The sequence below is a fragment of the Caballeronia humi genome, assembly GCF_001544475.1.
Classification (GTDB): domain Bacteria; phylum Pseudomonadota; class Gammaproteobacteria; order Burkholderiales; family Burkholderiaceae; genus Caballeronia; species Caballeronia humi.
Genome location: NZ_FCNW02000045.1, coordinates 1 through 53,157, shown reverse-complemented (window position 1 = coordinate 53,157; position 53,157 = coordinate 1). Strand labels below are relative to the sequence as shown.

The 53,157-nt window shown below is 60.4% G+C and carries 44 protein-coding genes and 5 pseudogenes; 28 read left to right on the top strand and 21 right to left on the bottom strand.

Annotation, left to right across the window (positions count from 1 at the left end; all coding sequences use genetic code 11):
- Together AWB65_RS27410 and AWB65_RS27405 are read left to right on the top strand one after the other, a co-directional pair.
- The coding region (locus AWB65_RS27410; RefSeq protein WP_159907816.1) for a tyrosine-type recombinase/integrase at positions 1 to 717 on the top strand (717 nt) is incomplete at its 5' end.
- Between the two features lie 183 nt (positions 718 to 900).
- Entirely contained in the window at positions 901 to 1,317 is a 417-nt protein-coding gene (locus AWB65_RS27405) for an integration host factor subunit alpha (protein WP_235007787.1), read from the top strand.
- Between the two features lie 174 nt (positions 1,318 to 1,491).
- Here the strand turns inward: AWB65_RS27405 and AWB65_RS27400 are convergent, their stop codons facing one another.
- The 3 genes from AWB65_RS27400 to AWB65_RS27390 all read right to left on the bottom strand — a co-directional run bounded on the left by AWB65_RS27400 (position 1,492) and on the right by AWB65_RS27390 (position 5,623).
- Positions 1,492 to 2,499 carry an alpha/beta fold hydrolase gene (locus tag AWB65_RS27400; RefSeq protein ID WP_087670149.1) on the bottom strand — a complete coding sequence of 336 codons (1,008 nt, stop codon included), beginning with the start codon at positions 2,497 to 2,499 and terminating at the stop codon, positions 1,492 to 1,494.
- A 274-nt stretch (positions 2,500 to 2,773) separates the two neighbouring features.
- Complete coding sequence (locus tag AWB65_RS27395) at positions 2,774 to 3,943, bottom strand: zinc-dependent alcohol dehydrogenase (RefSeq protein ID WP_087670148.1); 1,170 nt, start codon at positions 3,941 to 3,943, stop codon at positions 2,774 to 2,776.
- 810 nt (positions 3,944 to 4,753) lie between these two features.
- Positions 4,754 to 5,623 (bottom strand): manganese catalase family protein, encoded by an 870-nt coding sequence (locus AWB65_RS27390; RefSeq protein WP_087670147.1) that lies wholly within the window; start codon positions 5,621 to 5,623, stop codon positions 4,754 to 4,756.
- A gap of 322 nt (positions 5,624 to 5,945) precedes the next feature.
- On the opposite strand from AWB65_RS27390, the gene AWB65_RS27385 reads away from it, so the two are divergent.
- The 3 genes from AWB65_RS27385 to AWB65_RS37895 all read left to right on the top strand — a co-directional run bounded on the left by AWB65_RS27385 (position 5,946) and on the right by AWB65_RS37895 (position 7,275).
- Positions 5,946 to 6,440, top strand: a complete 495-nt coding sequence (locus AWB65_RS27385) for a YciE/YciF ferroxidase family protein (protein WP_087670146.1) — start codon at positions 5,946 to 5,948, stop codon at positions 6,438 to 6,440.
- Positions 6,441 to 6,664: 224 nt separating this feature from the next.
- The gene (locus tag AWB65_RS27380; RefSeq protein ID WP_125474218.1) at positions 6,665 to 6,835 is read left to right on the top strand and encodes a DUF2934 domain-containing protein; all 171 of its coding nucleotides are present in this window, start codon (positions 6,665 to 6,667) and stop codon (positions 6,833 to 6,835) included.
- Between the two features lie 110 nt (positions 6,836 to 6,945).
- Complete coding sequence (locus AWB65_RS37895; RefSeq protein ID WP_087670144.1) at positions 6,946 to 7,275, top strand: hypothetical protein; 330 nt, start codon at positions 6,946 to 6,948, stop codon at positions 7,273 to 7,275.
- 156 nt (positions 7,276 to 7,431) lie between these two features.
- Here AWB65_RS37895 and AWB65_RS27370 read toward each other — a convergent pair whose 3' ends face one another.
- A complete protein-coding gene (locus tag AWB65_RS27370) occupies positions 7,432 to 7,761 on the bottom strand; it encodes a hypothetical protein (protein WP_327359114.1) in 330 nt (109 codons plus the stop codon).
- Positions 7,762 to 8,593: 832 nt separating this feature from the next.
- Between AWB65_RS27370 and AWB65_RS27365 the strand changes: the two genes are divergently transcribed.
- Complete coding sequence (locus AWB65_RS27365) at positions 8,594 to 9,127, top strand: DUF4142 domain-containing protein (RefSeq protein WP_087670142.1); 534 nt, start codon at positions 8,594 to 8,596, stop codon at positions 9,125 to 9,127.
- 1,272 nt (positions 9,128 to 10,399) lie between these two features.
- Positions 10,400 to 10,561 carry a hypothetical protein gene (locus AWB65_RS36445; RefSeq protein WP_159907811.1) on the top strand — a complete coding sequence of 54 codons (162 nt, stop codon included), beginning with the start codon at positions 10,400 to 10,402 and terminating at the stop codon, positions 10,559 to 10,561.
- On the opposite strand, the gene AWB65_RS27360 is transcribed toward AWB65_RS36445, so the two are convergent.
- The 8 genes from AWB65_RS27360 to AWB65_RS27325 all read right to left on the bottom strand — a co-directional run bounded on the left by AWB65_RS27360 (position 10,544) and on the right by AWB65_RS27325 (position 19,433).
- A complete protein-coding gene (locus tag AWB65_RS27360; RefSeq protein ID WP_087670141.1) occupies positions 10,544 to 11,575 on the bottom strand; it encodes a UDP-glucuronic acid decarboxylase family protein in 1,032 nt (343 codons plus the stop codon). The two genes, AWB65_RS36445 and AWB65_RS27360, sit on opposite strands and share 18 nt — an antisense overlap.
- A 15-nt stretch (positions 11,576 to 11,590) precedes the next feature.
- Positions 11,591 to 12,550 carry a glycosyltransferase family 4 protein gene (locus tag AWB65_RS27355; protein ID WP_087670140.1) on the bottom strand — a complete coding sequence of 320 codons (960 nt, stop codon included), beginning with the start codon at positions 12,548 to 12,550 and terminating at the stop codon, positions 11,591 to 11,593.
- Positions 12,540 to 13,613, bottom strand: a complete 1,074-nt coding sequence (locus AWB65_RS27350; RefSeq protein WP_087670139.1) for a glycosyltransferase family 9 protein — start codon at positions 13,611 to 13,613, stop codon at positions 12,540 to 12,542. The genes AWB65_RS27355 and AWB65_RS27350 overlap by 11 nt, the downstream gene beginning before the upstream one ends.
- Positions 13,610 to 14,539 (bottom strand): glycosyltransferase family 2 protein, encoded by a 930-nt coding sequence (locus AWB65_RS27345; protein ID WP_235007790.1) that lies wholly within the window; start codon positions 14,537 to 14,539, stop codon positions 13,610 to 13,612. Before AWB65_RS27345 ends, AWB65_RS27350 begins: the two co-directional genes overlap by 4 nt.
- 134 nt (positions 14,540 to 14,673) lie before the next feature.
- The gene (locus AWB65_RS27340; protein WP_087670137.1) at positions 14,674 to 16,419 is read right to left on the bottom strand and encodes a carbamoyltransferase family protein; all 1,746 of its coding nucleotides are present in this window, start codon (positions 16,417 to 16,419) and stop codon (positions 14,674 to 14,676) included.
- Between the two features lie 13 nt (positions 16,420 to 16,432).
- On the bottom strand, positions 16,433 to 17,566 hold the full coding sequence (locus AWB65_RS27335) for a glycosyltransferase family 9 protein (RefSeq protein ID WP_087670136.1): 1,134 nt from the start codon (positions 17,564 to 17,566) through the stop codon (positions 16,433 to 16,435).
- Positions 17,563 to 18,144, bottom strand: coding sequence for a D-glycero-alpha-D-manno-heptose-1,7-bisphosphate 7-phosphatase (locus tag AWB65_RS27330; RefSeq protein ID WP_087670135.1), 582 nt, complete (start codon positions 18,142 to 18,144; stop codon positions 17,563 to 17,565). Before AWB65_RS27330 ends, AWB65_RS27335 begins: the two co-directional genes overlap by 4 nt.
- Positions 18,141 to 19,433 carry a glycosyltransferase gene (locus AWB65_RS27325; protein WP_087670134.1) on the bottom strand — a complete coding sequence of 431 codons (1,293 nt, stop codon included), beginning with the start codon at positions 19,431 to 19,433 and terminating at the stop codon, positions 18,141 to 18,143. Before AWB65_RS27325 ends, AWB65_RS27330 begins: the two co-directional genes overlap by 4 nt.
- 536 nt (positions 19,434 to 19,969) lie before the next feature.
- Between AWB65_RS27325 and AWB65_RS27320 the strand changes: the two genes are divergently transcribed.
- Both AWB65_RS27320 and AWB65_RS27315 read left to right on the top strand, forming a co-directional pair.
- The gene (locus AWB65_RS27320) at positions 19,970 to 20,266 is read left to right on the top strand and encodes a DUF6723 family protein (protein ID WP_087670133.1); all 297 of its coding nucleotides are present in this window, start codon (positions 19,970 to 19,972) and stop codon (positions 20,264 to 20,266) included.
- Positions 20,267 to 21,393: 1,127 nt separating this feature from the next.
- Positions 21,394 to 22,242, top strand: coding sequence for a formate/nitrite transporter family protein (locus AWB65_RS27315; protein ID WP_087670132.1), 849 nt, complete (start codon positions 21,394 to 21,396; stop codon positions 22,240 to 22,242).
- 198 nt (positions 22,243 to 22,440) lie between these two features.
- Here the strand turns inward: AWB65_RS27315 and AWB65_RS27310 are convergent, their stop codons facing one another.
- Complete coding sequence (locus AWB65_RS27310) at positions 22,441 to 23,658, bottom strand: sensor histidine kinase (protein WP_087670131.1); 1,218 nt, start codon at positions 23,656 to 23,658, stop codon at positions 22,441 to 22,443.
- A gap of 585 nt (positions 23,659 to 24,243) precedes the next feature.
- Between AWB65_RS27310 and AWB65_RS37105 the strand changes: the two are divergent.
- Positions 24,244 to 24,469 (top strand): annotated as a pseudogene (locus tag AWB65_RS37105) (hypothetical protein); the annotation flags it as partial.
- A gap of 576 nt (positions 24,470 to 25,045) precedes the next feature.
- Positions 25,046 to 25,288, top strand: a complete 243-nt coding sequence (locus tag AWB65_RS27305) for a hypothetical protein (RefSeq protein WP_125474217.1) — start codon at positions 25,046 to 25,048, stop codon at positions 25,286 to 25,288.
- Between the two features lie 510 nt (positions 25,289 to 25,798).
- Here AWB65_RS27305 and AWB65_RS27295 read toward each other — a convergent pair.
- From AWB65_RS27295 to coxB, 6 genes are read right to left on the bottom strand one after another with little or no spacing between them, the layout of a single operon-like run.
- Positions 25,799 to 27,076: a cytochrome c gene (locus AWB65_RS27295; protein WP_087670128.1), complete on the bottom strand. Its 1,278-nt coding sequence runs from the start codon at positions 27,074 to 27,076 to the stop codon at positions 25,799 to 25,801.
- A 1-nt stretch (position 27,077) separates the two neighbouring features.
- The gene (locus tag AWB65_RS27290; RefSeq protein WP_374729765.1) at positions 27,078 to 28,013 is read right to left on the bottom strand and encodes a cytochrome c oxidase assembly protein; all 936 of its coding nucleotides are present in this window, start codon (positions 28,011 to 28,013) and stop codon (positions 27,078 to 27,080) included.
- Positions 27,992 to 28,327, bottom strand: a complete 336-nt coding sequence (locus AWB65_RS27285) for a hypothetical protein (RefSeq protein ID WP_087670127.1) — start codon at positions 28,325 to 28,327, stop codon at positions 27,992 to 27,994. The genes AWB65_RS27290 and AWB65_RS27285 overlap by 22 nt, the downstream gene beginning before the upstream one ends.
- A 17-nt stretch (positions 28,328 to 28,344) precedes the next feature.
- Positions 28,345 to 28,980: a cytochrome c oxidase subunit 3 gene (locus AWB65_RS27280; protein ID WP_087670126.1), complete on the bottom strand. Its 636-nt coding sequence runs from the start codon at positions 28,978 to 28,980 to the stop codon at positions 28,345 to 28,347.
- Positions 28,977 to 30,908 (bottom strand): cytochrome c oxidase subunit I, encoded by a 1,932-nt coding sequence (ctaD, locus tag AWB65_RS27275; RefSeq protein ID WP_087670125.1) that lies wholly within the window; start codon positions 30,906 to 30,908, stop codon positions 28,977 to 28,979. The genes AWB65_RS27280 and ctaD overlap by 4 nt, the downstream gene beginning before the upstream one ends.
- A complete protein-coding gene (gene coxB / locus AWB65_RS27270) occupies positions 30,905 to 31,909 on the bottom strand; it encodes a cytochrome c oxidase subunit II (protein ID WP_374729766.1) in 1,005 nt (334 codons plus the stop codon). Before coxB ends, ctaD begins: the two co-directional genes overlap by 4 nt.
- A 289-nt stretch (positions 31,910 to 32,198) precedes the next feature.
- On the opposite strand from coxB, the gene AWB65_RS27265 reads away from it, so the two are divergent.
- From AWB65_RS27265 to AWB65_RS35850, 10 genes and pseudogenes are all read left to right on the top strand, one after another.
- Positions 32,199 to 32,546 (top strand): response regulator, encoded by a 348-nt coding sequence (locus tag AWB65_RS27265; protein ID WP_087670123.1) that lies wholly within the window; start codon positions 32,199 to 32,201, stop codon positions 32,544 to 32,546.
- A gap of 829 nt (positions 32,547 to 33,375) precedes the next feature.
- Positions 33,376 to 34,599: a glycosyltransferase family protein gene (locus AWB65_RS27260; protein WP_087670122.1), complete on the top strand. Its 1,224-nt coding sequence runs from the start codon at positions 33,376 to 33,378 to the stop codon at positions 34,597 to 34,599.
- Positions 34,592 to 35,986 (top strand): UDP-galactopyranose mutase, encoded by a 1,395-nt coding sequence (glf, locus tag AWB65_RS27255; protein ID WP_327359105.1) that lies wholly within the window; start codon positions 34,592 to 34,594, stop codon positions 35,984 to 35,986. The genes AWB65_RS27260 and glf overlap by 8 nt, the downstream gene beginning before the upstream one ends.
- Positions 35,983 to 37,146, top strand: coding sequence for a beta-glucosidase (locus tag AWB65_RS27250; protein WP_087670121.1), 1,164 nt, complete (start codon positions 35,983 to 35,985; stop codon positions 37,144 to 37,146). The genes glf and AWB65_RS27250 overlap by 4 nt, the downstream gene beginning before the upstream one ends.
- Before the next feature lie 499 nt (positions 37,147 to 37,645).
- Entirely contained in the window at positions 37,646 to 38,182 is a 537-nt protein-coding gene (locus AWB65_RS27245) for a CinA family protein (protein ID WP_087670153.1), read from the top strand.
- Positions 38,166 to 39,014 (top strand): NAD(+) synthase, encoded by an 849-nt coding sequence (gene nadE / locus AWB65_RS27240; RefSeq protein WP_087670120.1) that lies wholly within the window; start codon positions 38,166 to 38,168, stop codon positions 39,012 to 39,014. The genes AWB65_RS27245 and nadE overlap by 17 nt, the downstream gene beginning before the upstream one ends.
- 173 nt (positions 39,015 to 39,187) lie before the next feature.
- Positions 39,188 to 39,391: a cold-shock protein gene (locus tag AWB65_RS27235; RefSeq protein ID WP_087670119.1), complete on the top strand. Its 204-nt coding sequence runs from the start codon at positions 39,188 to 39,190 to the stop codon at positions 39,389 to 39,391.
- A gap of 696 nt (positions 39,392 to 40,087) precedes the next feature.
- Complete coding sequence (locus tag AWB65_RS27230; RefSeq protein WP_087670118.1) at positions 40,088 to 40,261, top strand: DUF2934 domain-containing protein; 174 nt, start codon at positions 40,088 to 40,090, stop codon at positions 40,259 to 40,261.
- 568 nt (positions 40,262 to 40,829) lie between these two features.
- Positions 40,830 to 41,723 (top strand): alpha/beta fold hydrolase, encoded by an 894-nt coding sequence (locus AWB65_RS27225; RefSeq protein WP_235007786.1) that lies wholly within the window; start codon positions 40,830 to 40,832, stop codon positions 41,721 to 41,723.
- A 205-nt stretch (positions 41,724 to 41,928) separates the two neighbouring features.
- Positions 41,929 to 42,042: pseudogene (locus AWB65_RS35850) on the top strand (IS5/IS1182 family transposase); the annotation flags it as partial.
- 63 nt (positions 42,043 to 42,105) lie between these two features.
- Here the strand turns inward: AWB65_RS35850 and AWB65_RS35845 are convergent.
- A pseudogene (locus AWB65_RS35845) lies at positions 42,106 to 42,232 on the bottom strand (IS5/IS1182 family transposase); the annotation flags it as partial.
- 1,645 nt (positions 42,233 to 43,877) lie between these two features.
- On the opposite strand from AWB65_RS35845, the gene AWB65_RS27215 reads away from it, so the two are divergent.
- From AWB65_RS27215 to AWB65_RS27200, 4 genes and pseudogenes are all read left to right on the top strand, one after another.
- Positions 43,878 to 44,198, top strand: coding sequence for a hypothetical protein (locus AWB65_RS27215; protein WP_087670115.1), 321 nt, complete (start codon positions 43,878 to 43,880; stop codon positions 44,196 to 44,198).
- A 200-nt stretch (positions 44,199 to 44,398) separates the two neighbouring features.
- Positions 44,399 to 44,698 (top strand): hypothetical protein, encoded by a 300-nt coding sequence (locus AWB65_RS27210; RefSeq protein WP_087670114.1) that lies wholly within the window; start codon positions 44,399 to 44,401, stop codon positions 44,696 to 44,698.
- A 67-nt stretch (positions 44,699 to 44,765) separates the two neighbouring features.
- A pseudogene (locus AWB65_RS27205) lies at positions 44,766 to 47,520 on the top strand (UPF0182 family membrane protein).
- Positions 47,521 to 47,877: 357 nt separating this feature from the next.
- Positions 47,878 to 48,448: pseudogene (locus tag AWB65_RS27200) on the top strand (IS630 family transposase); the annotation flags it as partial.
- A gap of 671 nt (positions 48,449 to 49,119) precedes the next feature.
- On the opposite strand, the gene AWB65_RS27195 reads toward AWB65_RS27200, so the two are convergent.
- The gene (locus AWB65_RS27195) at positions 49,120 to 49,317 is read right to left on the bottom strand and encodes a hypothetical protein (RefSeq protein WP_087670152.1); all 198 of its coding nucleotides are present in this window, start codon (positions 49,315 to 49,317) and stop codon (positions 49,120 to 49,122) included.
- Positions 49,318 to 49,765: 448 nt separating this feature from the next.
- On the opposite strand from AWB65_RS27195, the gene AWB65_RS36710 reads away from it, so the two are divergent.
- From AWB65_RS36710 to AWB65_RS37100, 3 genes are all read left to right on the top strand, one after another.
- Positions 49,766 to 49,933: a hypothetical protein gene (locus AWB65_RS36710; protein WP_200821812.1), complete on the top strand. Its 168-nt coding sequence runs from the start codon at positions 49,766 to 49,768 to the stop codon at positions 49,931 to 49,933.
- 497 nt (positions 49,934 to 50,430) lie between these two features.
- Positions 50,431 to 51,306, top strand: coding sequence for an ATP-grasp fold amidoligase family protein (locus AWB65_RS27190; RefSeq protein ID WP_087670113.1), 876 nt, complete (start codon positions 50,431 to 50,433; stop codon positions 51,304 to 51,306).
- 1,567 nt (positions 51,307 to 52,873) lie between these two features.
- Positions 52,874 to 53,157, top strand: a 284-nt coding sequence (locus AWB65_RS37100) for a hypothetical protein (protein ID WP_235007785.1), incomplete at its 3' end; no start/stop codon positions are given.

Sequence of the window (53,157 nt, the reverse complement as noted above, 5' to 3'; positions counted from 1 at the left end):
CCGGTGACCATCACGCGCGAAGTCGCAGTACAAGTCGAGCGGGCGTTGTCGCCTAAGCTATGGACCGAGTTGCGCCGTGCGTTGGATGAGCGCTGCGTCGCGACGCTTCCAGATCAGGACGAGGCCGAAACTCGCCAGTGGCGCACCGCGCGCGCGGCGATCCTGCTGATGGGAGATTCGGGGCTCCGGCGCGACGAAGCAGCGCACGCGCGTCGCGAAGCTCTGCGCCCCTACGTGGGCCAATCCATCCGCCCCTCGCCTGAGGGTTCGAATGACACTCCGGTGTGGGCCCTAACGGTGATTGGAAAACGGCGCAAGCAACGCACGGTGCCGGTCAGTGCGGCGACGGTCGCTGCTTTGCGCGAGCACTGGATCGACCGTGAACGGGACTTCGATGTCCCGCTCCACTCCGCGCCGTTGATCGCGCCGCTCGCTATTCCCGCTACCCCGAGTGCCTTGAACAAACACGGCGGCGCCGTCGAAGCCGCCTATACGCCCGATGCGTTCGGTCACCTGGTGCGTCAGACGCTGCAACGCCTGACTACCGAGTTGGCCGCGCGGCCCGGTATCTCGCCCGCTGACCTGGTGCAGCTCGCGAACACCTCGGCGCATGCGTTTCGCCACACCTTCGGCACGCGTGCGGTCGCACGCAACATGCCGATCGACGTCGTGCAGACGATTCTGGGCCATGCGTCGCTGCAAACGACCTCGATTTAAGTGCGGGCCGAGCAGCGGCGCGTGCTCGAGGCGGCCGCTCAGTATTACGCCGGTGACGCCGAGGCTGACGCCGGATCGGCATCACCACGCCGACAAGAAGGCGGGGTGAAGGATCTGTGAAGACGTTCATCTTTCGGCCGCGCGACGCGACGGAACTTGAGCAAAAGGATGGTAAGAGGCATCATGCCGCCGCTTTTTGATACGTCCAGAATCCGAATGAACCCAAGAGATGAAACCGCCGAGGTGGCACACAGGCTGAACTTCCATGAGGGGCTGCCGAGTCAGGCGGCGGACGTCGGCACGCCGGCGTTCATTAGGGCGCATCTGATCGAGCAGTTAATGGTCCGGCTTGGGCTCGATAAGCCTGATGCCCACGCGCTGGTGGACGCGTTTTTTGAGGTGATCATGCAAGCGCTGGAGAACGGCGAGGCGGTTCGACTATCGGGGTTCGGCTGCTTTCAGTTGCGCGATAAACATGCGCGAGCGGGGCGGAACCCGAAGACGGGAACAGCGGTCCCTGTTGTGGCCCGACGAGTGGTCTTGTTTCGTGCCAGCCGGCTCCTGAAGTTCCGGCTAGGCAGCGCCAAAAGTCACCGATGATTTATTCAGCAACGCTGCCCGGCCCCCTGCCGCAGAAGGCCTCCCGTGACGATTGGGGCGCTGGCCAGGGCACCGTTCTTGGCATCCCGCCATGATACAGATTCGATGTGCGTGCGGTCGCGATCGATTGCGCAGCGTTAGCAAGTTGCTCTGGCGAACGTAGGCCTCCCGTGGTCACCGCGTCGCCGCTAACAAAGGGGCTTCCAAGACATCTGCGCCCGACACCGCTTCGACAGTGGCCGCGATGTTCGCCGCGGCCGCATAGTGAACCATATGGCCTGCGTCAGGGACAACGGTCAGGCTGCTTTGCGGCACGTCACGATGCAGGCGCCGCGAATGAGCGTCGACGTCGACGACTTTGTCGGCCGCACCCGCGAAGATGTGGATCGGCAACCGGAGCTCGCCGTAATGACGCTTCAGACGTGCCGCTGACGAAACCATTAGCGTGCCATCTTCGCCCTCGGCCCGGAGCTGGGACGGGCGCAACACCATTTCGTGCGGTACGGCATCGGTGAAACTTCGGGGCGTCGCTGCGGGCGAGAACATCGCCTTGACAGACTGCTTGATGAGCAGCCTGCCTGTGACCGGAGAAAGCGTATAGCGCATCGCATCGCCAATGATAGGCAACGCGAGTGGCGCGCTCATGGCGGCGTCCAGGCGTATCGTCGGGTAGTAGTAACCCGAAATCAGCACGAGGCCGCGAATATCGGCCGGAAACTGAACTGCCATGTCGAGCGCGGCCAGCGTGCCCCACGAATGTCCGACCACGACGGGCTGCTCGACATCCAGTTGCTTCAGCGCCTTCATGAAAAGTGCGGCCTGCGCCGCCGCTGTCCATAGCCGGTCACGCGGACGCTCGCTATACCCGAAGCCAGGCCGATCGAAGGAAATGACCCTGTGACGGGCAGCCAGTGCATTGATGAGTCCGCTGCCATCAAAGTCTTGAAGCATGACGGCGTTACCATGCAGCAACACGACCGGCGGCCCCTCGCCGCGTTCGACGTAGTGCAGACGCACGCCCTCGACGTCAAGGAAAGCACCCGCAGGCGGATGCTCACGTTCCGCGCGTCGCGCCTTGTGAGCGTTCCAGAGAGCTGCTGCGACGGCGGCTACCGCAACGGCAGCAGCAGCGCCAACGGTGACGGAGGTGCGCGAAGAATCTTTCTTAAAGGAGACGGTCATTATTTTTCCGAGATGTGCGGCAGCAAACGATAAATAACCGACACAGGTTTGGGGGAAGGGCAAGCCGGTACAGCCGTTGCCGTTGATTTAGCCGAAAACTGTCCGCGAGCCGGCTCCGGACGAAGTATCGATCGACGTCCCTACACCGGCATACCACGGGCATATACAGATTTCAGACGACGATCGAACTTTCTAACAAGGCTTGGACCCGCCGTCATCGCGATTGCAAAAGCGGCCCGCGCGGGACAAGTTTCAGTAGTCGTGCATCAAATGTTCAAAGCTTCAACACGACCTTAATGCAACCGTCTTCCTTGTCGCGGAACGTCTTGTACATCCCCGGGCCCTCTTCAAGCGGGACAGTGTGCGTAATCACGAAGGACGGATCGATTTGCCCTTCCTGGATGCGCCTGAGCAAGTCGTCGGTCCAGCGGTTGACGTGCGTCTGGCCCATCTTCCAGGTGAGGCCTTTGTTCATCGATGCGCCGAAAGGAATCTTGTCGATCAAGCCGCCGTAGACGCCGGGAACGGAGAGCGTCCCCGCCGGTCGGCAGACGTAGATCATCTCGCGCAGCACATGGGGACGGTCGGTTTCGAGCATCACCGCCTGTTTTACGCGGTCGTACACCGCATCAAAAGAGCGGGTCGCGTGCGACTCCATGCCGACAGCGTCGATACATTTTTCCGGTCCCTTGCCACCGGTCAGTTCTTTTAGCCGGTCGAGCACGCTCTCATCGTCGAAGTTGATTGTGATCGCCCCAGCCGCGTTCGCCATCGCGAGCCGCTCGGGCACGCGATCGATCGCGACCACTTGTTTGGCGCCGAGCAGGATCGCGCTGCGGATCGCCATCTGCCCGACCGGGCCTGCGCCCCAGATGGCCACCGTATCGGTCGGCTCGATGTCGCAGTTGACCGCGGCCTGCCATCCGGTCGGGAAGATGTCGCCGAGGAAAAGCACCTGTTCGTCCGTTAGACCGTCGGGGATCTTGATATGCGTCGTGTCCGCGAAGGGGACACGCACGAACTCCGCCTGTCCACCGGCATAGCCGCCTGTTAGATGCGAGTAGCCGAAGAGGCCGGCCGTGGCGTGGCCGAACACTTTGTCGGCCATTTCCTTGTTCGGGTTGCTGCGCTCGCAGACGGAGTAATTCCCGCGCTTGCACTGGTCGCATTCGCCGCAGAAGATCGTAAACGGCACGACCACGCGGTCACCGACTTTCAGCGCCTTGTTATCGCTCCCCACCTCGACGACTTCTCCCATGAACTCGTGGCCCATGATGTCGCCACTTTTCATGGTCGGCATGAAGCCATCGAACAGGTGCAGGTCCGACCCGCAGATGGCGCAGGTCGAGACCTTGATGATCGCGTCGCGGCCGTGTTCGATCTTTGGGTCCGGAACCGTGTCGCAACGGATGTCGTGCTTGCCATGCCAACGAAGTGCTCTCATGCTTATCTCCTCGAACAGTTGCTCGGCGATATGGGTTGCTCGGCAGGTGCGGAGCCCAGTATCAGGGGAGCTGATGGGCGCTCGCAGCAATGGTGCCAAATCCTACAAAGGTCAAATAAGGTGCTGGGCTGCGGAGATAGCCGACATCACTGGCGGAGCCCTAACGCCCGGCCAGCACGCTGATTTTTCACTCGTCTGGTCGAACCGTGTTACTAGAGGTGGTAACTAACCAGGTCGTCGCTACGAGCTTACCGTCGTTGCGAAAGAGCCCAGGCGATGCAGGATGGTGGCGACATAGATTGCGTCTCTATCGAAAGTCTGGTATCGAAAAGCATTCGGAAGCACCTTTCATGGTCCGTCGCTTCGTTGGTTCCCTGGCTGCATCGTTAGAGGCGTTTCCGGCTACGCAAATACTTTAGCGTGCGCCTAAGCGGCCGACGAGCGCCTCTCGAAAGTCCCGCTACGACGAACAGGTCCGTCGATTGAATTGAACCGGGAGCTATCCCGAAAGCGCAGCCGGTGTGACGATTTGATTGTTCAACTTCCCGACCTTTGTCGGCCGACCCAAAGAGAAAGCGAGTCCAGCCTGTGTACCAGCTCGCAAACAACTCGACGCCCTCCGGACGAACACTTTCAGACTTGCTTTTCTGCTGTTCTGCTTGCACGAGCTGCATAACAATTCCGTTTCTTAGAGGAGACGATCAGAAAGTCATTGAACTTTTATCGAGTGGCACCACGCCGTGGCCGTCCATCTGCAACCCGATCGCTCCACGGGGTCCACGCTACGAGCTGCGCGGACCCGCGTATCACTTATACCGTTTGGCCCGCACCAAGATCGGCGCCCGTTTTCGGATCGGAACTCGCGTCCGACGCAGTGCGCGAAGCCATTGCCTTGAGGACTTGCACGTCTGCTTCAGTTACGTTGACTGTCGCGAGCCCGTCGCCGCCATCGACTGCCGGCTGCGGATCCTCTACAAAAACCCAGTCGGCGCCCTCGTTCCACGGACCACGTGCATCATTACCCGACGACATGTTGTAATACACGTTCGTGAAGTCAGGTACGCCCGGCAGCTTGCCTTGCGGAAAGTTCGGCTGGATTGAATGCAGCGCCTTCTCGAACGACTTCTGGTGCGCGATTTCACGAGTCATCAAGAAGCCAAGTGCTTCCTTGATGCCGGGGTCGTCGGTCACGTTGATGAGGCGCTCATAAACGATCTTCGCGCGGGCTTCGGCAGCGATGTTCGAACGCAGGTCGGCAGTCGGCTCGCCAATGGTGTCGATGTACGCCGCTGTCCACGGCACGCCGGCCGAGTTCGTGAGCGCGGGGCCGCCGCCATAGAGCAGCGCAGTAGTGTGCGAATCGTTGCCGCCGCCCGTCAGCGACCGGTATAACTCAGCTTCGCTCTCGACAGCTTCGGCGAGTTGCCCCTTCGCGCCCTTGTTCAGCATGGCGACGATCGAACCGATGATTTCCAAGTGGCTCAGTTCTTCGGTTGCGATGTCGAACAGTAAGTCTTTACGCCCCGGATCGTCTTCACTTACCGCCTGCGTAAAATAACGACAGGCAGCGGCGAGCTCGCCTTGAGGGCCGCCAAACTGTTCAAGCAAAAGATTCGCGAGGCCGGGATTCGGCGCAGCAACGCGCACGGTGTACTGCAAACGCTTATTGTGGACGAACATAGTTTCTCCAAATCGTATCGCGGACGGACGCACCAACCTGCGACGGCTGTGCTTATGTAGGCGCGGCATGGCTCACAGCGAACGCCGATGAAAGGCTAGCTAGGACGTGAGCTCATGCTGGGCTTGGTCTCAGACCCACGAGGGCTCTGGCGAGATGCAAACTGGGCTGTTAAGGAAAGACTGCTTTGTTTTCGGAGCATGGCGCGTGCCTGACGGCGATGTATATAAGAAAGGCTGAGCAATAAGATTCGAGTTTGGTGGCACACCGATTGCAAGAGTCGACGCGTGCGGATCTGCACGCTCAATTCCGAGGAGAATTTCCATGCCGACCAAGACACTCAACGATTTGTTCATCCACGCGCTATCTGATGTGTATAGCGCCGAGAAGCAACTGACGAAAGCGTTACCGAAGCTCGCCCGGGCTTCAACCCACCCAGGACTGGCCGCTGCCTTTACGACTCACCTCGAAGAAACCCACGGTCAGATCGAACGCATCGATCGCGTGGTCGAGGTGTCGGATATCAAGCTGAAGCGCGTTAAGTGCGTCGCAATGGAAGGGCTTGTGGAAGAAGGCCAGGAGCAGATTGACGAGATCGAAAAGGGCGCTATTCTCGATGCCGCATTGATCGCTGCAGCGCAAAAGGTTGAGCACTATGAGATCGCTACTTATGGGACTCTGGCTACGCTCGCGAAGAAGCTGGGCTACACCGAGGGCATGAAGTTGCTGCTGGAAACGCTTGCTGAAGAGAAGGCGACGGACGAGAAGCTCACGTTACTCGCAAAACAGCAACTGTCGGAGGAAGAGGTAGGAAAATGATCGCTGGTTAGCAACCGGGTGGTGTCCCTGGAGCCGGCCTCTGCGCCATGCGCTCGCCATGGGTAGCGAATTTTTATTTTCTCGAAAAGTTTGTCGTGGATCCGCCTGAGTGCGGCGACCGAAAGATGGAATTACCGGCGCGCGCGGAACGCCCGATGCGTTCGCCGGTATTCCCCCTAAACATGTTGCGCCTCCCGTAACGCTTCCTGAAATACGGAGATGACGTGGAACATCAGACGTTGGAGGAGCGAATTCGACTCAAGGCTTTTGAGTTATGGCAACAGGATGGCAGTCTGGAAGGTTGTGCAGACGAGTATTGGCGGCTAGCTCGAGAAATGATCGAGGTCGAAATTCGCAAAGAAAATGACATTCCGCCCTTCAAAAGCTTCGATTAAAAGGAAAAGTTCCCAGCGTGCGCTCTATCGTTGCGTCTCGCTGCCGCTCAGATTTTTGGGGGCTCATGCCGATCGCTCATGCGACAGGATGCTTTAAGGCTCCCCGGAGCATGAAGTGTTTTCGGGACGTGCTGGGCGAAAGGCGCGCTGCTAGGTCTTTCCCGGTCGCGTTACCGGATGAAATCCGTGTCGCTGCCGCCAACGAGTCCCATCTCGAGCATGATCGGATCCGGCTGAAAATCCCCCAACAGCGCAAGCCCAGAGTGGCCCGCGCCAAAGTCGTCGATGGCGGTCTGGCAGCCGAAGCGCTAAGTGCGAAAGAAGTCGACGAGATGCGGCCGGGTGATGATCTTCTCGTCGTCGAGCGTCTCGAAAATGATCCGTCGATCGGAAAGCCATGCTCCTCAGCGGCCTCGAGCGTGCTGCGGATGCAGAACTGAACACAACGTCCTATCGGTGTTGAGCGAGTTCGACACGAGCGCGGCGCCCTCGATAAACTTCTATGACTCGTTGGCGTTCACGGATCGGTCTCTTAGAAGCAAGTCTTCAGTGCGATGGACGGCAGGGCTGTCTTCGAAGATCCTATCCCCGCTTGATCACGTTGGCTTGCGCGCAAGTGCTGCAAGTGCAAGCCCCGCGCCCAGCGCCACGTAAATCGCTAAGAACGACTTACCGGATAGGTGCGCCTCGAAGCCGGGCGTGACACGTTTCGGCACGACATGATAGTCAACCACGTAGGCGATACCGGCAGTCGCCGCCGCGGCTGTGGATGCGCGGGCAAAGGATGGTCGCAACCCGGCGAGTGACTCGAAAAGCGTCGCCCAGAACACCGCGCTTCCTGCGTGGATTAGCGCGCCCGTCACCGTATAACGCAGGCTGAGCGCTTCCTCTCGAAACGCGGTTTTGGGCCAGATGCAGTGCGTCACAGCGTTGAGTGGCGCCCAAGCGCTCGATCCCTCCGCCACTGCGCGCTGGGCGGCAGCCGCAGCAGAAGCAAGTGCCGCGGCACTGCCCGATAAGCCTGCCCGCTGCAAGAAACAGCGGAAACCCTTCCGTCCAGGCATATTGTTGGACGCTACAGGCCTGCGCCAGCGCGTTGCCACGGTTTGAAGCGTGTTGAGCCGGGCTTTATCTGTGAACTCATGGCGCTCTCCTAGGAGCGAGTGTCGCGGGGCCATATAGCCTTCGCGTGTGCGTGCGCTGATTTGGGTAACTAGCAACACATGTACCGCGGGCGAACATGTTGAGAGGAAACGGGTATCAAGTCGTTCAGCGACTTTTCCGTCGTGAAACGTAGCGGGAAGTTCCTTGCGCTTCGCTTCGATATCGACGGCAAACCCTCTGCAATAAGTTGCTATTCCGCCTACCGCGCTCGCGAGGCTTCGGCGCTTGCTTATGCCTCGCCGGTGCCCACCACTGATCGGCATAAGAAAATGCTTTCCGTCCGTGGTACCGTCGGCGTGCGCAGAATCAACCCGAATCAACCGCAAACGTCACGAGTGAACGACGCATCGCTCGCGATGATTCCGACGCCCCCAGAACCTCAATTGAAGGGTTGCGCTGTCCCCATTTCCGGAAGCGTGCTCTGGCAACGGCGCAGTTGTAAAAGCGGCTGCCAAGCGGCTGCGGGCTGCCATCGGCGAGTCACGGCATCGCATACCTGCGGGCACAACGGCTAGATGTGAAGTCATTGCTCGCCATCGTGTGTGGCATCCGCATTGCTGGGGTTTGAGCAGTCCAACACCGCGAGGAGGAGTGATGAAGACACAAGGGATTTTTCTGCCACTGGCATTTGCGTTCATGGCTATGCCCGCTGTCGCTCAGACTCAAGCGGCAAGCACGACAATGGCAAACGACCTGCCGCCGCAAGACAAGGAATTCGTGCAGGCAGCATCAATGTCAGGATCGACCGAAATCGATGCCGCAAAGCTCGCGACGAAGCGATCAGAAGACAAGGACGTCAAAAGCTTTGCTCATCATATGATCGTCGATCATACCAAGCTTACCGTAGAGCTCAAAATGGCGGCCCCGCACGGCGTAAGCGTTCCGAAGGACAATTCGGATACGACCGTTCTCAATTCGCTCAAGGGCTTGCATGGCAAGGAGTTCGACAGCGCGTATATCAAGAGTGTAGGCGTGGAAGGACATCAGAAGGCGGTTGAAGCGTTTAAAAAGGAAGCGGAGGGTGGTAGCAACGCAGCTTTGAAGAAGGCCGCGGCGAAAGCACTGCCAACCATTCAAGACCATTTGAAAATGGCGCAACAATTGGCTGCAAAGAAGGGGGTCCAGTGAGTGGGGCCAGTTTTTTTCAAAGATAAATGGCCAGGGTCCGATCGGGCCGTGGTCCCACGGCTTTGGCCCGACGGCCAGTCTGCATACTGATTTACGGCGATGAGCGATGGCTTTCGGTTTGGCTCCTGCCCCGGGGATCCGAGAGAGGGTTCCAGACATCAATGCTCACACCCGGAGGCGGTCAAGCTCCGCGCGTGGATTCCACGATTTAACGGCATCGGGGTCCCAGAGCGGGACTTGTCCGGAATCGCGACATTGACCGCAACTTAGCTCTGGGCGATGGAATTTCTCGCGCGCAGAACCGGAGTTAAAGCAGGAGGTGCGAGAATCCGTACGCGCCTTTTCGATTGGGCACGAGGGAATGTCCTGACGTGCAGAATCTGACCGATTCTTTGGAGCGAGCGGTGCCACGCGCCAGTGCAATCTGCACATGCAGCATTGCGACCTACAAGCGTGACTGACTCCTGCTCAGCCTCCGCCGATGCCCTCCACGATCTTTCCGGTGCCTCCACAGACTTTGCACTTCTCGCCTTCTTTCGTACCGGACCCGTCGCAGGCAGGGCACAAGTTTTCTCCAGTTCCCGCGGTGTCCGGCTCCGCTTCGTCGCCAGGATTGAGAGGAGGTTGTTGCGCCATGATGTTCTCCGGTAAGGGAAGTTGGGCGTGACTTGGGTGGTCCTTACGTTTTGCAGCAAGCGGCGTTCCAAATCTACTGGCCTTTGTTGAATGCTGCCGGACAACAATGGTTGCGCAGACGCGTGCACCAATTACCCAACGAGTGCTGTTCCAACGCGCACCCATCTTGTCGGCGATTAACCGATCCCCAGTGCAATGCGGCCTTAAGCGATGTATCGGCTACCGTGTTCGACATCTCTGTGGAGCTGATCAAGCGGCTATGAGGCACTTCGCGATGCAAGCGCCCTGAATGAAAGCCGACGCCAACAATCTTGTCGCTCGCGCCCGCGAAGATGTCGATCGGGAGCCGGAGTTCGCGATAGTGACGCGCGAGATGCACCGCCGACGGAACCATTAACGTGCCACCCATCCCTCGGCCCGCAACTGGTGCGGACGCGAGACACATTTCCTGCGTCACGGCATCGATCTGTTCGTTGGCGTAACTCGATGCCGTCGGCAGGCGGCTCAACGACCGGCCAAGAATATTCTAAACGTCGATACACCGGCTGAGCCATTTCACTAATGACGAAGCCGGTCTCGTGCGCGGCAACTTTTGTAACCGGCGACTCGAAGTGATCCATTGGAATGAAGAGGAATATGACGCCCAATTCCAAGAAAATGGGCGAGGCGTCGCAGTTCATCTTCACCGTTCGATTGGAGAAAATGGACCGGCGTAGGGCTGCAGCGGCCCTTGGACGGATCGGCGGCCAAACGATCGACCCGGTTTCAACGGCCACGCCGCTAGTCAGCGACGATTGAACGGCGCAGCGCTTCAGCCTGGTGCGTCAGGGCGCTGTCCGAACCTGCGGCGCGCGAATCGCGCTGCTGTACGAGTTGCTGAAAATACCGCGCGGTGCGCTGCAATCCTTCGTCGAGCGACGTCACAGGGTGCCAGTCGAGCGCATCGAGCGCGCGGGAAATATCCGGGCGCCGGTGATACGGGTCATCGAGCGGAAGCGGCTTGAAGATCAGCGCCGACGAAGAGCCCGTCAGCGCGACGATACGCTTGGCGATATCGAGCATCGAGAGCTCGTGGGGATTACCGAGATTAATCGGCCCGGTCACGTCTTCGGGCGAATTCATGAGGCGGATGAACGCATCGATCATATCGTCGACATAGCAAAACGAGCGCGTCTGCAAGCCTTCTCCGTAGATCGTGATCGGCTCGCCCGCCAGCGCCTGCATCATGAAGTTCGAGACGACCCGTCCATCGGACGGATGCATGCGCGGCCCATAAGTATTGAAAATCCGTGCGATCTTGATCGAAAGCCCGTGTTGCCGACGGTAGTCCATGAAGAGCGTTTCGGCGCAGCGCTTGCCTTCGTCGTAGCACGAACGCGGGCCGATCGGGTTCACGTGGCCCCAGTAGTCCTCCGTCTGCGGATGAACGCGGGCATCGCCATAGACTTCGCTCGTTGATGCCTGGAAGATCCGCGCGCCCACGCGCTTTGCAAGGCCGAGCATGTTGATTGCGCCATGCACGCTTGTCTTGGTCGTCTGGACCGGGTCGTGCTGGTAATGAACCGGCGAGGCGGGGCAGGCGAGGTTGTATATTTCGTCGACCTCGACGTAGAGCGGGAACGTCACGTCGTGACGCATCAGTTCGAAATTCGCGCAGTCGAACAGATGCGCGATGTTGTCTTTCGTGCCGGTGTAGAAATTGTCGATGCAGAGCACGTCGTGTCCCTGCATGACGAGGCGCTCGCACAGATGTGAGCCAAGAAAGCCGGCGCCGCCGGTAACGAGAATGCGCTTGCGGTGAGCTTCTTTCATGAGGGTTCCGTCGGATCAGTGGCTGACAAGCCGTAGCGCTTCGTTCCAGTCGCGCACGAAGCGGTCGATGTGAAAGCGTTCGAGCGCGACACGCCGTGCGCCTTCGCCGAGGCGCCGCGCTTCGGCGGGATCGTGCAGCAGCGCCTGCATGGCATCGACGAGTGCGTCCACGCTGGTATCGATGTAGCCGCTCTCGCCGTTGCGGATGACGGTGGCGAGCTCGGTCGTCGCGAGTCCCACGATGGGCATGCCAATCGTCATCGCCTCTACGACCGCCAAGCCCAGGCTCGTCCAGCGGATCGGGTTGAAGAAGAAGCGGTATTGCGCCGTGAATGCGGTGAGTTCCAGATTGCCGATCTCGCCGATGCCACCCGCCGACTTCGCCTCCATGCCGACGAGATCGAGCGGCACGCGTTGCGCGACATCGGCGAAGACATCGCTGCCGAGCCGCCGCCCGCGCTGCTGCAGGTGATTCACGACGACGATTCCCCGCGCCTTCTCGCCGCCGTACCGCACGCCCTCGGGCACGATCACGCCATGCTCGATCACGCGCGTCGGTGTGGCGCCCGAGTCCCACATCAGGCGGTTGAAGTGCGTGACGTGGATGAGCAGCGTTTGCGCGTCCTGCACCCAGTGACGCTCGTCGAACGCATTCTGCTGCGGCGGATCGTGCTCGATGTAGACGGTCGGCAGCCGCCGTTGCGCGTCGCTCAGCACGTTCAGCCGATCGTCGAACCAGTGCGTTCGGTGCTGGAAGAGGATCACGTCGAACTCGTGCGCGGCGACCTGATCGGCGGGAATCTCATGCACGTTGTCGCCCCACGGAAGCACACCAACTTTGCCCGCGTAGCCCGGAGGATGCGAGGGCTTCGTCACGAGATAGAAGTCGTGCGGAACCTGCGTGAGGTAGTAGAGATAATTGCCGTGCACGTGCCACGTGAGGATGCGCAGGCGGCGTGGTGGATTAGCGGGCATACGTTGACTCGAACGGTTGGATCGCGAAGCGGTCGAGCTGCATGAACGCGGTGCGGACGACTTGCCGCGCGTCGATGGCGAGCGCGCAGGGATGTCCGTATGGGCACTCGCGAAACGCGCACGGGCGGCATGGCGGATAGTTGGCCAGCACGCGATGCCGCTCGCGGTCGAGCGGCGCCCAGCGGTGCGTATCGCTGCCGGAGGCAATCACCACGCTTGGCGTTCGCATCGCTGCCGCGACATGCGAGAGTCCGGTGTCGTTGCAGACGATTAGCCTTGCTCGGGCGACGAGCGCCGCGAGCGCGCCCAGCGAGGTGCGTCCAGTAAGATCGATCGCGCGGGTGCCGATCATCGCGGCAAGCGACGACGTCAACACAGCCTCGCCGCTGCTTCCCGTGAGGGCGATTTGCCAGCCGGCGTCGCAGAGTTCTAAGGCGACTTGCGCAAAACATTCCACGGGCCAACGCCGCGACGGCAGTTGCGCGCCCGCATGCACAAGGATGAGACGCCCGGTATCGAGTCCGCACGCTTGCACCAGGCTCTCGCATTCGCGCAGGTCGTGCGCGTTGAGCGGAATCTCCAGACGCAGGTCGCTCGCGGCGCAACCGAGCGCTTGCACCAAAGCGTCGTAGCGTGCCGGTTCAGGCAGATCCTCGGGCCACGGAACGAAGACGCCGGGCCGCGCAGCTTCCTCCGGCTGACGAAAGCCTGCCGTGAGCCGGGCGCCCCATCGCCCGACGATCTCGTTCGCCACGCCACCGCTGCCGTGCAACTGGATCGTAAGATCGAAGCGGCGCGCGCGCATGTGCTCTGAAAAGGCAGGCAGATACTCGTCGGTCTCGCGCTGCTCGGGAAAACCGGCGGCACCGGGAAACACGATGAGTTCATCGAGCAGATGCGCATAGCGATCGACGAAGCTCTGCGCCCACGGCAGCCCGACCAAGGCGATGTGCGCAGTGGGATAGTGCTGTCTTAGGGCACGCAACGCGGGCACACAGCACAGCATGTCGCCGAGTTGCAGGGCGCGAAAGATTGCAATGCGCGGCACGGTGGGCTCGTTCATACAAAGAACACGCGGAACTTCACGGCACCGTAAAGCCGCCAGAAGATCGAGAGAAACGGAATTGCGATAGACGTGTACGCCATTTCCAGAATGTGCGAGCTGCTGCGCGCGGTGCTGGCAAGACGCTTGATGCAGAACCATCCGGTCATGCATAGCCAGGCGACCGCTGCGACGATCGCGAGCCGGCCGTTGCCGGAAAGCCAAGCGCTCGGCGCCATCACGGCTGCCGCAATGATCGCGTAGTATAAAAACGGCGGCGCACGCCGGATGCGCTCTCGATAGAGCCGCGGATACTTCTTGTAGAGCAACGCGTCGAACTGGCTCTTTTTCTGCTGCGAAAGACTCACACCCCAGCGCGCGGGACGCACCGGATGCAGCACAACGGCGTCGTCCGCGCGCGCGAAAACGAAGCCCGCTTCCATCAGCGCGAACTGCAGGTCCGAGTCCTCGCGCCACGCGGATGTGAAGCGCGCGTCGAAGCCGCCGGTCCGCGCCAGCGCCGCGCGCTCGACGAAGACGTTGGCCGTCGCGAATTCGGCGTGCGCGAGGCCGGCGGCGTCGCGTTCATAGTCGGTGGGACGCTCGGGCAGCGGCACGACGATGCGTCCTGCGACGGCATCCGCGCCCATGTTCATCACGTGCAGTCCCGCGCTCAACCATCGGACGGCGGGTTGCGTGTCGTCGTCGGTGAAGGCGATGCGTCTTGCACGCGCCGCCCGCCATCCCGCGTTGCGCGCGCCGGCCGGGCCTTGCGTCGCCGTCACGGGAATGTAACGGATGCGCGGACCGTGCGCCGCATGCTCGCGTGCCAGGCGCTCGACACAATCGCGCGTGGCAGCGTCGGGACTGTCGTCGCAGACGATGATCTCGTAACGCGCCGGATCGAAGTCCTGCGCAAGCACGGCGGCAAGACAGCGCGCCAGCATCTCCCGGCGCCGGTAGGTCGGAATCACGACGGAAAGATCGGGCAAGTCGCCGTCGTATTCCGGTTCAGCGACAGAAGCATGCGCGAGGCGCGTGTCCTCGTCGAACGCATCCGAGATGCCGCTCATGAGGGTGCTCATGAGCGCGCTCCGTTCTTTTCGATGAGAAACGAGCCGATCACGAGCGCATCGAGTGGCGACGTCCAGAACGATTCGAGCGCGTCGCGCGGCGAATTGACCATCGGTTCGCCACGCGTATTGAACGACGTATTGACGAGCACCGGCACGCCCGTGCGGGCCTTGAACGCGGCAAGCAGATCGTAGTAGAGCGCGTGCTGATTGCGATTGATCGTCTGCACGCGCGCGGTGCCATCCACATGGCGGACGGCGGGAATCTGTGTCTCTTTCCCGGGCTGCACATCGAAGATAAAGAGCATGAACGGCGCGACGCGCGCATTGACGAACCAGTCGCCTGCGTGCTCTTCCATCACGACGGGCGCGACCGGCCTGAAGTCCTCACGATCTTTGATCTCGTTTAGCTTCGCCTGCATCCCTGAATCGATCGGCGATGCGAGGATCGATCGTGCACCGAGCGCGCGTGGACCGAACTCGGTGCGTCCCTGATACCAGCCGATCACGCGATTGTTCGCGAGGATGTCGGCGGTCTCGCCAGCGATGTCGGTCAGGCGCCGGTAAGGCACCTTCGCCCATTGCAGGAATTGCTCGATCTCTTCGTCCGCGTAGCCGGGGCCGTAGTACGCGTGGTCCATGACCCAGCGCCGGCCTGCGTCGCCTCGCCTGCCGCGCTCGCGATAGTCGATCCAGAGCGCGGCGCCGAGGGCCGTGCCTGCATCGCCCGCGGCGGGTTGCACCCATACGTCCTTGAACGGCCCGCGATCGCGCAGCCGCGCGTTCATTACGCAGTTGAGCGCGACGCCGCCCGCCATTACGAGCGAGTCCAGACCCGTCTGCGCATGCAGCCAGCGCGCGAGCTCCAGCACGGTGTCTTCGAGCACGACTTGCAGCGAATGCGCGATATCGAAGTGACGCTGTTCGAGCGGTCCGCCGCGTTCGCGTGACGGCCCGAAACGGTCGACCAGACGAGGCGCATCGACCGTATACGTGCCGTCATGCCGGTACTTCACGATCTTGCGAAACTGGTCGACGAAAAGCGGCTTGCCATACGAGGCGAGCGCCATCACCTTGTATTCGTCGGACGAGTGAAGGAAGCCGAGATAGCCCGTCACCGCTTCATAGAGCAGCCCGAGTGAATGCGGCAGTTCTACTTGCTTCAAACGCTTGTACTCGCCATCGACGAATTGTCCGAGGCTCGTGGTCACGCCTTCACCGCGGCCGTCCATCGTGAGCACGGCGGTATCGGAGAAAGGCGCGGCAAGGAACGCACTCGCTTCGTGCGACAGATGATGATCGACGTAATGCCATTCGAAGCGGGCAGGGCGTCCGCCGCTATTGAAGCGTTTTTGCAGGTGATGCGGCGCGCCGTCGAGCAACTGCGACTTGGCATTCACGATATAGCTGAGAAAGAGCGGATCCCACGGCGACTCGGACGGATTCGTCATCGGCTTCCTGCCCGGTTCCAGCGGCAGTTCGATGGTGGGCTGGGAGCCTGAGCGCATCGTCGAGAGCAGGCGAGGATCGTACGAATACGCGACGTGATCCACGTCGGCTAGCTCGATCCCCGCTTCCTTCAGGCAGTAGTCGATGGCGTCGAACGGCAGTTGCCACGTTGAAAATGGCACGGGGCGCTTTGCGTGCTTCACGTGCGTGAAGCGCTCGTCCTCGGCCGCGGCGATGACGATCCCGTCCTTCAGCAGCGCGGCGGCGCTGTCGTGATACACCGCGTTGATTCCCAGTGTGTACATGGCTTCTACCTGTTTAAAGTGCCAGGGTGTCGCGAGCTTCGAGGAGTTCGCACGCAGCGGCGACGACGTCTTCCACCGCCACGCCGTTCAGGCATGCGTGATGGCCCTCGGGACAGGCGCTTCGGTAGCACCACCGGCACGGCACGTCGTGATAGAGCACGCGGTTCGGTGTTTGCCATGGCATGTGCTGCGGATTCGTGAGCGCGTAGAGATCGACAACGGGCGTGCCGAGTGCGGAAGCAAGATGCACCGGCCCGCTGTTGTTCGAGATGAGCACGCTTGCACCCTGAATGAGCGCGGCCAGTTCGCCGAGGTCGAGGGTGCCCGCGAGATCGACAGCGTTCGGATGCGCGGCGCTCAACTGTGCGGTGAGCGCGGCTTCGTCGCGGCCGCCGGTCACGTAGATGCGATGACCGGTGAGGCTCGCAAGGCTCGCCGCGACCTGGGCGAAGCGTTCGGTGGGATAGCGCCGCGATGCCGCGCTCGCGCCGGGGTGGATCACGAAGTAGGGCGCATCGAGCGCCAGTCCGTGCTGCCGGAGCCGCGCCCTGTCTTCAGGCGATACGTTGAAGCGCATCCGCTCATTCTCTGTTTCAGCGCCCACGTGTGCTACGAGAGCAAGCTGGCGCTCCACTTCGTGACGCGTGCCCTGCTGCGGTTCGGTTTCCGCGACCCAGTCGGTCAGCAAGCCATACGGGTTCTCGCGGCAATGTGCGAGACGCCTGCCGATGCCCGACAGATGGCACAGCATCGCAGCGGGCAAGGGGTTCTGACTGTAGACGCTGAAAATTACGGCCGCATCGAAGTTGCCTGCGGCGAGGCGCTCACGCATCGCGAGGTCGCGGTGGAAATCGATGGGCGCGTCCTGCTTGACCCAGGGCGCGTCGTATTCGATGACGGCGTCCACATCGTCGAGATGACGTGCTGCGGCCGCGCCTGCACGCGAGGCGAGCAGCGTGAGATGTCGTTGCGGCGCAGCGGACCGTAATGCGTGTAGGGCCGGCGTCGTCATCAGCACGTCGCCCAGATTGTCGAGCCGGATGCAAAGGATGCGCTTGACGTCGCTGCCCCACGCGCGATGATGAGGCGTGACTGCGGGCGCGCGTGCGTGCGCTTCGAGCGTGAGGGGGATCGGTTCGCCGTTCATCTTGCCGCCTCGGGATTCGCCATCGATTCACGGATCGTGAGCGCCGCGCGGTGCATGTCCACGGCGAACACGTGCGGCTCGCGCAGCGGTCCGCGGCGCCATACCGTTTCGTTGCCATTGTCGATGAGAACCGTGCGGCAACCTGCACGTCGGCCGGCTTCCACATCGTCGAGGATGTCGCCGACGAACCAGCTTCGTTCGAGCGCCAGGTCGTGCTCGCGCGCGGCACGCAGCAGCATGCCCGGCGCGGGCTTGCGGCAATCGCAGGCGCAGTTGTAAGGCGCGACCGTGCCCTGCGCGTCATGCGGACACCAGTACACACCAGATAGCGTCGCGCCGCATGAGGCGAAGAGTTCGTGCAGCCGCGCTTCGACGCCGTCGAGCGCGCCGATCTCGAACCGCCCGCGCGCGACGCCGCCCTGATTGCTGATGACGAAGATCAGAGCGCCGAGGTCCGCAAAAATCGCGAGCGCTTCGCGTGCACCGGGCGCAAGTTTCATCGCGTTGGGATCGACGTTGTAGGGGACGTCTTCGAGCAGCGTGCCGTCCTTGTCGAGAAAGATCGCAGCGCTGCTCATGCGGACGCGCTCCCCGCCGCGAGCCTCGCATCGACTGTGTCAACATCTGCTTGTTCGTCAATCTCGACGCCTGCCACACGCGCGTAGATCGACGCCAGCGACTCGGCGACGCCGCGCCATGTGAACATCTGCTGCGCGCGCTGAAGGCCCGCCGCGCCCATGCGGTACGCAAGTTGGGGGTCACGTTTGAGCGCGACTAGAGCGTGCGCGAGCGCAGCAGGGTCCTTCGGCGGCACGAGTAGCCCCGTCTGCCGATGTGCAATCGAATAGCGAATGCCGCCGACATCGGCACCGATTACCGGTCGCGCGCACGCCATGGCCTCGAGCGGTGTAATACCGAACGGTTCGTACCACGGCGTCGTAACGAAGACGTCTGCCGCATTGTAAAAGAGGCGCAGTCGCTGGCGTGCACGTCGTCCGAGGAAGGTTACTTGTTCTTCCACACCGCATTCACGGGCGATGCCCGCCAGCCGACCGATTTCCGGCGTGGCGATCTCATTGGGGTCGTCGGAGTTACCGCCGACCACATAAAGATGCGCCTCCTCGCCCAGCTCGCGGTTGCAGGCGGCAATGCCGCGCAGGACGTTGTCGATACCCTTTCTCGGCACCATGCGCCCCAGTTGCAACGCGATGAAGCGATCCTGCGGCCAATCCAGCTCGTCGCGGGCTTCGGCGCGGTCGATCGGAAAGAACTCGTCGCTGTCGAACCCGCACGGCACGAGATCGATGTTCGCCGGGTCCGCGCGATACAGCGACACCAGGTCGGCTTCGTCCTGCGGGCACTCGGCGATCACGGAGTCGGAGCCTTGCACGAGCATGTCTTCGATCCCGAAGCGCGCATCGGGAAACCCGTCGCTTGCGCCCTGATGGAGGCGTCGCACCCGGCCGAGCGCATGAAACGTGGTGACGAGCGGCGTGCGCAGTGCCGCCTTCACGTGCAATCCGACAAGCCCCGACATGAAGAAGTTAGCGTGCACCACGTCGTAAGGCGTTTCTTCGCGTCGAAAGAATTCGATCGTGTAGCGGGCGAACTCTTCCATGAACGGCAGAAGCTGCTCCTTCGGCAATTGGATCGCGGGACCAGCCGGTACATTGATGACGCGCACACCGTCGAAGCGGGAGATGAGCGGCAATAGCGACCGGTCACAACGCGTGAAAACATCCACCTGATGTCCGCAGCGAACGAGTTGCCGCGCAACGTGGGCGACATAGATATTTTGACCGCCGCTATCAACTCCTCCCGCAACCGCAAGAGGCGACGCATGCTCGCTGATCAATGCGATCTTCATGTTAAGAGATCCTGGTCGAACGATCGGTTGGAGGCCGTGACAGCGCTAGACGGCTAAGCGCGGTCAGCATTCGTTGTGCCACTCGCGACAAAACCGGCATAACCGTTTGTTCGTCTAACAGGCGAAGCAATTTATTGCGAACGCTATAGGCAGCGAGCGCGTTCTTACAATCGGTGTGTAAAGCAGTGCAGCACCGGCCTTTGATAACGAGATGCGCATTCTGAGCTGCTCCACGCGTATGCGAGCGTCGGTTCCTCCCAAGGCCTGGCCTCAAGTTCAATCAGAAATTAAAGGAATAGCGGACGCTTTCAAAGTCGGCATGCCGTTTGCTCACTGCCTCGCGACCGGTCTAAGTCCGGCGGTTGCGAGCTCAGCATTCGCTGGGAGGAGTTTGGAAGAACGGAGGGTTTAGACGAGACAGACACCAGGCCTCGGCGACGATCGTTGCCCCCGCCGGATTACAGCCGCTCAAAGAGGATGGTCTGATGTTCTTATGTTGCTGGCGACGCGTTGTGCGCAGGAACGGGAGATTTGCCATGCCATTTGGTAAGAGGATAGGAAAACCGAAGCTCTTTCATAGTAAGCTGATAGTGCCGCCGCTCCCCGGAATGACCGCCGACGACTACGCCGTTTACGCATCCTATCGACCGAGCCCCGGCGGCGGCTATTACGGCACGCTTAAGGTGGTTCGAAAGACGGACAACAGACTGCTGTTTCCTTTTGCTGGCGCTCCCTCGCTTGGACCGTTTCCAACAAAGCACGAGGGAGTAGCAGCTGCGGAAGCAGTGGCTCATTCAATCGTTGAAGGCGATATTACCAACCCGGAACTTTAGACCAAGAGCAGCCGAAACGAGTCTGCGTACCGGCAAAAATCAGCCTCCGGCGGTACCGGATTGACAAGTCCTAATATGGCCTGCTTGCACAAGCCTCCGGAGCACAGAGATCGACATCCGAAGGGTGCTTTCGCCGCGACTGATTCCCCGTGGCGAGCAACGCGGTTTGCGATTGCAACGCGGCCAGCACGAAAGGGCGCTGACGGAAGATGCGAATGGCACTCGGCGTAGAGGAGGCGCCTGCACGCATTGGGACCGTTATGTATGGGGGCTTAGCGCCCGCGACTAGAGCTTGCAACCGGGCGGCCGCGCACTAGATCACTTAATGCACGAGCACTATCGGTTCCCGTTGACGTAGACGGTACTCGCCCGCCGCTGTCAGCCGAATCTCAGTGGCGCAATAAAGGAAGACGGCCAGTGGTGAATCTAGAAACCCGCAGTGACTCTGCCGAATTTCCAACGCCTCGTAAGTGATCAAGCCGCGATGCCACACTCCGTTTGCCAAGAACCGGAAGTTGATCGCTTCGGAATACCAGTCGTCTTCCACGTCGGCGAGAGCGTGTTTGCCGCTCTCATATGCTGCGTCAGCCGGACCGTCAGCACAATGAGATCCACGCGAGTACTGCGCCGCTGTAAAGATGCGTCTAAGTGCGTGATTCAGAGCCAGCGTCATTTTCAAACCTCTACTCAAACAGGCGGGTCATGAGGAAGAGAGAATGACCGATGATGAGTGACGTCGCAGCCCCTGTCGACGCTGATGTTTCCCGTCTTCATTGTGCTCTTATATGTCATCCTACGCTTCCTTGATGACGGGCTGGACGAAGCGCGGGATATGTTATTCAGCGGGTTCATGCAGCAGACGGTTGCATCGTTCACGGAAACGTGCGTATGCCCATTAGACCGCGAGCCGACGATGAACGGGATTTGGAGCCAACAACGCCTTCGATCTCCGGCAGCAGGATTACGAGAGATGCAACTGGGACCTTTGAGTCGCGAGCATTGCCAGAGAAATCATGCCGCAGTCATATCAGGTCCGGGAACTTGTCCGGGCATCATTCCTGCGGCTTTAGGGCTGCCGTGGAAACGTCCCGCCGCTTCTCTACGCCCCATGCCCTCGACGAGATTATATGTCCGACACACAGGCTGGTTCCAACTCACCTCACCTCGACGAGGGCGAACAAGAGCAGGCCGCCGACCACTCAACGCCGCCCGCACTCGTCATCCATGAAATCGTCCGGGAAGAGGGCGAGGCGGCTATGGAGCGCACCGTCTCGGCGCTCGCCTGGTCGGCGTTGGCGGCGGGCCTGTCGATGGGCTTTTCATTTCTGACGCAGGCAGTCCTCGAAAGCGCGCTTCCCGATAGCCCGTGGCGCTCGCTTGTGGACAGCTTTGGCTACACGATCGGATTTGTCATCGTCATTCTCGGGCGGCAGCAACTGTTCACCGAAAGCACCCTGAGCGCTGTCCTTCCGGTGCTCACCCGCCGCGACCTCAATACCTTTCGCAAGGCACTACGGCTATGGGGGATTGTCCTTGGGGCGAACCTCGTCGGCACGGCCATTTTTGCCGCGATGCTCCAGCTGCCGGGGGTGTTCTCAGCGGACGTCGAAGGCGCGCTTAATCACATTGCGCAGGCGCCGTTTTCAGGCAGTTTCGAAGTGACGGTGGTGCGCGCGGTGTTCGCAGGCTGGCTGATCGCGCTAATGGTGTGGCTTTTACCGAGCGCGCGATCGGCTCGACTCCTTACCATTTTGCTAGTGACCTATGTCGTTGCCGTCTGCAAGTTGTCCCACGTGATCGCGGGATCGGTAGAGGCTATGTATGCCGTAATGAGCGGGACTGCGAGCCTCAGCGACTACTTCCTCGTGTTTCTTCTTCCGACATTCAGCGGCAATGTGATCGGAGGAATGTCGCTCGTTGCCCTCATTAACCATGCGGCGATCGCCCCGGAAATAACAGACGGCGACGCTGCCTGAAATCCTGGCCGTGTGCGTTTGTCCCGGCGTCTAAGAAGTCTTGGCAAAGCGAGAACTGATGCCGGATCACGTGGAAGCGGACTCGAGCAAGCGCGCCCCTGGAGACGGCCGCGACCATACTTGCACACTGTCCAGAGCACCGCTGACTACAAGATGATCGCCGTATGCTATTTCCGGTGGCTTTGTCTTTCTCTTCGCTTACGCGGCGCTATGTCCCTTCGACGGCAGGCTAATGGTCCAAAGTGCGCCTTTCCCGGGGTCACTCTGCAGTGTGAGAGTGCCGCCCACATGGGTAACGAGTTGACGTGCGGTTTGCAGACCGGTTCCATTGCACTGCTCAACGCGAGTTCCTCGACCGTTATCGCCAACGCATATTTCAACGGAGCCTTCCCGGTTGGAAGTCAACGCTACTTCGATTCGACCGACACCATCCGGGAACGCATGCTCAATCGCGTTGGCAACAAGTTCGTTGACTACGGTTCCTACCGTCGTGCAGGTATTGAGGTCGACCGTCATGCCTAGGCGTCGGTTGCAGTGGAGCGAGATTCCTTGTTCCTTCAATGCGTAAAATTGTTGCAGGTCGTCGCAAAGAGAGCCCAAGTATCGACTTAGGTCCACCTCGTCGCGCTGTTCGTGCAACCCTAGAAGGTGATCGTACATCGAGGCGAGCGCGAATACGCGCCGCTCAACGGACTGGAAGCCGCGTCTAGCCGCGTCATCTTTGGTTTTGACGGCGTTGATACTGAGTAGGTTAGCGATCGACTGGAAGTTGTTGCGAATGCGATGCTGCTGCTCCCGAAGCAATACCTCCTTAAGGTCGCGCTGAACCGTTAGCGCCTCTCGCTGGGACATGAGCTCGATGCCTTCAGCTGCGACGGAGGCGACTGCGGCGAGAAAGGAAATTTCGACCGGCCCCACCTGATATGCCTGAGGATAGTCTACCTCGAGGATGCCGAACGGCCCGCTCCTCCCGATCAGCGGAAGATTAATGGACGTAGTGACGTCAAATCGCCGGAGCAACTCGGGCACCCGGGCGTCTGGCCATTCGGATAGATCTGGGACGACGACGGGCGTACCCTCAACGAGTGCCTGGCCGGGCGGGTTCCCCTCCTCGGCCAAACCTGCATCGCTGCCCACGACGTCGTGGCCCATGCCCCACTGCGCGATTACGGTGAGCCGATTCGCGCTCTTCCCCAGCTGGAGAACCTTCGCCATTGGTGCGTTGCACGCTGCCGCGGCGCATTTACATGCCTCGCCGAGAAAATCGCACAAGCTCGACTCGCGCAACGAGAACGCGCAGAACTCGGCAAAGTGTTGCCCGCGGCGCAGGAAATCGCTCAGTGGGACGCTGAGGTCATTGTCCGGATTCAAGTTCTTAATTGCGGTTGCCCAGGTTGCGGTTCGGGCAAAATCCATGTTGCCTCCGATTAGAACCTACTTTCGGCCCATTTTGATTTCAGGTAGTCAAGGGAGATTGTTTGAACGTGCATCAGTTGGAAAGTAATCCATTGCGCGGTTCTCTGCAAACAATGCGGGATCGCCGCTTACGACTGCGAGCAAGTTGTACGCGGATAATGACGCCGGCACCGGTGCTCCACTACTTGCTCTGCCGAGGTCCGAGCGAGACTCCTTCACCCGGGCATAGATACTCGCCGAATCAAAATAGCGGCACACCCAGTAGCCCCGTTTTTCCTTGACAATGTTTAACTCACCGCCACCTCAATGAGACGTGACCAAGTTTTCGACGCGGTACCGTCAAGTGAGTACCGGTGTCACGGATGCGCAACGACGTCGTGAGATTCCCCGCCGGTCCAAGCGCGCGCGGAGTCGGAGCGGGAGTGGACACAGCGGGTCGCGCCGCAGCTAGGAAGGCGTTGAAATCGCGGCTTTTGCCTCGACGGACAGATTTCGTCCCGACAGCGCATGGCGAGCTTGTCGTGGCACCCCCGGCAGGTCCGCCTTCGGCGTCACGCCGCGGGCAGACCTGCGCCTTCGCACCAGCGTACGCGCAATTGTGTATTGCGACAGACCTTGGTCGGTCGGGTCTCCGCCCTGAACAGGAAAGTCGAGAAAACCTGGCGCTGCGTCAACGGCCCGGAAAATCCAGCTGCTGCTCGAAGGCATTGCCTTCCGGGACGGCGAACCGGTGAAGGACGATCAACCGGTTCAGAAAACCGCTAAGTCTCGCTACAAAGGCAATTGGTCTAGTCCGCGCTTTGTTCTGTAAAGCGGCCTGATCATCTCGCCTGAAGCTTCGGACAGGCAAGGTGGGAATTCGGTGGCGACGCCGGCTTGTCGAAAACCGGAAATTTCTACGCCGCCGGCTTTGTCGAATCGACACGAGTGTAAACGCGCATGCTAATAACGACGGCCTCGTCGCACCTCCCGCACCGTAGGTGACAGCTCCAGAGTGGAAACCTTGCATGCCACTGGGGAGGCGCCTCTTCGGTTCAAGGCGGGTACTCGAGGTGCACAGTCGAGCCGAGCTGCGCCTTGTTTGAGGTAAAACAAGGCCCGCCGTGGCGGGCCCAAGAAGTTTCCCCATTGCACGTCCAAGGTTGGCCGGGATACCCTCCGCAATCATCGTGCCGTCTTTGGCTTTCTGCCCTGACGAGAGCTTTCTTCTTCGTGCTTGCGTACGCCGTCCTCCTTCTGCTCGGCGACACCTGCACGAAACGCGCGAGCAGTGCGCAACGGGCGTCATCGTGCGCGGTGTGAAAAAGGGCACGGAAGGGTACCGGGTCCTGCGCAGCCTCGTACTCTTGACGATCGTCCCGCTGTCATCGAGATCGGGACGGTGATCATGATTCTCGCGACCGGCGACGCGATTCGATTCATCGCCGAGATCGGAATGACGTTCGTGGCGTACGGTATATACACGTTCTTCCTAACCGGCTACCGCATGCAATTGCGGCGCGCCGTCAAACGCGTCGAAGCGCAAGGGGATGCCGGCTCGTCTACAGCCTTCCGAACTATAAAACCGTCAAGTGTTCGCATTCGCTGTTCGACCGAAACGCGGCGCTTATTATCGGTGCTCGACCAATAGCTCAGCGCCCGTACCGCCAACCGGCGCGCGCTGACCTAGCCGGACGTCGGGTACAGCGTCGCTGTCACATGCGGCATTGCGGCGGTCGTTGGCTGCGCAACACGTGGTTGCGGGCACGCGATGAGCGTCGGTATCCTCGTGCCAGTGTGCAGACGTGCACCACGGTAAACACGCTCGGATTCGCTTTTAGCACAAACGCTGCGCTCGTCGACGAGGAGCAAATGATCGCGACCCATGCTGCGCACGGCCGCCGTGGCGATCGACACGCCGGATGCGAAGCCGCTCATGGTATCGGCGGACGGCAGCGAATTTGTCGACGTCGAGTTCGGCTATGGGCCCGCTCGACAGATTGCGCACGCTGCGACCTTCAACGCGCATCCAAGACGCAAGCTTGCGATCGTCGGCGGCAGCGGCCCGGCTAAGTCTACGCTCGTCAAACGGCAGTTCGTTTCTATTAGCCGACGCGCGGCGCGATCCACATCGACCCGGAGCCCATTTGACCCGGACATCCTATTTATGCAGTTGCCGGCGAAGAGACGCCACGTCGTTGGTCGTGACCGGCCGTGCGTCGTTGCCCCATGACGCGCGGATAAAGGTCAGAACTTGCGCAATCTGCAAATCGTTTAGCGTGGTCGCAAATGCGGGCATCGACTGGCGCGGTGGACCGTGCTGGGTCGCCGGGCTGTTTCCGCCTTCGACCAAAAGACGGATCAGCGAAGTGGTGTCCTCGCTGATGATGGAAGGATTGCCCGCCAGCTTCGGAAACGCATTCGCGACACCCTCTCCTCGCGGCTGATGACACTCCGCGCAGAACGACGCATAGACCGCCGCGCCGATCGCAGGCGGCGCGTCGGGCGCGCGGGTTTTGAGCGCGCGCGTTGCGTCGGCCAGGAATTGCCCGTCGGCTGCACCGGTCGCGGGAAGGGTCTTAAGGTACGTCGCCATATCGCGAAGATCGTCGTCGCTTAGATACTGCAGGCTGTCCTCCACCGTCTGCACCATGCTGCCGAACGTCACCATGCCGCCGCCGTGCCCTGTCTTGAGGAACGCTGCGATGTCATCACGGGAGATCCGTCCGAGCCCCGAGCCCGGATCGCCGCGCAGGTTCAGCGCATACCAGTTGTCGTTGATGCCGCCCGCGAGGTATTCCTTCGACGATTCGTCGTAGCCGCGCTCCTGATACGCCGCGCCGCGCGGCGTGTGGCACGATCCGCAATGGCCGAGCGATTGCACGAGATACGCGCCACGGTTCCACCCGGCATCGCGACCGGCGATTGGCGTGAAGGTGCCCGAAGGCGCGAAGAGCCAGTCCCATGCAGCGAGCGCCCAGCGTTGGTTGAACGGAAACGGCACGCGCGACGGCGGCGGCGTGGTCGCGACCGGTGGCACGCCTTGCATCATATAAGCGTAGAGCGCGCGCATGTCGTCGTCGGTGATCTTCACGAACGAGGGGTAAGGCATTGCCGGATAGAGCCGCTTGCCGTCGCGCGCCACGCCTTCGCGCAGCGCCCTCGCGAACTCGTCGTAGCTGTACGAGCCGATGCCGTGACGCTTGTCCGGCGTGATGTTGCTGCTGACGATCGTGCCGAACGGCGAATTCATCTCTAGGCCGCCCGCATACGGTGCGCCGTTTTTGGCGGCGGTGTGGCATCCGGCGCAATCGGCGGCTTTCGCGAGATATGCGCCGCGTTCGACCGCCGTCGACGGCGCCGACGACGCACCGGCCGCGTTGAGCGCGTTGAGCGCGAACGATGCAACCGCCATGCGTCTGAAAAGCGAAAGGTTCATGTCAGCCGTCCTGCGCGGCACGTGTTCGCATCGGCGCCGGGGCGCGCTTCGTCAGCCAGCGCGTGCCGATCGCGAGTGCGCCGACGAGGTAAGCAAGTCCGCCCGGCACCCACATGACGAGCCCGCCGAGTTCCTGGTCCTGCAGCGGATCGAAGCCGAGCGCGCTCGTGCTTTCAATGTACGACGGATACCAGAGCCCCGGCGACAGCGTCAGCAGCGCGCCGAGTGCGCCGGTATGGACCATCGTCGTGAAGAGCGAAAGCATCGCGTGAGCGCTCCGTTCGCCGCGTTGCGTGTTGCCGAACACCGTCCACCAAAAGAGTAGTGCGCTCACGAGAAAGCTCGCGTGCTGAAGCGTGTGGATGCCGGGACGCGCGAGCGCCGCTTCGAAGAACACCGGCGCATGCCAGCCCCATAGCGCCGCCGCGTGCAACAGCCATGCGGCGAGCGGCGTCGTGATCGTTCGCCAGGGCGCGCGAATCCAGCGTGACCTCACCGCGCAGCCGACGCCAACGCGCAACGAAACGGGCAGCGCCCACATCCATACCGCGAGCGGCCGTCCGATCACCAGCAGGGGTGCAGCGATCAACATCAGCGCTTCGTGTTGCAACATGTGTGCGGAAAAGAGCGCGACGGCGAGTGAGTCGAGCGGCGAATCAAGTGCGGTGACAAGCGCGAGCCATCCAAGCGCGAACGCGGCGCAATGCTTGGCGCGTACCGTTCGCGCCTGTCGGCTGCGCGCTCTTAAGCGCACGTATCCGACGACATACAGCGCAGCGCTCAGCAAGAGCAAAGCGACCACCCACGGCTCGAAGCTCCAGCCAAAGTGCAGCGCGGCTTGATCGCCCGTCGAGAGCCCGTGCGCTTCTGCCCCACCCGCCCAGCCGAGTGCAGCGACGGCGAACGCTCGCGGAATCAGCATGACGAGAGCAACCATTGCGGTATCGATATCGCGAGAACCGACAAGGCAGACAGCACGCCGACGCCAATTGCCACCAATGCGACGAATCCCGCACGCGCCGGCCGCGCGGAACTGTCGGAGGGAACGCCTGCCCGCGCCGAGCGCCAGCGCAGCCAAGCGGCGATTGTTGCGACGACGCACACCGCGAAGCTCGCGACGCTCACGCTGTTGAGCGGCGCGACGCTCGCGACTGCGCATGGCGCTGCCACCGTGGACACGAGCGCATAGTTCACGCCGAGGCACGCGAGCACGAGCGAAGGCGCGACGATCAATGCAAGCCAGGTTCGCATGTTCAGTCTCGATACGTTCAATAGCGCGGCGCCCCATAAATCACCGCATAAATAGGCAGCCAGCTCAACACGACGAAATACCAGTACACCGCGTTCTCGCTGACATCCACAAAACGCTTGCCTTCCATCGGCCCGGTAAATAGCAGCACGGCGAGCACGGCCGTATCGACGGTATCGGTGATCAGATGCGTGGTATGCAAGCCGAGCAGCAGCCACACGACCGAGCCATACGCATTCGTATACCAACTCACGTGGAGCGCGGCGAATTCATATGCGCGAACGACCAGAAACACCAGCGCCAATAACAGGCACACGACGAGCCACCAGCGCGTGCGCACGATATCCTCGCGCTCGGCCGCGCGCTTCGCGAGCTGGTTCGGCACGAGGCTCACGATCAGTACAATCGTGTTGAGCGTGCCCCACAGCAATTCGGGCGGGCGCGCGGCCATCGGCCATTGAGACGCTACGCCGCGCAGGTAGAAGTACGTCATCACACCGATCGCGAACACCGTCCCCTCTATCAGCATCAGGCCCATCGTGCTCCACCACATCAGGCTGCGATGACCGTAGCCGTAGGTCGGCAGGTCGCGCACGTCGAGGACGAACGAAGCGTCGTCGGCAGAGGCGGCATCGTGACGCACATGAGTGGTCATGGACGCTGCTCCCGAGCGACGGCCAGCGCGTTCTCGCGACGCTTCGGCCAAAACCACGCGATCATCGCGACGGCCACCGGCGCCGATGCCCACACCACCGCCCACGGCGTATAGATCGACGCGATGAAAAGCACGGTGGTGGCCACTGCGCTTAAAAAAGGCCAGATCGACGGCGACGGAAACATCGGCCGATGATCGGGCACCGCATCGAGCACGGTCGTCGCGAGCACCTCGCGCGCATCGGCGGCGAGGCCTGCGACGAACGCGGGCTGCGCGCCCGGCTCCCACAAAGGATCGCGCCCGTGCACGACGGGTATCGCGTCGAAATTGTGCGGCGGTGGCGGCGACGGCACACTCCATTCAAGCGTGCCAGCGCCCCACGGATCGGGGGCCGCCCCCGCCCGCCGATAGCTCACCACGACGTTCACTATAAAAAGCAGCACGCTGAGTGCAATCGTCCATGCGCCGACGGTCGCCGCGAGGTTCATGCCGTCCCATCCCATGCCGTGGGGATAGGTCCACACGCGCCGAGGCATGCCTTGCAGGCCGAGCAGATGCATCGGAAAGAACGCGACGTTAAAGCCGATGAAGAACAGCCAGAAATTCCAGCGTCCGAGCGTCTCGCCGAGCATGCGGCCGGTGAACTTCGGAAACCAATAATAGAACGCGCCGAAGAGCGGAAACACCGCGCCGCCGATCAGCACGTAATGCAGGTGCGCGACGACGAAATACGTATCGTGGACTTGCAGATCGATCGGCACGGAGCCGAGCATGAGGCCCGTCAGGCCGCCCAGTACGAGGATGAAGAAGAACGCGAGCACGAAGAGGAGCGGTGTCTTGAGCGCGATGCGTCCGGTCCAAAGGGTGCCGATCCAGCAGAAGATCTGCATAGCCGACGGGATCGCTATCATCAGGCTCGCCGCCGTAAAGAAGCTCTTTCCGAGTTCGGGGATGTTTGTCGCGAACATGTGATGCACCCACAAGCCGAACGCGAGGAAGGCGGTTGCGATCAGGGCGAGCACCATCGCCGGATAGCCGAAGACCGGACGCCGCGCGAAGGTCGGAATAATCGATGAGATGAAGCCAAGCGGCGGGATGAAGATCAGGTAGACCTCGGGGTGTCCGAAAAACCAGAAGAGATGCTGCCAGAGCAGGACGTCACCGCCTTTTGCCGGGTTATAGAAGTGCGTGCCGACGAGGCGGTCGAGGATCAGCGCGGTGCTGCACAGCATGATCGACGGCATCGCGAAGATCACCATGAATTGCGTGACGAGCGTCGCCCAGACGAAGAGTGGCATGCGGTTGAGCGACATCCCCGGCGCGCGCAGCTTGAAGATCGTCGTGATGAGGACGATCGCTTCGAGCAGGCCCGAGAGTTCGGTGAACGTGATCATCTGCGCCCAGATGTCGGTGCCCTTGCCCGGCGCGTAGTCGGCGCTCGCGAGCGGCACATAGCTGAACCAGCCGGCCGCGGGTGCCGAATTCACCGCGAGCGACGCGAACAGCAGGATGCCGCCGAACAGGAACACCCAATACGCGTACGCGTTCATGCGCGGGAACGCGACGCTGCGCGCGCCGATCATTAGTGGAATCAGAAAGCCCGCGACCGCCTGCATCACCGGCACGGCGAAGAGGAACATCATCGTCGTGCCGTGCATCGTGAAAAGCTCGTTGTAAAGACCGGGGCCGATGAGGCGCGCGTCGGGGCGCGCGAGCTGCGTGCGCATCGCGAGCGCGAGCAGGCCGCCGAGGAGGAAAAACACGAACGTCGTCGTCATGAAGCGGCGGGCGATCGTCTTGTGATTGATCGCCGAGAGCGCGCCGATGAAGCCGGGAGAATCACTCCATGTCGCAGCCAGTGATGCGCGCACGTGGGGCGGTGCGTCGGGGCCGTCATAAAGGCGTGGTTTGGTCGCTGGATCGGTCATTGCAGCGTCCCGAGGTAGGCGACCAGCGCTTGAAGATCGGCGGGGGCGAGGTGAGTCGGCGGCATCATCGCGGCGGGTTTGAGGGCGCGCGGGTCGGTGATCCAGTGTGCTAGTGACTCGCGATCGTTGGTGAGCGTGCCGGCCGCGAGTGTGCGGCGGCTCGCGAGATGGGTAAGGTCCGGCCCGAGCCTGCCGGTTGCCGACGTCCCTTCGATCGCGTGGCAGCGCGCGCACGTGCCCATCATGAAGAGCTGCTGGCCGTGCGCTTCGAGATCGCTCGACGGTGCGCGCGCGCCCTCGCGCTGCCGTGCCGCCCACGCGTTGTAGTCGGCGGGAGGATCGGCGACGACGAGGAACGCCATCAGCGCATGCTCGTGGCCGCAGAACTCTGCACACTGTCCGCGATAGGTGCCGGCGCGATCGGCGCGAAATTCGATCGTCGCGTTGCGGCCCGGGATCATGTCCTTCTTGCCGTGCAGGTTCGGTGCCCAGAACGTGTGGATCACGTCCGCCGCGACCAGCGACACGACGACCGGCCGCCCGACCGGCACGTGCAGTTCGTTGGCGAGGGTGAAGCCCGGCGTGCCATCGTCGGAAAGATAGTGCGCTTCCCACCACCATTGATGCCCGGTCAATTCGATGTGAACTGCATTCGCGGCCGGCAGGCGTGAGAGCGCGCGGTCGGTGAGGACGTCGGCCAGCACGAGGCCGAAGAGCAGCACGGCCGAAATTACCGTCGCGACAATCACCGAGCGGCGCAGGCGCGGCTCTGGGCTTTCGATGCTGTAAAGATCGGGCGGCGTGTCGCGTCTGGCCTGCGGCGCGCGTAACAATGCGATGAAGCACGCACTCAGGACCGCGGCGAATACGATCGAGCAGACCGCGAGCGTCAGATGCCACAGGTCGAGGATGCGCGCGGCCTGTACGCCGGCGGGGGCGAAAACGCTTTGGGCGGGCGCTGCGACAGCTGCATGAGGCAGGCAGCCGAGATCCACCCACAGCAAAAAGGCACCATACGATGTAAGTTGGATGCGGCGGCGGCACGGGCTCATCCCGTGCGGCAAGTCGGGCCGACGGCTTGCACGGCGTCCGAAAGGCTGTGACATCAAGTTCCCGCAGCGGTCATTTACGGCATCCTTTTCAGGACGGACAAAGGCCGAACAGCAATGCTCGTTCCAGTGTTGGTGCGGCCGAGGCGTCCGCGTTTTGACCGGCGTGGTGAGTAAGATTCAGTAGTGGAATGGTCGTTGCTGCGCACTAGTTGCAAGTCAGAAATGAGCGAGACTTAACGTGCGTACTATCCTGCTGGTCGACGATGAACCAGATATCCTATTCGTGCTTGAGTTGCTCTTGCGCGCACGGGGCTACCATATCGTCACCGCCCGCAACGGCGCCGAGGCAATCGAGGCCGCTAACGCTAACCTGCCCGACCTTGTAATTTCCGATTGGATGATGCCGGTCATGGATGGGGCGCAACTCTATCGATGCTTTCAAGCTGTTCCGATCCTTCATGGTGTTCCGTTTGTCTTCATGTCGGCGGCAGTTCCGCCGGTCGAGGTGACGCAAGGAACATATCTGAAAAAACCGTTTGATCCGGAGCGACTGTTCGAGCTCGTTGAGCGCCATGTTCGGAGTTGACCGTTCCGGACGGTCGCGCAGCTCCGCCTGACATGTGACGCTGGGATGCACCAAAGTGCGATGGGGCGACGCTCCGGGTAACTTAGTCAGTGGTCCCTGCCGGTTGACTGCCCGCTGCTGCGTTCCCCTGAAAGTGCGGGAACACCATAGCGGATCCAGTGCAAGCCGGGAAGCATCGCTTGGGCGCCAGCGTTTCTGCAAGTTTTAGGTCGCCGGCGACTGCAGCTCTGCTCATTCCGGTTTTCAAAGCAGTGCACTGCGAAATACACGCTCGACTTTGGTGATGGGAAGGGCTTAGAACGTCCGAATCTTTCCAACTTCGGACGGCCACTGACGGCTGAGAAGAAATTATGACCGACCCTACGTCGTTTGGCGATACTGAAAGCGTGGACAAGCGCGCGAGTTTTTAGCGTTAGACCTTCAAGTGCGTCTAGGCGAACCATAACGGCCGGATTGAGGTCTCGTATATTTTTATTCGTATCGACCGCATTCCCACGGTGGCTCGGCGGCTAGGCACGCAAATTTTGCTAGTAAGGGCGCTCCCGAAATGCCTTTAAATAAATCATCTTCGCGACGGACGTTTGGCAGACTGCGAGCCACAATCAATCGCCACCTCTACCGAAGCCGCAGGCGTTCTTGAGATTTTAGCGCTAGAGGGCACAACCGCGTGCCTAGGGCGAGCTGGTTTGCCGATTTACAAGCGGCGCTCAGATTCAACCGATGAGCCGCGGCATCTTCCTTGCTGAGCCTTGAACGGCGATCGTCCCACCGTCGCTAGTACTGAGTTCTGACAACAGACCCACCGACCACGTGACTATCTGAGGCCGTCATGAGCCACGATTCAGGGCCCGCATTGAGTCCATCCTTCCGACCGACTCCAGAGGCGTCGACCGAACGATGGCGAGGCGCAGTCGACGGCGTGATCTGCTTTTCCCATCTGCGCTGGAGTTTCGTGTATCAGCGCCCGCAGCACATCATGTCGCGCATGGCACAGCGGTATCCGGTTTGGTTCGTCGAGGAGCCAGTGGACTTCGAAGATGAACTCCCCCGCCTAGACTTCCGATGTGAAGCGCCCGGGCTGACTGTAGTCGTCCCACGCCTACCGGCGAGCTCCAGACTGGATCGAAGGGTGGTTGAGAAGAAGCTGCTCGACTTACTGGTGACGAACGAGCATCTGCAGCACTATTTGCTATGGTTCTACACGCCTATGTCTTTGCATAGTGCGCCGAGACTTGCACCCTTGGCGACTGTCTACGATTGCATGGACGAGCTGAGCGCGTTCCGAGGGGCGCCCGCGTCGCTTGAGCTTGCAGAGCGCGCCTTGCTGTTGCGCTCAGATGTCGTTTTTGCTGGCGGGTCGAGTCTTTATGAATCGAAACGTCGCCTTCATCGATCGGTCCACCTTTTTCCAAGCAGCGTCGACGCAAAGCACTTTAGAAGAGCGCGTGACACGCTCGTCGAGCCCGATGCCCAACGAAAAATACCCCATCCAAAGATCGGGTTTTTCGGCGTGGTTGACGAGCGGTTTGACACCGCGTTACTGGGGGAGGCGGCCACAGCTCGTCCGGACTTTCAGTTCGTCGTGATAGGACCAGTCGTGAAGATCGACCCAGACGAATTGCCGCGTCGTGCGAACATCCACTACCTCGGCAGGCAAGCTTATGCGGACCTTCCCGCTTTTCTTGCACATTGGGACATCGCAATGATGCCATTTGCGTTAAATGCGTCGACGCGCTACATCAGTCCGACGAAAACCCCCGAGTACCTAGCGGGCGGGCGTCTCGTTGTGTCGACAGCCATTCGGGACGTCGTGGCAACCTATGGAGGTAGCGACGTGGTGAAGATCGCTCGGTCGGTGAGCGATGTGACACCGGTTGGATCGTTTGTGCAGGCCCTTGACGATGCCGTTGCACAGTCGAAGGATCCGCGGAGCGTCGCCGAGTCCGCTGATCGCATTCTAGCCGGCATGAGCTGGGACGACACGTTCGAGCGGATGCATGCGGTGGTGATGCAAACGTTGAATCGCACGGCGGACGGAGCAAATCATGCTTAAGGTGAGTGGCCGACAGCAGACGGTTACCGACTCGCCGGAAGGCTGCGGAGGCACTGCGACTGCCCTTCGCATCAGCGCCGGCATCAGCAACGGCAACGGCAACGGCAACGACCGAACCACGGACAACTGCAGGTTCTCCGATAACTGGAGTGGATCGGGTTTCAATTCGCACGACGCGATACGAGACATGCAATACGACTACCTGATCGTTGGAGCTGGCTTTGCCGGCGCCGTGCTGGCTGAACGGCTCGCGGCTGGGCTGGGTAAGACAGTACTATTAATCGACCGGCGCGACCACATTGGGGGGAATGCGTACGACGAATTGGATGCAGCGGGCATTCGAGTCCACCGTTACGGGCCGCATATCTTCCACACGAACGCTAAACGTATTGTCGAATACTTATCGAACTTCACCGAATGGCGCCCCTACGAGCATCGTGTCAAAGCCTGCATAGACGGTCTGTTGGTGCCAATCCCAATTAACCTCACCACGCTCAACACACTGTTCCGCGCCGATATGACGCCGGCCGAGGCACTTGTTTTTCTTGCTGAACGCGCCGACCGCTTACGCGACATACGAACATCCGAAGATGTAGTGCTGCGGGCGGTCGGCCGCGAACTCTATGAGAAATTCTTTCGTGGCTACACGCGCAAACAATGGGGCGTCGATCCCTCGCAACTCGACAAGTCTGTGACTGCTCGGGTGCCTACTCGTACCGATACCGATGACCGTTATTTCCTGGATTCATTTCAGTGTATGCCCGCCGAGGGATACGAGCCGATGTTCAGGGCGATGCTGTCGCATCCGCTCATTACGGTGGAGCTCAACACAGAGTTCCGCCAGGCGCGCGAGTACGCCCGATTCAGGCACTTGATCTACTCAGGGCCGGTCGACGAGTATTTCGATTTTTGCTTCGGGAAGCTTCCCTACCGATCCCTTCGGTTTGTTCATGAGACACTAGACATGCCACAGTTTCAACCTGCAGCGGTAGTCAACTATCCTGACGAAGCTGTGCAATACACCCGTATTACCGAGTACAAGTATCTGACCGGTCAGATCCACCCGCAGACAAGCATCTCTCGGGAATATCCGAGCAGCAACGGCGAGCCGTTTTATCCCGTCCCGTGCGCGGAGAACGAGGCGTTGTATAAGCGTTACGAGGCACTGGCAAATCAAACGCCCGGAGTGACGTTCGTCGGGCGCCTCGGAACGTACCGCTACTACAATATGGACCAGGTGATCGGGCAGGCGCTATCGGTTTATGCGAAGATCGAGACCCAGTCACGTGCGACAGTGCAAAAAGGCGCCGAGGTCGCCGTCAGCGACGATGCTGAAGGGCGAGTCGACGCGCGCCCGCGACCTGCAACGGATGTGCAGTTGCCGTGAAGCCTGCACCCAAGTTCAGATCTTTTTTGTGGGGCGGGTTCGAGTGCGCGACCCAACGGCGAAACGACGGCACGCGGCTCGACTTGCTGCGATCGACGGCGCACGATCGGCATGCACTGTCGGATTATGCGAACCTGATCTCACATGGTTTGCGCACCGTGAGAGATGGCGTTCGTTGGCATCTGGTAGAGCCAAGACCAGGACAGTATGACTGGACGAGCGTGGTTCCGATGGCGCGGGCGGCCAATAAGACCGGAATGCAGGTTACCTGGGACCTTTGCCATTATGGTTGGCCTGATCACGTTGACATATGGCGGCCTCGATTCGTAGATGCGTTCGCCAAGTTTGCTGCGGCCACCGCAGTCGTCATCGCGTCCGAGACTGAGGATGTGCCCATCTTTACGTTGATCAACGAAATATCATTTTGGTCCTGGTTTGGCGGCGAGGTGGGAGACATCCGCCCATCGACGTACGGACGGGGACTCGAACTCAAACATCAGCTAGTCAGAGCAACGATCGCTGCGACCGACGCAATACGCGCGGTCATCCCAACAGCCCGGTTCATCACAACCGACCCTCTTATCAATGTCACTGCTCGAGCGCAGGAGCGCGCGGAGGACGCGGAGCGCCATCGCCTTAGCCAGTACCAGGCGTGGGATATGTTGTCCGGTGCGCTCTGGCCTGGGCTCGGCGGATCACAGAGCTATCTCGACGTGATCGGGCTTAACTACTATAACTTCAACCAATGGTATATCGAAGGGGGCGAACTCCAACAGGGCGATACCGGATATCGCGCACTGTGGCAGATGCTTGAAGAGGTCTATCTTAGGTATAAGCGGCCACTTGTTATTGCGGAGACTGGCGCGGAGGGTGATTTGCGCCGGCCGTGGTTGGCGTATGTGGCCGACGAGGTTTTCTTGGCACGGGCACGCGGCGTGCCGGTCGAGGGGCTCTGCCTATATCCCGTTTTGGACTATCCAGGATGGGCCAACGACAGGCATTGCGAGACCGGGCTTTTCGGATACGCGATTGAAACAAAGGAAGGCGTACCTGCATTCCGGGCAGACCGTCCGCTTTATCAACCGCTCGCCGATGAGCTTGCAATCCAGGGACGGCGATTTGCTCAACCACCTGCTCCCGACGACGCTTTTGAATTTTAAGGCACGGCGAAGTTGATGACATCCCGCACCGTCTAGAGGACGACGGGGTGGTAACGCGCCCTCGGAAGGTGGGTGGGGAACGACTACCCCGACTTTAATGTCACTCAGGTCTGCCCACTCTACGGTTTCGAATCTGGTTTCACGGCTTGCGGTCTGGCTCGACGTGATCATGCTCAGGTACATAGCTTCCCAGCTCAGGGTGTTCCTTGCCTTTTGGAACAAGCGAGGCATCCATACTTCCATGCTCGTTCTGCTCGATTGTATGAGCATCGTTAGCAACTGGAATGCCCGATGTTTACCAACCCACGACGAATGGAGGGGAACCCTGTGATTTCCCGCAAAGGCTTGGATTTCGTTGTGGCGTCACGGCCGAATCAAGCGCGTCAAACTAACGCGCGAGTAATCCCGTCACGTTAAGGAAATCGTATACCAACGGGTGCACTGATTGCTAACCGTAAAACGGGAGCCCGGCTCCTGTACGCAAAAAAAGGGGATGAAAATGGATATTGCTAGACAGGTCGTCTCGTTTTTGCGCTCCCGCGGTTTGATGCTTGCGACGGCCGAGTCGTGTACTGGCGGCTACATCGCGTCGCTCATATCGTCAGTGCCGGGATGTGGCAGCTGCCTAGACGTGGGGTTTGTCACTTACTCGCCGACCGGGAAGGCAGGCTTTCTCGGCGTTCGCGAGACTACGATGGAGCGATTTGGCCTAACGAGCGAGGAAGTCGCGCGCGAGATGTCTGAGGGCGCCCTCAGGCAGGAGGCATGTTGCGCGGACGTCGCTGTGTCGAACACCGGTGTGGCAGACGCCGTCCCTGGAGGCGGGCCGCCTCCGGGTACGCAGTGCTTCGGCTGGTCCTATAAGCTACGCAGTGGCGACTTCGTGACTTTCAGTGAGACGAAGGTCTTCGATGGCGATCGCAATGACGTGCGACGCGCCGCGGCGCTCTATGCGCTGTCACGCGTCGAGCACTATTACGACAGTCTGCGAAGCGTTGAGCGAACAAACGGAGGCGAGCATGTTCGAGAACAGTAACGAGAGCCGCGAGTGGCAACAGCAGGTGATCCGCGAGTTGGGGGTTCCTGAGGCCTTCAACGCCGAGACGGAACGAGAGAAGCGTATCGCGTTCCTGTCCGATTACCTGCGCTCGCAGGAGCTTCGAACTTATGTTCTCGGCATTAGCGGCGGCGTAGATTCGTCGACGGCTGGACGTCTTGCGCAGCTCAGCGTCGAGCGCTTGCGTGCGCATGGTTATGAGGCTCAGTTTGTCGCCGTGAGGCTTCCGTATGGGTCTCAGCGCGACGAAGAAGATGCACAGCTTGCGTTGCGGTTTGTGCGTCCGGACGAGACACTAACGGTGGACATAAAGCCGCCATCCGATGCAATGCTGCAATCGCTGAAGCATGGAGGCGCGCAGTACGTTGACGATTTTCAGGAGGATTTCGTGCTCGGTAATATCAAGGCGCGCGAGCGGATGGTAGCGCAATATGCAATCGCCGGGGCGCGGCGCGGCCTGGTAATCGGCACGGATCATGCCGCAGAATCACTTATGGGCTTCTTTACTAAGTTCGGCGACGGCGGGGCTGACATCCTGCCGCTCTCAAGCCTGACAAAGCGCCGCGTCCGCGCTCTTGCGCGCTCGATGGATGCGGACGAACGCTTGGTGATGAAGGTCCCGACGGCCGACTTGGAGACGCTTACGCCGCAGCGCCCCGACGAAGACAGCTATGGCGTTTCCTACGAAAACATCGACGACTTTCTAGAAGGAAGTGAGGTCAGCGATGAGGTCCTGACGACGATACGCCGTTTTTACAGCGCGACGCGACACAAGCGATCGCTACCAGTTGAAGTGCCGCACGATGAGTAGACTTAACGAAGACAAGCCTCTGCGAAACCGAACCCTTGCATAGCAACCTCATCGCTCTGGGCGGCTGTCGCGCAGACACAGAGATACCGCCGGTTGCCGGGAGCGGCCATTTGCGCTACGTTGATCCTGATAGCGGGAGATTTCCTGAGAACGGTTATAACTGGGAATTGGATATGTCGACGGGTACCGTGAAGTGGTTCAACGATGCAAAAGGGTTTGGATTTATTACGCCTGACGATGGCGGCGACGACTTGTTCGCGCATTTTTCTGAGATTCGGGCGGATGGTTTCAAGTCGTTGCAGGAAAATCAGAAGGTCACTTTCGATGTGAAACAGGGTCCCAAGGGCAAGCAGGCGGCCAACATCAAGCCAGCGTAGCCCGACGTCTTTCCTAGGGACCGAATATGAGCTTGGAAGGTTGCATGTCAGAGAACGGCTCAAAATTGATTCTTGAACGTAGAACTGCCGCGACTACTAAGAATGCAAAATGGCCAGTGTGCAATCCAAAGCGCGGGCGCTGACGAGACGGCAATGGCAGGCAAGAAAATTAAGCGCCGCGTTGGCCGAACCCTCTATCGGTTCCCGATTCGCCGCCGCGAGTGGGCCAGCAGATTCAGACGTACATGGGGCATCAACGAACACGATTCATGGACGGGCTTCTGAAAGTCCAGAATTCGTTCGCGTCGACAGGCGTCTCGAAAATCTCGGAGACGTCCAGTAAAGCTTCGCGTGCTCGTCATAGCGTTCCAGCAGGGCGGCCGTCGACTGGCTGTTCGAGACGAAACTCTTCCCACTACCGGATTGCCTTGAAGCAGTCGCTACCCGGTGATGTACCGTCGCAGCAGAGGGCGTAAGTGCCGCAAAAACGGGCTGCTTTCTAGTCGGCGAAACCCCGGAGATCGCAGCGGTTACTATCCAACCCAGCTTAGCCTTCGCAAGCCATTCGACTAGAGCGTGGGCAACGCCTCGCACGTGATCTGCGGCACGATGTGGACGTAGGACGGTGCACTGCCGGGGCCATGATCTGCGTATGAGCCCATTGCCCATGCGAAACCACCATATGCGGAACGCACAATGGAACACGAAACGCTCGAACGGCGGATCCGGAGAAGGGCGTACGAACTATGGAGGCAGGAAGGCAGTATGGAAGGTTGCACGGATGAGTATTGGCGGCAAGCTAGAGAGATGATCGAGGCGCAAATACTAGAAGAGACGAAAGACTTACCGACTGATCCGTCGGCGCAGTAATTACGGAAGCGCGAATCGGCTGCGAAGTGTTTCGGTTTGAGTAGAACTGAGTTTTTTAACCAAGTAAAGCGAGTCTTGGTTCCTGACTTTTTCGCATTGAGCGACTGAGAATGTCCTACCGCAGCGAGCGTCGTGCTCGCGCGTGACATGCGAGTCGGTGGACGTCTTTCATGCGACTTGTCCCGAATCCTCGGGTCAAGGATCGCTCCCTGGCTGCGACGGCACGCTACAGAAGCATCTCTGTGCAGAAAAAACTTGAGATTGTCGGGCATCAACGAAGCGGTTCTGGACATTGAGAAGCGCTTCACGCAATTTGCAAGCCGCCGCTAGGACATATGCTAGCAAGCGCTGTTCCGGGTGCGAACAATAAATATCCGTTGGCCTTCTTACGTCCGCGGTCTCCGGCATGAACATTGCGCCCGGAATTAGTCGGAAATTCAAACGCGTGCTCCGATAGCGACATTCGAACCGCCCCTCCGCTTTGGCGACCGCGCTTTGGGTCCGACACCGGAAAACGATAGCCGAACGCGATCATCCGCCTGTGGGGTGCTTTACGGACGTCGACGGTGTGCGCCTGCATTACATCGATCGGGGGGAGGGGACGCCTGTCGTCCTTTTACATGGAAACACCGTCCTGCTGCAGGACTTTGTCGGTAGTGGGCTGGTTGACCGGTTGGCGCGGCATCACCGCGTAATTGCGTTCGATCGTCCTGGGTTTGGATACAGCGAACGGCCGAGGGATCGCCTCTGGACGGCACAAGCCCAAGCGGCGCTGATCGAACAAGCGCTCACTCAGATTGGCGTGGAGCGCCCCGTGGTGCTCGGGCATTCCTGGGGGACCTTGGTTGCACTTGGCATGGCGACGGAATTCCCCGCCGAGGTTCGTGGGTTGGTGCTTATTTCCGGTTATTACTATCCGACCGCCCGTCTAGACGTCGCCTTGACGGCTCCCGCGGCGGTCCCGTTGCTCGGCGATGTGATGCGATACACCGTCTCGCCTTTAACCGGTCGTTTGTTGATGAAACGGACGGTCGAAGCTATGTTCGCTCCACGACACATGTCTGCCGACTTCTTCGACATCATGCCCAGGGAGATGATCCTGCGGCCGCTACAGATTCGGGCGGAGGCAGAGGACGCCGCGTTTATGATTCCCGCCGCTGCCCATTTCCGCGCTGAGTATGCAAAGCTTGAGATGCCAGTTGCCATCTTTGCCGGCGCCGGTGACAAGATTGTCGACCCCAAGTCGCATTCCACGCGTCTGCATCGAGAGCTGCCGGACAGTACATTGGTAATCGCCCCCGACGCGGGCCATATGGCCCATTACGCACTGGCAGATGAGGTCGTCGATGCAGTTGATCGAATGAGCGCCAAGGACGGCGCCAGAGCAACCGAGCGGAACCACGTGAACCGTGATGCCTTTTCCGACCGTGCCCGACTCGACGCGGTACCGACAGCGCTATAGGATAAAACTGCGAAGGGGCAATTGTGAAGGCTGACGAACTCGATATTAGTAAAGACGCTAGCAGTCCATGCGTCGCTCTCACTGACGAGGCCGCGTTGCATGGATCCCCTTCGGGGGTTCGTACGGCGGCCGTAGCCGCACCGTGTCCACCGCGCGAACGTGTTCCATCGTTTGATTCGACAAGTTGACGGACCTACCTTTCGGCCGATTACGCGACTGGCAGGAAGCGGGTGTGTGGGTTCGATTGCACGAACTGCTTCTTGCCGAGCTATGCGCAGCTGGCCAAATCGACCTCTCGCGCGTGATTCTCGAATCGTCTCATGAAGCCTTCTTGAAATTGGCTGCTTGCGTGATCTGCTGGAATACTCTCCAACGATTTGATTGAGAGCGGCACCCCGTTTGCGTCGGTCGCGACATGGTGCTTGGACCCTGGTCGCGCACGATCTACGGGGTTTGGCCCGGTTTTGGCCCGCCCCAATAGCGCGCACGGAAGTGGTTTGCAGCGCAGCAAGGCAAGGCCGCATAACATCCTCGGTTATGGGATTCGCCAAACGAGGGCAGGGTCAACTCGCAGGCCGTGGAGGTGTTGGCCCGGACGTCGCCCGCTCCGCGTGCGACTGCCCCGGAATCGCGGCGCCGCCTTCGGCAAGGCTCTTGGTGACAGGGCCGAAAGAACTGCGCGCGGTTACCATGAGGGGTGTCTCATCAAGCGTGTCGCGCTGACTGTTGGGTATCCAGGCAATAACCACAAGAATTGCAACGATACTGATCGTTGTGGTCTTCGAGCATCCCCGACGCTTGCTCGTGGATGCGGTACCCGCATCCGATTTTTGTGGGATACCCAGAGACGGTAACGCCGTACTTCGTAGCCGCCGACTGCGGGCGCCATGCGTGTCCGACCCGGACCTCGATAAGCTCTCCGTCGTGCTCAACGCGCGTTGGCGATCCGCGCCGCAATGAGGGCACGAATCGGCATCGTTTCGCCACGTGTTACCGCAGCGAGGACAGGCAATGGAGAAACCGGATGATTGGATCATATTAACTTAGAGGTGCGGCAGGTCCGCATCTGATCGGTCTTGGGCGTAGCCGGCCAGCGCCATTGGAGCGACGCGACGCTGACCCGGGGATTGCATTCAAAGGACAGTATCTCGCTCAGCTCTTTTTTGCATATACAGTGCACCTCGTCCACCGTGCTGGCGAACGACGAACAAACCTTTCTGCTCCATCACGCATCCCTCTGCTACGCAGATTGTGCGGCGTCGAATCATCTGGTTGCAGCGGCAAATCATCGATCGAGCACAGCTGTAGTTATAGTCAGGTGGCTCGCCAGTCGCGCAGCCGACGGAGGCGTCTGCTCCATTATCAGCGGCTACGGCTGGCCGGCGGTCACTGCCCAAGGACGGCCGCATGACGCGCACCATGTGCGCGATGTCCTGCTTGCGTGATGTGATCATGCCTGCCCGGCGATGTTGTTACTGGTTCGCCGATGTCCTGTTTGTCACATTTGACGAATAGCTCCATATGGGGAAGTGGTCTTCTGACAACGATGCGGATCATCAGAGCCGGCAGTGGTGCCGTCAGTGCTAGGTCAAAGTGCCGACTGGAACCTAGTCGGCAACACATGTCTTCCTTGGCGTTTGAGACCACCCCGACGGCGACGGCCGCGACGTAGCACGGCCGAACGGCGTTTTGCTGCCGTCAGCGAACCGCGCATTGAACGGTACCAAATCGCCGTGCGGAGCAAATGAGCGATTAAGGGGGAATTTCTGGCGCTTTTCGCCAAGCTCTTCCGAAGATGAAACTGCAACAGCGGGTTTGATGGTCAGAGCCGTGAGGTCCACTTGCTGAGGCGATTGTCGCGGCGAAGACCTCCGACGGCGAATGGAAGGCCACAGTGCCGCGAGGTCGGCCGTTCAAACTGTTGGAGACGGACGTTGATCGCAGGCAGGCCAAGAAATCCGCGTCCGCTTCGCGGCCGTGACATTGCGGGGGCATGCTGGCTGCGTCGCGGAGCCCGCCACGCTGGTGCGTGTGAACGTTGCGAGGACGCTGTTGATGTCAGGCGGGGCCAGGCCTGCGTGACGCCGCAATCACGGCGTGCGGCCAAGGGCCGCCATAACCGGCACAATCGTCTGAGCGCCTCAGACTCCTGTCGTGAGCGTCGCAAAGGCCAATCTCGACGCCACCGGACAAGGCGTGCAGCGCAACTATAGCAATGGGTTCCTGAAGCTGAATCTAGCTCCGAACCGGATTGTCTCCGTTTACCCCCGGCCGTCAAATACGGTTCAGGAGTCGGAGGCCGACGAAGACCTGGGCGCGGGCGGCGCGCTCGTTTTGCCCGATGCCGCCGATGCAAGCGGCCCGATCGTCCGGCTTGCGCTCGGCGCGGGCAAGGAATCGATTCTCGACGTAGTGAACCGCGCGGATGGGCAAGTTCAACGTAATCGGAATAATATTCATCAGGAAATCAGATGACACGCGACCGGCGGGAATTCGGCATGCCCGCTCCATCAACGACACGGTCTACATCCTCTTCGGCGATCACATCAAGGCGTTCGGCTTAACGGCCCTCAGCCAAAGTGGGGCCACGTTCGGCGGGCGCGCCAACGCCCAGCGTGTCGTTGAACGACAGCACGAACGGGGTCGTGTGGGTGCTGTAAAACGTCGCGGTCGGGGTGCACCGCGCGGACGACGCGACCAATCTCGCGAAGGGGCTCTACAACAGCAACGAGGTGGCGGCGCGCGATCAGTTCGGGCAGGGCAACAAGTACGTCACGTCGATGTGCGCGAACGGCAGGGTCTATGTGGGACGCGCAACAGCGGCCGTTTTCGGAGTGTCGATGAGCCCGCCGCGATTGCGGCGGACGGATCAACGTTGTAGCCATCGCGCCGGGGCGCGGGGAATCAACGCGAACGAATCGCTGATCGATTCCCCCGGCGCCCGCACGTCATTGCCTGACTACGCGCGGCTATGATGGCTGCATTGATATTCCGCTCAGCCACGCTCCTTGCAGGTTAGGGTCTAGCAAAGGAGCATGGTCGATGAGGTCGCAAGTGAGGTGCGGCGTGCGCTTGAGACGTAATGCGATTACCTTTGCGGTTGTCGTCGCCGGCCTGGTCCTGCTCGGGCGCATCACTGGCGTCCTCGTCGACTGGCTATGGTTCTCTTCGATCGGCTATCTGCCCGTTTTTTGGACGGTCCTATCCGCCCAGGCGCTCCTGTTTGTCGCCGTGTTCGCCGCATCAGCGGGCACTATAGGCGTGTCGGGGTTCCTCGCGCACCGCTACGCGAGGAGTCGGGGTCCCTCTCAAGCGGGAGCAGCGTTTTTGTCGGCTATGCCGGCGCTCAAAAGCGAACTGGCCAACCAGCTCGCGCCGCGCATTCCCTGGCGCTCCGCCATCGCTGGCGTCGCCGTCATCTCCGGGCTCATCATCGCCGCCGGCGAAATCTCGAACTGGGATATAGCGCTTCGCTTCCTTCATCAGGTGCCGTATGGCGAGCTCGAACCAATCTTTGGTGAGGACATCAGCTTCTATCTCTTCTCGCTGCCCGCGTATATTGCGCTGAAGAACTGGCTGCTTCTACTGCTCGTCTGCAGCGCAGTTGTCGCAGGCGCAGTCTACTGGGTGCGCGGCGACATCGCACTCGAGAAGTCGCCGCGTGGGCTCTCGCCCGCCGCCGCCACGCATGGACGCGCACTGCTCGGCTCGTTCTTCGCGCTGAAGGCCTGGTCCTACGGACTCGACCGCTTTCTGCTGCTCTACGGCGACAACGGCGTCGTGGTCGGCGCCGGCTATACGGACGTCCACGTCGAGCTGCCGGTCCTGTGGGTGCTCATCGGCCTTGCGACTGCCGCATCCATCGCGTCGTGGGCCAACATACGCGGGCGCAGCTATCGAATTCCTGCAGCCTCGGCGCTGCTGGTGTTCGGCAGCTCGTTTGTGTTCGCCCTGATCTACCCGGCGTTGTTCCAGCGCTTCTATGTCAAGCCGAGCGAGCTAAAGCTGGAGGCACCCTATATCGAGCACAATATCGCGCTGACCCGCAAGGCCTATGGCCTGGAGCGGATCGCGGTGAAACCGTTTCCGGCCGAGCAGGGGCTGAATCTCGCCTCGCTCCAGGCCAACCGCGCGACCATCGACAACATCCGTCTGTGGGATGTGCAGCCGCTGATGGATACCTACGCGCAACTACAGGAGATCAGGACCTATTTCAAATTTCTCTCTGTGGACATCGACCGCTATCGGCTTGACGCCGGCTACCGGCAGGTCATGCTATCGGCGCGCGAATTGCAGGCGGCGATGCTTCCGGCAAACGCGCAGACCTGGGTGAACCTGCGGCTCCTGTTCACCCACGGCAACGGTGTCGTGATGTCGCCGGTCACTGAGAAATCCACGGAAGGTTTGCCTTCTCTCTATCTGCAGGATATTCCGCCTGTCGCCAACGGCGGCCCGATCATCCGCGAACCGCGCCTCTATCTCGGTGAAGGCAGCCAAGGCTACGTCATCGTGAAGGGCAGCGTACCGGAATTCGACTACCCCAAGGGGAAGGACAACATCTACACCACATACAGCGGGCGCGACGGTGTCGCCATTGGCAGCCTGGCGCGACGCGTTCTCTTCTCCTGGCACCTTAGCGATCCCAACATCCTGCTTACGGACTACATCACGGACGAAAGCCGGATCTTGCTCCACCGTAACATTCAGGACCGGGTGCGCACGATCGCCCCGTTCCTCAGCCTCGACCATGATCCCTATATCGTCGCGAGCGAGGGGCGCCTTTTCTGGATGCAGGACGCCTATACCACCAGCCGATGGTTCCCGTACGCGCAGCCGAGTATCGGCGACGGCGCCAACTACATCCGCAATGCGGTCAAGGTGGTGATCGATGCCTATAACGGCGCGGTCGACTTCTACGTGAGCGATCGTGCCGATCCGATCCTTCGGACGTATCAGCGCATCTTCCCGGGGTTATTCAAGCCTTTGGAGGCGATGCCACGAGAGCTGCAGCAACATATCCGCTATCCCGAAGGTCTGTTCTTGATCCAGGCGCAACTCTACGCGCCTACCATATGGATACGCCGGAAGTCTTCTATAATCGCGAGGATCTCTGGCAGTTCCCGCGGGCATTGGCCGGCTTCGATGGCGGGAATGCCCCCGGCACGCCGATGACGCCTTACTACATGATCATGCGGCTCCCCGGCGAGGCGCGCGCCGAGTTCGTCCTTTTGCTGCCAATGGTGCCCAGCCAGCGCGAGAACATGATCGCCTGGTTGGCGGCGCGTTGCGATCCGCCTGAATACGGCAAGCTCATCGTCTACACTTTCCCCAAGGACAAGCTGGTCTATGGGCCGTTCCAGATCGAGGCGCGCATCCAGCAAAATACCGAGATTTCGCAGCAGATCTCGCTGTGGAACCAGATGGGCTCGCGTGTCATTCGCGGCCATCTCGTGGTCGTGCCAATCGAGAGTTCGATCCTCTACGTCTCTCCACTCTACTTGCGCGCGGCGTCCGGTCAGTTACCCGAATTGAAGCGGGTGATTGCCGCCTACGGCGAGCGTGTGGTGATGGAGGAGACCTTGGGCGAAGCTTGGCGGCGCTCTTCAAAGAGACCGCCCCGGTGGCGTCGCAGGCTCGGGGCACGGCAGACGCGCGCGCCCGCGAGGCACTCGCCCACTATGATCGGGCCATCGAGCGATTGAAAGCGGGAGATTGGACCGGCTTCGGCTCGGAACTCGATGCCCTTCGGCCGCTGCTCGAGGCGCTCGGCGTTGGCCGTCGTGAGGATCAGAGGTGAGCAGATACGAGGTGCACCTCCAGCGACGGGGGACTTTGGGTTTTATATCGCGCAGGCGATGGTCCAATCGAAAGGATCGGAATAAGCGACTTGCTTTGTTTGCCGGATCAGACGAAGAACGTCGGGGTCGAGTGCATTGTCCTGTCAGCAGGCAAGAACACATAAACGTTTCCTCAGTTTCTCGTCGGCGCTCGCGGGGCTAGTCCAATGCATCATTGAAAAAGCACCCGATGTGATATTCAATGAAATGCATGGAAAAGATGAACATGACCGCGCTTGAGCGCGAACAGTTGCTGTCAGCAACTCGCAGCCAGACGGTGCGCGCAGCTGATCCTCGGCGCGGCCGGGCGATTCTGATATCTGAACCCGCCCGCTCATGGGGTGGTGTTCTGTGTGGACGAGAAGACGGCCATTCAGGCCCTGGATCGTAAGGACCGGATGTTGCCGCTGTCGCCAGGCCGTGCCGAGAGCCATGGCTTCGAATACAAGCGTAACGGCACGCTGAGCCTGTTGCTGCGCTCAATACGGCGACCGGGCAAGTCATCGGCAAAACCGCATCACGCCATACCAGCGAGCAGTCCGTCGCCTTCCTCACCGACGTGATCGCCAGCCAGCGGCCCAAGCAAGAAGTTCATGTGATTTGCGACAACGTCAGCAGCCACAAAAGCGCACGTGTGCAGGAGTTTCTGCAGCAACACCGCAACGTACGGTTGCATTACACGCCGACCATACCTCTTGGCCGAATCAGGTGGAAAACTGGTTTGCGCGGATCCAGCAGGACGTAATCGCGCGAGGCATCTTCACCACCGTTAAGGATTTGGATCGCAAGCTGATGCGCGATATCCGCGAGCACAACAAGAATCCGAACCCGATCAAATGGAAGTGCGACGATCCATCGCGGCGAATTCGACCGGTGCCATTTCAATGACGCGATGGACTAGCGATCGATCCGTCGAGCGCTGACGATACGCGGATCGGGCGAGTGCCCCTTGCAGTCACGTTTCATGGCCAGACTTGATGGGAGCTGTACTGTGACGCACGTCTGGGAAAACGGCATGTCGCCCATGTCTGTGGCAAGACCCGATGCTCCCGCCAGAGAGGTCGCCATTGATATACCGATTTAATATCGAGCCCGTTTTCTCTGAGCTGCGGTTCAGCGCGACGCGCCTATCGATGCGTGCTGACGCGCACCGGCTCCGCCGGACGTGGGGGCCACTGCTGGCGAACGTCATGTCGGCGCCCGGCATTACCGCATGCCGGCTCCGCCCGCCAACACCTACAGTAATGGGACACCGATGTCGGCGTGCGCCGAGGTCGGGTCCGCCGCACTATCAGAAGCGACGAGCAGTGAATGCGGGAGCCGATCCCCCCGCGTGGATCAATACTGCATTTGGATGGCATTTTCATCGTGATTTCCAGCACTGGGGCACTTCAATGCCGTCCGCGCGTGAAAATCCACCTTCCTGCACTTCATCACCGAACGCACAGGTTGGGATGTTCATTTTCATCCGCTCGCCAAAGTCGCTGAGCTTGATGACGGTCGCGCATGAGTACTGATGTCGAACTTAGCAGGCGTGCAATGAGCCAGAACGCTGCCTACTAGTGTTTTCGGGCGACGGCTCTCAGAATGAAATCGCCGTCGCACGTAACGTGTGGAGGCAGTTGTCCCGAAGCGAGGTTTTCCAACGTGATGAGCTGGCGTTCCAACAATGCGTCGAGCTCGGCGCGACCCAACTCGACCTGCTCGGGTGCGTCCTTGACCAGCATCAAGGTCGCGAATTCGTGTGGACTAAGCATCTTGCTCCTCCGTTCGCGATTGTCATCGGTAAGCATTCGATCACGCCTGGCTTTGCATTAGGCACAATGCCTAGTAGCCGATCGTCCTGCGTTAGACTGAAGGAGCCCGGCGCGCCATATTAAGGCGATCCGCTTTCGAACAGCAATACATGGGATACCCTTTTGCGCGGTGTTTCAGTTCGTCTGCAGATTACGTAATGCGCTGGCAAGGGTCGAGTCGATCCTACCGGAGCGAGGTCGGACGCGCTGTTGGGCTGTAGCGAATCGATTCTTGTTGTCGAAGGTGCGTCAATGTCAGGACTCGTCCGGCCTCTGCACGCCGCTGCGCCATCGGGTACCTGTAAAAAATTGTGCTTGTTTCCCCAGGAAGCCCGGACGGATACTTGGAATGCTGCTTGCTGAAGCGGCGTAAACGCCGCAGAGTCGTCGGCGCTCACTGGACCACATCATGGCGCAACAACCTCCCCTCAACCCCGGCGACGAAGCCGAACCTGGCACCCCTGGAACTGGCGAGGACTTGTGCCCCGCCTGCGACGGCTCTGGCACCAAGGACGGCGAGACGTGCGAAGTGTGCGGCGGCACGGGCAAGGTCGTGCAAGGCATCGGCGGGGGCTGAGCGCGCGTGAGCTTTTCGGGCGCTGCTCTCCACGATGCCGAACTCCCGTCGCTGAAGGTCGCTGGTCGCCGTGGGCTCAGGGGTTGGACGCGTGATTCCTTTGGTCCTTGGCGTCCTTGTCATGGCCCGACCTATTTTCCAAGGTGGCCCCGCTGGAGTGAACGGGATGCCGTGATAAACGTCACCGACAATGGCGTCGGGAAGTCTGCGGTCCGCTCAGAACCTTTACCATTTGCGCTTTGCGTTATGTCGTCGAACTGTGCGCGTTCGAACAGAGAGGCATTACGGCGCCCAAATATGGTGCAGGTGAGCCCCGCGTCCAGCCATACTGCGAGACAGCCAGGTCAAGCTCAATCACTGCAGCAAGATTGAGGTCACGGGAAGGGTCTGTAAGTCAAGATAGCCGGTAGTCCAACGTCGCGCTGACGGAGAAGTCAGCGTTGCAGAGAATGGCACAACTGGGGAGGTGACGCCGGCTTGTGTCGGGAGACGAAGACATGTCAATCGCCGAGTCTTTAAGGGGTCGCGTAAAGGATTTACTTCCGGACGCGATGTTTTTGAGCCTGTCGCATCGACGCAAGGTCGGCCGCTTTCCCAACGTCGAGCACCCGCTTACCTTCAACGAAAAGATCCTGCATCGGTGTCTGCATCCGGATCCGTGCTTCGCACTTTTCGCCGACAAACTCCTAGTGCGTGATTACGTAACCCGCACCATCGGCGACGCGTATCTCATTCCGTTGCTGGCAACCCCGGAGCCATTCACCAGAGCCGACTTCGACGCCTTGCCTCGGTCCTTTGTGATGAAGGTCAATCATGCCAGCAACTTTGTGAAGATCGTGCGCGAAAAGTCGGAGACCACCTTCGAAGAACTCCATGCGCTCGCGGCGCACTGGCTATCCACGAACTTTTATCGCATCGCGCGAGAGCGGCACTATAAGGGCATCAGGCCACGTCTCTTCTTCGAGCAACTGTTGCTGGACGAACACGGCGACGTGCCGGCCGATATCAAAGTTCACTGCTTCACCGAGCGGACGGGAAAGAAGAACGCGTATATCATGCGGGTTTCTGACCGCTTCACGCCCCGCCCGTGCGGCGACTTCTTCGACGAGCAGTGGAATCTTCTGGACATCGCCGTCGCAGGTTTCTTTACAAGCCCGACACCTGCCCCACGCCCGGACAATCTGGCACAGATACTGGTCACCGCCAAGGCCCTCGCTGCCGACTTCGACTACGTGCGGGTGGATCTCTATTCGCTAGGCGATAGAATCTATTTCGGCGAATTGACATTCACACCTGGTGCCGGTGTCGACCGGCTCTACCCGGATAAGGTCGACTACGACTGGGGGCGCTTGTTCCATACGCGTTCCTCGTAAACGACCCGATGTCGGGCAACCACCCGATTGAGCTCGATAGCGCGCCGGCTTGTGGCGTTCCCGCTCACCTACAGCGAGCTGGCGGGCCTGTGCACGCGAAATTCAGCACCCGCGTGTCGCCCTTGCACGACGCTCAGAACGGAGTCGCGGTGATCCGACTCGCCGTCTAGAACCCGGTCTAGCAGGAAGAAGGACGATTCAATTTTGCTGAGATGGGGTGAGGCGAAGAGGCGACGTGATGGTTTTCGCATCGCGACGACGCATCTCGGAAGCATCAACCTGGGCGGGACGTTCGATTTTCCGATCAAATGCTACGCGCATCGTCTCCTGCCGACTGTCGCCGACCTTGCTGCGAAGCAGCGACGGCCAGCTTGACCGCAGTGATCTCCATTTACGCGCCGCTACTTGAAAATCCGCGCGATGCGCGGGGGCGGCACTCCGCCGCGTCGTTGGTTTGACAAACCGGTCAAAAAGAGAAAGCGACCGGACAGAAGTGCCTGAACTGGTGAGCCGACTCGCAAACTCGCATTAATCCAGGACCGACCTTCCGCGCAAACTGCATTAGAATCCATATAAGCCGCTAACGGTTTCATAACCTAATTTTCAGCTCCGTCAGTAACTGCTCCGTACCATGTCAAACAATCGCGCTAAAAGGCGCGTCGCCCGGCCGCACAAGCGCCTGAGTAAAGCGCTTCTGTTGCCGATGGACCGAGCATCGGTCCGCGAACTCAGCTTGGCCCACCATCTAGCGTTGGCCGCATGTCGCCGAGACGGAGGAAACCAGCATCTGATCAACGAGCTTGCCCGGGCCGTTTATATGAGTTACTTCTTGCAACTAGCGGGGTTCGGTAGCCTTCCGGTTCACACCTATCACGATGCAGAGCGAGCTCTGGAGAGTGCGCTTGCGCGCGCTGCCAAAGTCGACGGCTGGAAGCTCGCAGACGATGAGTCTTCATTGTTCGAGGTAATCCTTGCGCTTCACGATGAACAGTTGGCGAGCGCTCCGATGCATCGCGTGGTCGATGCCGAGAAACGGCTGCGAGCGTTCGTCATGGGATCCACTCCATCGCCTTTGGCTAGCTTGGAGTAAGCCACATCATTGATCTGGCTCTGACATGGCTCTGACAATGCGTCGCAAAGACGTCGGCAACGGCCCTGCCAGCGGCTGCAACTGGACGTCGGCATTGTCTGAGAGCCGCAGCGTGTGAACTTATTGATCTGTTCATCCGGCACCTAGCCGTCGGCAAACATGGTGCCGCGAGCCGCTATGGACGCCACCGAAAGACTAAAAGGCGCGGCACATCGCCAACTCGGCGGCGCGTCTGAACAAGACAGGCGAAGCGTGATCGGAGATTTAGCGATCTCGCGTCGTGTCGATACGCGATGTCATCGCGTCCGGGCTTCACTTGTTTCGACTTGACGAACTGCACCTCAGTCGTCAGTTCGACGGGCACCTCGCACCCGACCGCGATGACCTGGTCTGCCGGAGTGGTGGCGCCGTTTACCAGCACGAACAAAATCACGTGTTCACGCTTGCTCTCGGCTTGCATGCTTACAGAAGCCCCTGTTGCCAGACGATCCACGATGCGGCGCGCCAGCAATTTTGAAGGCGCCGAGCGTGCCGAATTGGTGCGTTAAATTCGCCGTTTCGATTCCGCATCGTCTGGCAGGTCGTTGGCGCGCATCGCTGTACGGTATTGAGCTCCTTGAACTGCTGCCCTTCGAGACGCACCGATCCCGCCGCCTCAGCAAAGCCCGGCACTTTCAGTTACTAAGAGGCGGTTTCAAAAAGCCTAGATTGATCGTTGGAGAGTATTCCAGCAGATCACGCAAGCGGCCAATTTCAAGAAT

What these genes read in the sequence shown, in the direction of transcription:
- AWB65_RS27405 (WP_235007787.1), top strand. Translation starts at nt 901, where the DNA reads ATGCCGCCGCTTTTTGATACGTCCAGAATCCGAATGAACCCAAGAGAT.
- AWB65_RS27400 (WP_087670149.1), bottom strand. Translation starts at nt 2,499, where the DNA reads ATGACCGTCTCCTTTAAGAAAGATTCTTCGCGCACCTCCGTCACCGTT.
- AWB65_RS27395 (WP_087670148.1), bottom strand. Translation starts at nt 3,943, where the DNA reads ATGAGAGCACTTCGTTGGCATGGCAAGCACGACATCCGTTGCGACACG.
- AWB65_RS27390 (WP_087670147.1), bottom strand. Translation starts at nt 5,623, where the DNA reads ATGTTCGTCCACAATAAGCGTTTGCAGTACACCGTGCGCGTTGCTGCG.
- AWB65_RS27385 (WP_087670146.1), top strand. Translation starts at nt 5,946, where the DNA reads ATGCCGACCAAGACACTCAACGATTTGTTCATCCACGCGCTATCTGAT.
- AWB65_RS37895 (WP_087670144.1), top strand. Translation starts at nt 6,946, where the DNA reads ATGAAGTGTTTTCGGGACGTGCTGGGCGAAAGGCGCGCTGCTAGGTCT.
- AWB65_RS27365 (WP_087670142.1), top strand. Translation starts at nt 8,594, where the DNA reads ATGAAGACACAAGGGATTTTTCTGCCACTGGCATTTGCGTTCATGGCT.
- AWB65_RS36445 (WP_159907811.1), top strand. Translation starts at nt 10,400, where the DNA reads ATGACGCCCAATTCCAAGAAAATGGGCGAGGCGTCGCAGTTCATCTTC.
- AWB65_RS27360 (WP_087670141.1), bottom strand. Translation starts at nt 11,575, where the DNA reads ATGAAAGAAGCTCACCGCAAGCGCATTCTCGTTACCGGCGGCGCCGGC.
- AWB65_RS27355 (WP_087670140.1), bottom strand. Translation starts at nt 12,550, where the DNA reads ATGCCCGCTAATCCACCACGCCGCCTGCGCATCCTCACGTGGCACGTG.
- AWB65_RS27350 (WP_087670139.1), bottom strand. Translation starts at nt 13,613, where the DNA reads ATGAACGAGCCCACCGTGCCGCGCATTGCAATCTTTCGCGCCCTGCAA.
- AWB65_RS27345 (WP_235007790.1), bottom strand. Translation starts at nt 14,539, where the DNA reads ATGCTGGCGCGCTGTCTTGCCGCCGTGCTTGCGCAGGACTTCGATCCG.
- AWB65_RS27340 (WP_087670137.1), bottom strand. Translation starts at nt 16,419, where the DNA reads ATGTACACACTGGGAATCAACGCGGTGTATCACGACAGCGCCGCCGCG.
- AWB65_RS27335 (WP_087670136.1), bottom strand. Translation starts at nt 17,566, where the DNA reads ATGAACGGCGAACCGATCCCCCTCACGCTCGAAGCGCACGCACGCGCG.
- AWB65_RS27330 (WP_087670135.1), bottom strand. Translation starts at nt 18,144, where the DNA reads ATGAGCAGCGCTGCGATCTTTCTCGACAAGGACGGCACGCTGCTCGAA.
- AWB65_RS27325 (WP_087670134.1), bottom strand. Translation starts at nt 19,433, where the DNA reads ATGAAGATCGCATTGATCAGCGAGCATGCGTCGCCTCTTGCGGTTGCG.
- AWB65_RS27320 (WP_087670133.1), top strand. Translation starts at nt 19,970, where the DNA reads ATGCCATTTGGTAAGAGGATAGGAAAACCGAAGCTCTTTCATAGTAAG.
- AWB65_RS27315 (WP_087670132.1), top strand. Translation starts at nt 21,394, where the DNA reads ATGTCCGACACACAGGCTGGTTCCAACTCACCTCACCTCGACGAGGGC.
- AWB65_RS27310 (WP_087670131.1), bottom strand. Translation starts at nt 23,658, where the DNA reads ATGGATTTTGCCCGAACCGCAACCTGGGCAACCGCAATTAAGAACTTG.
- AWB65_RS27305 (WP_125474217.1), top strand. Translation starts at nt 25,046, where the DNA reads ATGATTCTCGCGACCGGCGACGCGATTCGATTCATCGCCGAGATCGGA.
- AWB65_RS27295 (WP_087670128.1), bottom strand. Translation starts at nt 27,076, where the DNA reads ATGAACCTTTCGCTTTTCAGACGCATGGCGGTTGCATCGTTCGCGCTC.
- AWB65_RS27290 (WP_374729765.1), bottom strand. Translation starts at nt 28,013, where the DNA reads ATGGTTGCTCTCGTCATGCTGATTCCGCGAGCGTTCGCCGTCGCTGCA.
- AWB65_RS27285 (WP_087670127.1), bottom strand. Translation starts at nt 28,327, where the DNA reads ATGCGAACCTGGCTTGCATTGATCGTCGCGCCTTCGCTCGTGCTCGCG.
- AWB65_RS27280 (WP_087670126.1), bottom strand. Translation starts at nt 28,980, where the DNA reads ATGACCACTCATGTGCGTCACGATGCCGCCTCTGCCGACGACGCTTCG.
- ctaD (WP_087670125.1), bottom strand. Translation starts at nt 30,908, where the DNA reads ATGACCGATCCAGCGACCAAACCACGCCTTTATGACGGCCCCGACGCA.
- AWB65_RS27260 (WP_087670122.1), top strand. Translation starts at nt 33,376, where the DNA reads ATGAGCCACGATTCAGGGCCCGCATTGAGTCCATCCTTCCGACCGACT.
- glf (WP_327359105.1), top strand. Translation starts at nt 34,592, where the DNA reads ATGCTTAAGGTGAGTGGCCGACAGCAGACGGTTACCGACTCGCCGGAA.
- AWB65_RS27245 (WP_087670153.1), top strand. Translation starts at nt 37,646, where the DNA reads ATGGATATTGCTAGACAGGTCGTCTCGTTTTTGCGCTCCCGCGGTTTG.
- nadE (WP_087670120.1), top strand. Translation starts at nt 38,166, where the DNA reads ATGTTCGAGAACAGTAACGAGAGCCGCGAGTGGCAACAGCAGGTGATC.
- AWB65_RS27235 (WP_087670119.1), top strand. Translation starts at nt 39,188, where the DNA reads ATGTCGACGGGTACCGTGAAGTGGTTCAACGATGCAAAAGGGTTTGGA.
- AWB65_RS27230 (WP_087670118.1), top strand. Translation starts at nt 40,088, where the DNA reads ATGGAACACGAAACGCTCGAACGGCGGATCCGGAGAAGGGCGTACGAA.
- AWB65_RS27195 (WP_087670152.1), bottom strand. Translation starts at nt 49,317, where the DNA reads ATGCTTAGTCCACACGAATTCGCGACCTTGATGCTGGTCAAGGACGCA.
- AWB65_RS36710 (WP_200821812.1), top strand. Translation starts at nt 49,766, where the DNA reads ATGGCGCAACAACCTCCCCTCAACCCCGGCGACGAAGCCGAACCTGGC.
- AWB65_RS27190 (WP_087670113.1), top strand. Translation starts at nt 50,431, where the DNA reads ATGTCAATCGCCGAGTCTTTAAGGGGTCGCGTAAAGGATTTACTTCCG.